At 57.4% G+C, this 56,905-nt stretch carries 56 protein-coding genes (1 of these 56 cut by a window edge); 40 read left to right on the forward strand and 16 right to left on the reverse strand.

Features of this window, described 5'->3' with window-relative positions; all coding sequences use genetic code 11:
- Both RV1423_RS13870 and RV1423_RS13875 read left to right on the forward strand, forming a co-directional pair.
- Window positions 1–612: 3-oxoacid CoA-transferase subunit B (locus RV1423_RS13870; protein WP_051516684.1), on the forward strand; the 612-nt coding region annotated here is incomplete at its 5' end.
- 85 nt (window positions 613–697) lie between these two features.
- The gene (locus tag RV1423_RS13875; protein WP_034297543.1) at window positions 698–1,150 is read left to right on the forward strand and encodes a MaoC family dehydratase; all 453 of its coding nucleotides are present in this window, start codon (window positions 698–700) and stop codon (window positions 1,148–1,150) included.
- 139 nt (window positions 1,151–1,289) lie between these two features.
- On the opposite strand, the gene RV1423_RS13880 is transcribed toward RV1423_RS13875, so the two are convergent.
- The 6 genes from RV1423_RS13880 to RV1423_RS13905 all read right to left on the reverse strand — a co-directional run bounded on the left by RV1423_RS13880 (window position 1,290) and on the right by RV1423_RS13905 (window position 5,825).
- Entirely contained in the window at window positions 1,290–2,033 is a 744-nt protein-coding gene (locus RV1423_RS13880) for an NAD(P)-dependent oxidoreductase (RefSeq protein ID WP_034297545.1), read from the reverse strand.
- Window positions 2,034–2,216: 183 nt separating this feature from the next.
- Window positions 2,217–2,912: a glutathione binding-like protein gene (locus tag RV1423_RS13885; RefSeq protein ID WP_034297547.1), complete on the reverse strand. Its 696-nt coding sequence runs from the start codon at window positions 2,910–2,912 to the stop codon at window positions 2,217–2,219.
- Between the two features lie 97 nt (window positions 2,913–3,009).
- Complete coding sequence (locus RV1423_RS13890; protein WP_373419963.1) at window positions 3,010–3,678, reverse strand: enoyl-CoA hydratase-related protein; 669 nt, start codon at window positions 3,676–3,678, stop codon at window positions 3,010–3,012.
- Window positions 3,679–3,749: 71 nt separating this feature from the next.
- A complete protein-coding gene (locus tag RV1423_RS13895; RefSeq protein ID WP_034297551.1) occupies window positions 3,750–4,910 on the reverse strand; it encodes a pyridoxal phosphate-dependent aminotransferase in 1,161 nt (386 codons plus the stop codon).
- A gap of 140 nt (window positions 4,911–5,050) precedes the next feature.
- Window positions 5,051–5,545 (reverse strand): putative toxin-antitoxin system toxin component, PIN family, encoded by a 495-nt coding sequence (locus RV1423_RS13900; protein WP_051516685.1) that lies wholly within the window; start codon window positions 5,543–5,545, stop codon window positions 5,051–5,053.
- Window positions 5,535–5,825, reverse strand: a complete 291-nt coding sequence (locus RV1423_RS13905; RefSeq protein WP_034297554.1) for a hypothetical protein — start codon at window positions 5,823–5,825, stop codon at window positions 5,535–5,537. Before RV1423_RS13905 ends, RV1423_RS13900 begins: the two co-directional genes overlap by 11 nt.
- A gap of 302 nt (window positions 5,826–6,127) precedes the next feature.
- Here RV1423_RS13905 and yaaA point away from each other — a divergent pair, with 302 nt between their 5' ends.
- Window positions 6,128–6,904: a peroxide stress protein YaaA gene (gene yaaA / locus RV1423_RS13910; protein WP_034297556.1), complete on the forward strand. Its 777-nt coding sequence runs from the start codon at window positions 6,128–6,130 to the stop codon at window positions 6,902–6,904.
- 58 nt (window positions 6,905–6,962) lie between these two features.
- Here the strand turns inward: yaaA and RV1423_RS13915 are convergent, their stop codons facing one another.
- Both RV1423_RS13915 and RV1423_RS13920 read right to left on the reverse strand, forming a co-directional pair.
- On the reverse strand, window positions 6,963–8,582 hold the full coding sequence (locus tag RV1423_RS13915) for a methyl-accepting chemotaxis protein (RefSeq protein WP_081768825.1): 1,620 nt from the start codon (window positions 8,580–8,582) through the stop codon (window positions 6,963–6,965).
- A 241-nt stretch (window positions 8,583–8,823) separates the two neighbouring features.
- On the reverse strand, window positions 8,824–9,624 hold the full coding sequence (locus tag RV1423_RS13920) for an outer membrane protein assembly factor BamD (protein WP_034297560.1): 801 nt from the start codon (window positions 9,622–9,624) through the stop codon (window positions 8,824–8,826).
- Window positions 9,625–9,686: 62 nt separating this feature from the next.
- Between RV1423_RS13920 and RV1423_RS13925 the strand changes: the two genes are divergently transcribed.
- Complete coding sequence (locus RV1423_RS13925) at window positions 9,687–10,745, forward strand: RluA family pseudouridine synthase (protein ID WP_034297561.1); 1,059 nt, start codon at window positions 9,687–9,689, stop codon at window positions 10,743–10,745.
- Between the two features lie 5 nt (window positions 10,746–10,750).
- On the forward strand, window positions 10,751–11,500 hold the full coding sequence (gene pgeF / locus RV1423_RS13930; RefSeq protein ID WP_034297563.1) for a peptidoglycan editing factor PgeF: 750 nt from the start codon (window positions 10,751–10,753) through the stop codon (window positions 11,498–11,500).
- Here pgeF and RV1423_RS13935 read toward each other — a convergent pair.
- Window positions 11,493–12,392: a LysR substrate-binding domain-containing protein gene (locus RV1423_RS13935; protein ID WP_034297565.1), complete on the reverse strand. Its 900-nt coding sequence runs from the start codon at window positions 12,390–12,392 to the stop codon at window positions 11,493–11,495. The genes pgeF and RV1423_RS13935 overlap by 8 nt on opposite strands.
- Before the next feature lie 132 nt (window positions 12,393–12,524).
- Between RV1423_RS13935 and RV1423_RS13940 the strand changes: the two genes are divergently transcribed.
- Complete coding sequence (locus RV1423_RS13940; RefSeq protein WP_034297566.1) at window positions 12,525–13,292, forward strand: sulfite exporter TauE/SafE family protein; 768 nt, start codon at window positions 12,525–12,527, stop codon at window positions 13,290–13,292.
- 348 nt (window positions 13,293–13,640) lie between these two features.
- On the opposite strand, the gene RV1423_RS13950 is transcribed toward RV1423_RS13940, so the two are convergent.
- Entirely contained in the window at window positions 13,641–13,886 is a 246-nt protein-coding gene (locus RV1423_RS13950; protein ID WP_034297570.1) for a hypothetical protein, read from the reverse strand.
- A 64-nt stretch (window positions 13,887–13,950) separates the two neighbouring features.
- On the opposite strand from RV1423_RS13950, the gene phaC reads away from it, so the two are divergent.
- From phaC to RV1423_RS13980, 6 genes are all read left to right on the forward strand, one after another.
- A complete protein-coding gene (gene phaC, locus RV1423_RS13955; RefSeq protein ID WP_034297571.1) occupies window positions 13,951–15,678 on the forward strand; it encodes a class I poly(R)-hydroxyalkanoic acid synthase in 1,728 nt (575 codons plus the stop codon).
- Window positions 15,679–15,804: 126 nt separating this feature from the next.
- Complete coding sequence (locus RV1423_RS13960) at window positions 15,805–16,545, forward strand: 3-ketoacyl-ACP reductase (protein WP_034297572.1); 741 nt, start codon at window positions 15,805–15,807, stop codon at window positions 16,543–16,545.
- 163 nt (window positions 16,546–16,708) lie between these two features.
- Window positions 16,709–17,266: a polyhydroxyalkanoate synthesis repressor PhaR gene (phaR, locus tag RV1423_RS13965; protein ID WP_034297575.1), complete on the forward strand. Its 558-nt coding sequence runs from the start codon at window positions 16,709–16,711 to the stop codon at window positions 17,264–17,266.
- A gap of 102 nt (window positions 17,267–17,368) precedes the next feature.
- Entirely contained in the window at window positions 17,369–18,745 is a 1,377-nt protein-coding gene (gene rimO, locus RV1423_RS13970) for a 30S ribosomal protein S12 methylthiotransferase RimO (RefSeq protein WP_034297585.1), read from the forward strand.
- Window positions 18,742–19,176: a hypothetical protein gene (locus RV1423_RS13975; RefSeq protein ID WP_034297586.1), complete on the forward strand. Its 435-nt coding sequence runs from the start codon at window positions 18,742–18,744 to the stop codon at window positions 19,174–19,176. The genes rimO and RV1423_RS13975 overlap by 4 nt, the downstream gene beginning before the upstream one ends.
- A 70-nt stretch (window positions 19,177–19,246) precedes the next feature.
- A complete protein-coding gene (locus tag RV1423_RS13980; protein WP_051516686.1) occupies window positions 19,247–20,422 on the forward strand; it encodes a cystathionine beta-lyase in 1,176 nt (391 codons plus the stop codon).
- A 60-nt stretch (window positions 20,423–20,482) separates the two neighbouring features.
- Here the strand turns inward: RV1423_RS13980 and RV1423_RS29835 are convergent, their stop codons facing one another.
- Window positions 20,483–20,683: a hypothetical protein gene (locus RV1423_RS29835; RefSeq protein WP_155835106.1), complete on the reverse strand. Its 201-nt coding sequence runs from the start codon at window positions 20,681–20,683 to the stop codon at window positions 20,483–20,485.
- A gap of 230 nt (window positions 20,684–20,913) precedes the next feature.
- On the opposite strand from RV1423_RS29835, the gene flhD reads away from it, so the two are divergent.
- The 9 genes from flhD (at window position 20,914) to RV1423_RS14025 (ending at window position 28,604) form a co-directional block, all read left to right on the forward strand.
- On the forward strand, window positions 20,914–21,231 hold the full coding sequence (gene flhD / locus RV1423_RS13985; RefSeq protein WP_034297592.1) for a flagellar transcriptional regulator FlhD: 318 nt from the start codon (window positions 20,914–20,916) through the stop codon (window positions 21,229–21,231).
- Between the two features lie 122 nt (window positions 21,232–21,353).
- Complete coding sequence (gene flhC / locus RV1423_RS13990) at window positions 21,354–21,938, forward strand: flagellar transcriptional regulator FlhC (RefSeq protein WP_034297595.1); 585 nt, start codon at window positions 21,354–21,356, stop codon at window positions 21,936–21,938.
- Between the two features lie 56 nt (window positions 21,939–21,994).
- Window positions 21,995–22,771 (forward strand): class I SAM-dependent methyltransferase, encoded by a 777-nt coding sequence (locus RV1423_RS13995; protein ID WP_034297597.1) that lies wholly within the window; start codon window positions 21,995–21,997, stop codon window positions 22,769–22,771.
- A 176-nt stretch (window positions 22,772–22,947) separates the two neighbouring features.
- The gene (motA, locus tag RV1423_RS14000) at window positions 22,948–23,808 is read left to right on the forward strand and encodes a flagellar motor stator protein MotA (RefSeq protein WP_034297599.1); all 861 of its coding nucleotides are present in this window, start codon (window positions 22,948–22,950) and stop codon (window positions 23,806–23,808) included.
- A gap of 33 nt (window positions 23,809–23,841) precedes the next feature.
- Window positions 23,842–24,768, forward strand: a complete 927-nt coding sequence (motB, locus tag RV1423_RS14005; RefSeq protein ID WP_034297601.1) for a flagellar motor protein MotB — start codon at window positions 23,842–23,844, stop codon at window positions 24,766–24,768.
- Between the two features lie 43 nt (window positions 24,769–24,811).
- Window positions 24,812–25,366 (forward strand): hypothetical protein, encoded by a 555-nt coding sequence (locus RV1423_RS14010; protein WP_034297604.1) that lies wholly within the window; start codon window positions 24,812–24,814, stop codon window positions 25,364–25,366.
- A 150-nt stretch (window positions 25,367–25,516) separates the two neighbouring features.
- The gene (locus tag RV1423_RS14015; protein ID WP_007876463.1) at window positions 25,517–25,882 is read left to right on the forward strand and encodes a response regulator; all 366 of its coding nucleotides are present in this window, start codon (window positions 25,517–25,519) and stop codon (window positions 25,880–25,882) included.
- 55 nt (window positions 25,883–25,937) lie between these two features.
- Entirely contained in the window at window positions 25,938–28,076 is a 2,139-nt protein-coding gene (gene cheA / locus RV1423_RS14020) for a chemotaxis protein CheA (protein ID WP_034297607.1), read from the forward strand.
- Window positions 28,077–28,097: 21 nt separating this feature from the next.
- On the forward strand, window positions 28,098–28,604 hold the full coding sequence (locus RV1423_RS14025) for a chemotaxis protein CheW (protein WP_034297610.1): 507 nt from the start codon (window positions 28,098–28,100) through the stop codon (window positions 28,602–28,604).
- 148 nt (window positions 28,605–28,752) lie between these two features.
- Here the strand turns inward: RV1423_RS14025 and RV1423_RS14030 are convergent, their stop codons facing one another.
- The 5 genes from RV1423_RS14030 to RV1423_RS14050 form a co-directional block, all read right to left on the reverse strand.
- The gene (locus tag RV1423_RS14030) at window positions 28,753–29,979 is read right to left on the reverse strand and encodes a DUF2863 family protein (RefSeq protein WP_034297612.1); all 1,227 of its coding nucleotides are present in this window, start codon (window positions 29,977–29,979) and stop codon (window positions 28,753–28,755) included.
- Between the two features lie 192 nt (window positions 29,980–30,171).
- A complete protein-coding gene (gene acnA, locus RV1423_RS14035; protein WP_034297615.1) occupies window positions 30,172–32,865 on the reverse strand; it encodes an aconitate hydratase AcnA in 2,694 nt (897 codons plus the stop codon).
- A gap of 124 nt (window positions 32,866–32,989) precedes the next feature.
- Window positions 32,990–33,493, reverse strand: coding sequence for a hypothetical protein (locus RV1423_RS14040; RefSeq protein WP_034297618.1), 504 nt, complete (start codon window positions 33,491–33,493; stop codon window positions 32,990–32,992).
- A gap of 17 nt (window positions 33,494–33,510) precedes the next feature.
- The gene (locus tag RV1423_RS14045) at window positions 33,511–34,533 is read right to left on the reverse strand and encodes a CoA ester lyase (protein ID WP_034297787.1); all 1,023 of its coding nucleotides are present in this window, start codon (window positions 34,531–34,533) and stop codon (window positions 33,511–33,513) included.
- Window positions 34,534–34,599: 66 nt separating this feature from the next.
- Window positions 34,600–35,589, reverse strand: a complete 990-nt coding sequence (locus tag RV1423_RS14050) for a malate dehydrogenase (protein ID WP_034297621.1) — start codon at window positions 35,587–35,589, stop codon at window positions 34,600–34,602.
- A 396-nt stretch (window positions 35,590–35,985) separates the two neighbouring features.
- Between RV1423_RS14050 and RV1423_RS14055 the strand changes: the two genes are divergently transcribed.
- The 19 genes from RV1423_RS14055 to rlmD form a co-directional block, all read left to right on the forward strand.
- Entirely contained in the window at window positions 35,986–36,771 is a 786-nt protein-coding gene (locus RV1423_RS14055; protein ID WP_034297624.1) for a GntR family transcriptional regulator, read from the forward strand.
- Window positions 36,772–36,913: 142 nt separating this feature from the next.
- Window positions 36,914–37,324 carry a succinate dehydrogenase, cytochrome b556 subunit gene (gene sdhC, locus RV1423_RS14060; RefSeq protein ID WP_034297627.1) on the forward strand — a complete coding sequence of 137 codons (411 nt, stop codon included), beginning with the start codon at window positions 36,914–36,916 and terminating at the stop codon, window positions 37,322–37,324.
- A 2-nt stretch (window positions 37,325–37,326) separates the two neighbouring features.
- A complete protein-coding gene (gene sdhD / locus RV1423_RS14065) occupies window positions 37,327–37,692 on the forward strand; it encodes a succinate dehydrogenase, hydrophobic membrane anchor protein (RefSeq protein WP_034297630.1) in 366 nt (121 codons plus the stop codon).
- Between the two features lie 2 nt (window positions 37,693–37,694).
- Window positions 37,695–39,473 (forward strand): succinate dehydrogenase flavoprotein subunit, encoded by a 1,779-nt coding sequence (sdhA, locus tag RV1423_RS14070; RefSeq protein WP_034297642.1) that lies wholly within the window; start codon window positions 37,695–37,697, stop codon window positions 39,471–39,473.
- Window positions 39,474–39,484: 11 nt separating this feature from the next.
- Entirely contained in the window at window positions 39,485–40,195 is a 711-nt protein-coding gene (locus tag RV1423_RS14075; protein WP_034297645.1) for a succinate dehydrogenase iron-sulfur subunit, read from the forward strand.
- A 126-nt stretch (window positions 40,196–40,321) separates the two neighbouring features.
- Window positions 40,322–40,591 carry a succinate dehydrogenase assembly factor 2 gene (locus tag RV1423_RS14080; protein WP_034297648.1) on the forward strand — a complete coding sequence of 90 codons (270 nt, stop codon included), beginning with the start codon at window positions 40,322–40,324 and terminating at the stop codon, window positions 40,589–40,591.
- 177 nt (window positions 40,592–40,768) lie between these two features.
- On the forward strand, window positions 40,769–42,073 hold the full coding sequence (gltA, locus tag RV1423_RS14085; protein WP_034297651.1) for a citrate synthase: 1,305 nt from the start codon (window positions 40,769–40,771) through the stop codon (window positions 42,071–42,073).
- 322 nt (window positions 42,074–42,395) lie between these two features.
- Window positions 42,396–45,260 (forward strand): 2-oxoglutarate dehydrogenase E1 component, encoded by a 2,865-nt coding sequence (locus RV1423_RS14090; protein WP_034297654.1) that lies wholly within the window; start codon window positions 42,396–42,398, stop codon window positions 45,258–45,260.
- Between the two features lie 75 nt (window positions 45,261–45,335).
- Entirely contained in the window at window positions 45,336–46,583 is a 1,248-nt protein-coding gene (odhB, locus tag RV1423_RS14095; protein ID WP_034297656.1) for a 2-oxoglutarate dehydrogenase complex dihydrolipoyllysine-residue succinyltransferase, read from the forward strand.
- Window positions 46,584–46,799: 216 nt separating this feature from the next.
- On the forward strand, window positions 46,800–48,227 hold the full coding sequence (lpdA, locus tag RV1423_RS14100; RefSeq protein ID WP_034297659.1) for a dihydrolipoyl dehydrogenase: 1,428 nt from the start codon (window positions 46,800–46,802) through the stop codon (window positions 48,225–48,227).
- A gap of 178 nt (window positions 48,228–48,405) precedes the next feature.
- Entirely contained in the window at window positions 48,406–49,503 is a 1,098-nt protein-coding gene (gene zapE, locus RV1423_RS14105; protein ID WP_034297662.1) for a cell division protein ZapE, read from the forward strand.
- A 17-nt stretch (window positions 49,504–49,520) separates the two neighbouring features.
- Window positions 49,521–50,315 carry a hypothetical protein gene (locus RV1423_RS14110; protein WP_034297788.1) on the forward strand — a complete coding sequence of 265 codons (795 nt, stop codon included), beginning with the start codon at window positions 49,521–49,523 and terminating at the stop codon, window positions 50,313–50,315.
- A 132-nt stretch (window positions 50,316–50,447) separates the two neighbouring features.
- Entirely contained in the window at window positions 50,448–50,654 is a 207-nt protein-coding gene (locus tag RV1423_RS14115; RefSeq protein ID WP_081768826.1) for a YdcH family protein, read from the forward strand.
- A gap of 144 nt (window positions 50,655–50,798) precedes the next feature.
- Window positions 50,799–52,823, forward strand: coding sequence for an ATP-dependent DNA helicase (locus tag RV1423_RS14120; RefSeq protein WP_034297666.1), 2,025 nt, complete (start codon window positions 50,799–50,801; stop codon window positions 52,821–52,823).
- A 180-nt stretch (window positions 52,824–53,003) separates the two neighbouring features.
- Entirely contained in the window at window positions 53,004–53,741 is a 738-nt protein-coding gene (gene surE / locus RV1423_RS14125; RefSeq protein ID WP_034297668.1) for a 5'/3'-nucleotidase SurE, read from the forward strand.
- Entirely contained in the window at window positions 53,738–54,655 is a 918-nt protein-coding gene (locus RV1423_RS14130) for a protein-L-isoaspartate(D-aspartate) O-methyltransferase (protein ID WP_034297671.1), read from the forward strand. Before surE ends, RV1423_RS14130 begins: the two co-directional genes overlap by 4 nt.
- Before the next feature lie 125 nt (window positions 54,656–54,780).
- Window positions 54,781–55,779, forward strand: coding sequence for a peptidoglycan DD-metalloendopeptidase family protein (locus RV1423_RS14135; RefSeq protein ID WP_034297673.1), 999 nt, complete (start codon window positions 54,781–54,783; stop codon window positions 55,777–55,779).
- 3 nt (window positions 55,780–55,782) lie between these two features.
- Window positions 55,783–56,802 (forward strand): RNA polymerase sigma factor RpoS, encoded by a 1,020-nt coding sequence (gene rpoS / locus RV1423_RS14140; protein ID WP_034297675.1) that lies wholly within the window; start codon window positions 55,783–55,785, stop codon window positions 56,800–56,802.
- A gap of 92 nt (window positions 56,803–56,894) precedes the next feature.
- Window positions 56,895–56,905, forward strand: the beginning of a protein-coding gene (rlmD, locus tag RV1423_RS14145; RefSeq protein ID WP_034297678.1) for a 23S rRNA (uracil(1939)-C(5))-methyltransferase RlmD. Its footprint extends 1,348 nt past the window's final position; only the first 11 of its 1,359 coding nucleotides appear in the window; the start codon lies at window positions 56,895–56,897; the stop codon falls past the right edge of the window.

Consider the following 56,905-nt stretch of genomic DNA (forward strand, 5'->3'; position numbering starts at 1 on the left):
CGGGAATTGCAGGACGGTTTTTACGTCAACCTCGGCATCGGCTTGCCGACGCTGGTGGCGAACCACGTGCCGAAGGACATTGAGGTGTGGCTGCAATCGGAAAACGGCTTGCTCGGCATCGGCCCGTTCCCGACCGAAGACAAGGTTGACGCCGACCTGATCAACGCCGGCAAGCAGACCGTGACGACGATTCCGGGGTCGTCGTTCTTCAGCTCGGCCGATTCGTTCGGCATGATACGCGGCGGCAAGATCAACATCGCCATCCTCGGCGCGATGCAGGTATCGCAGCAGGGAGACCTGGCCAACTGGATGATTCCGGGCAAGATGGTCAAGGGCATGGGCGGCGCGATGGACCTGGTGGCCGGCGTGGGCCGGGTGGTGGTCTTGATGGAGCACGTGGCCAAAGGCAAGGACGGCAGCATTTCGCAAAAGATACTCAAGCAATGCAACCTGCCGCTGACGGGTGTGGGCGTGGTCAATCGCATCATTACCGATCTGGGCGTGATTGATGTGACGCCGCAGGGGCTCAAGTTGATCGAGCTGGCTGCCGGCGTGACCAAGAATGAGGTGATCGCCAATACCGAAGCGGCGCTGGACGTGAGTGCGGTATAGATGCAGCAGTGAAAGACGGCGCGGCGTCGGTTGAGCAATCACCCGACGCTTTTTTACGATTCCCTCAGGAAAATCAAGGAAACACATGCGCGAAATAGCAAGCATTGAAGCATTGAATGAACTGGTCGGCCAGGAAGTGGCAGTCAGCGACTGGATCGACGTGACACAGGAGCAGGTCAACCAGTTTGCCGACGCCACCGGCGATCACCAGTGGATTCACGTTGACGTCGAGCGCAGCAAGCGCGAACTGCCGTTCGGCGGTACTGTTGCGCACGGTTTCCTGACGCTGGCCCTGTTGCCGAAAATCATGGGACTGAGCATCTCGATGGGCGACGTCAAGATGCTGCTCAACTATGGTCTCAACCGCGTGCGTTTCCCGGCGCCGCTGCCGGTCGGCAGCAAGGTGCGCGGCCGCATCGTGCTGCAGTCCGTAGAAGAAATCCCCGGCGGCGCGCAAGTGGTGTGGGAAATCACGATGGAACGCGAGGGTGCCGACAAGCCTGTGTGCGTCGCTGAATTTATCGTGCGCCGGTATTAAGCTTTAGTTGCAACGTCAATTCTTCGACTCGTGGCTACGTTCGGCGCGGACGATTGTGTAAACAATAATCCGTCGGCCAAGCCTGATAAGAGGAGGCAATAGCCGTGGTGGCGCGCTGGCAGAGCCGGCAGCGGCAAATTCACGATTGGACACCATGCGATGAACGGAACGCCGCACTCCAGTCGAGCACACGGCGCGCTTTTTCATTACTAGCTTCCGCATTGTCTTCCGTGATGTTGAAGACGCCTGCAGAGGTGTTTTGCAGGGAGAGCAAGGCGGCATGCGCAGCGGCGGCGACATGCACCGGACTTGTCCCCTTCGGTTCCCTGTTCCACGTGCCGGGGCCGTAAAGCTGGCCGTAGCGCAGCACCGTGCCGGTCAGGCCGCGCGCCTGAAGGACTTGCGTTTCCAGCGCCGCGACGCCGTCGACGCTGATGCGGCGAGCGCCCTCGGCATTGACATCCAGCGGACTTTCTTCCACATACGGTTTGGTGCCGGGGGCATAGGCCCACGCAATGCTTTGTGCAATCAATCGCGTGGCGCCGGCGGCCAGCGCGGCGGCGATCAGATTGCGCGTGCCTTCGCTGCGTACGCGCGCATTGCGTTGCGCCGCTTCGGTCATCGCCTGCGGATCAAGCTGGCGCGGCAGGTCGGTGAGCTGATGAATCACTGCTACCGGAGCAATCCTGATCAACTCTGCTTTCAGCACATCGGTGTCGAATACATCGACCACAACCGGAACGGCACCGAGTTTTTTCAGTCCATCCGCGTGCGCCTGTCGGCGCGTGCCGCCATACACCGCATAGCCTGCGTCGAGCAGCAGCGGAACCAGTATCGTGCCGATGGCGCCCGTCGCACCGGCCAGAAATATTTTTTCCTTCATCGTATTTCCTCCTCGTTGAAGTGACCAGTGTAAGAGGATGCGCGGCCGCAAAGAAGAGCCAAAAACGTCATGAACGAACTAGGCCATGATGGCGCGGTAATACGCCTGAGATGAGGCGTTGAAGGGAACAAGAGAGATGGATGGGACAGTGCGGCAGCACTGTCCCTCAGATGGGCTGCGGGACTAGCCGCGCTTCAGATATTGCGTGTTGCCGAACAGGATATCCTTGGCCTTGTCGTCGGTCAGCGCCTTGCGCTTGTCGGCCAGCACCATGACGCCGCGTTGCACCGCCGGGCGCGCGCTGATGGCGTCGAACCAGCGTTGCACATTGGGAAAGTCGCTCAGTTCGATGCCCTGGTTCTTCCAGGAGCGCGTCCACGGGAAGCAGGCGATGTCGGCGATGGTGTATTCGTCGCCGGCAAGGTAGGCGGTCTTGGACAATTGCTTGTCCAACACGCCGTACAGGCGCTTGGCTTCGTTGCTGTAACGGTTGATCGCGTATTCGATCTTTTCCGGCGCATACAGGCGAAAGTGGTGCGCCTGGCCGAGCATCGGGCCGAGGCCGCCCATCTGGAACATGACCCATTGCAGTACGTTGAATTTTTCGCGATCGGTCGTGCCGAGGAACTTGCCGGTTTTGCCGGCCAGGTAGATCAGAATGGCGCCGGATTCGAACAGTGAAATCGGCTTGCTGTCCGGACCGTCGGAATCGACGATGGCGGGAATCTTGTTGTTCGGGGAAATCTTCAGGAACTCTTCTGCAAACTGGTCGCCGGCGCCGATGTCGATGGCGTGCACGCGATAATCCAGGCCGCATTCTTCCAGCATGATATGGACCTTGTGGCCGTTCGGCGTGGCCCAGCTATATACGTCGATCATGATCTTCCTTATCGGGTGAAAAAGCCTGGCCAGTGTAGCCCAATGCATGGAACCGCGCAGGAAGGGCGTGCGTTTCTGGAAAAGGGAAAACCGGATGTCAGACTGCGCCCGGACGCTTGGTCAGCACGCCATGTCTTTCGAGGGAAAAATATTCGGCAAGCGTGGTCGTCGAGGCATTGTCCAGCAATGCCTTGAACTGTTCGAAGGCGGCGGGCGGCAACGCGGCCAGCCGTTCGGCCCATTCCAGCGCCTTATCCGCTACGGCACCGTCCGTGGCCAGCTTGTTGACCAGGCCGGCGGCATGCAGACGGGATGCGTTTAGCGGCGCGGCGTCGAGCAGGATTTCCGCGACCCATTGCGGCGGCAGCGCTTTCGGCAGGAACCAGCCGGCGCCGCCCACGGACCAGATACCGATCTGCGAGGAGGAGACGCCGAAAGTCGCGCTTTGTCCCGCCACGACCAGATCGCATGCCAGCGCCAGTGAAAAGCCGGCATCAATGGCAATGCCTTCGATCGCGGCGATCACCGGCTTGGGAAAGCTGCGCAGAGTCTCAACCAGATTCTGCAAATTTTCGAGGATGCCGATTTGTGTCGCCAGGTCCTTGCCCGCCTCTATCCCGCCGCAAAAATCTCGGTCTGCGCCGGTCAGCACGACGACCCGGATGGCGTCGTCCCGTTCGGCTTTCGACAGCGTCTCGATGGCGGCAGCGAGGACGTCGCCATCGAAGGCGTTGCGTTGTCCTGGATTGGCGAAAGTGAGGAGCAGGGTGGCGTCGCTGCGACTTGCTTTGAGTTCGGCGGTCATGTGGGCGGTCGTATCGTTATTGTTGCGACATCTTACAGCTTGGCCAGACGATCCAGCGCCAGGCGCAGCGTTTCATCCTTCTTGGCGAAACAGAAACGCACGATGCCGGATTCCTTGGGCGTGTTGTAGAAGGCCGAAACGGGAATCGCGGCGACGCCGATGTCGGTCGTCAGCCATTTGGAAAATTCGGCTTCCGACAAGCCGGAGATGGCGCCGTATTCCACGCACTGAAAATAGGTGCCGTCCGAAGGCAGCAGCTTGAAACGCGTGTTCTTCAGGCCGTCGCGGAACAAGTCTCGCTTCTTCTGGTAGAACGCAGGCAGTTCGAGATAGGGCGCCGGATTCTTCATATACTCGGCCAGGCCGTATTGCACCGGGGTGTTGACGGTGAAGACGTTGAACTGATGCACCTTGCGGAATTCCGCAGTCAGTGCGGCGGGAGCGGCGACGAAACCGACTTTCCAGCCGGTGACGTGATACGTCTTGCCGAAGCTGGAGTTAATGAAGGTGCGCGGCGCCAGTTCGGGATGGCGGCACAGCGATTCGTGGTTCTGGCCGTCGTAGACCATGTGTTCATAGACTTCATCCGACAGCACCAGGATGTCGGTGTTGCGCACGATGTCGGCCAGCGCATCGATGTCGGCTTTCTTCAGGATCGAGCCGGTCGGGTTGTGCGGGGTATTGACCATGATCAGGCGCGTCTTGCCGGTCACGGCAGCGGCGACTTTGTCCCACGGCACGCTGTAGCCTTCGCTGCTGACGGTCATCTGGACGAACACCGGAATGCCGCCGGCCAGCTCGATGGCGGGAACGTAGCAGTCATAGGCTGGCTCGATCACGATCACTTCATCGCCGGCATGCACGGCGCACAGGATCGACGTGAGGATGCCTTGCGTGGCGCCGGCCGTGATGGTGATTTCGCTGGTCGGGTCGTAGGAATGGCCGTGCAGAGCCTTGATCTTTTGGGCAACGGCTTCGCGCAGCACTGGCACGCCGGCCATCGGCGGATACTGGTTCAGGCCGGCGCGCATGGCGCCGACGACGGCGTCGATCAGGGCCGGATCGCAATCGAAATCGGGGAAGCCTTGTCCCAGATTGACCGCGCCTTTTTCGCTGGCGAGCGCGGACATGACGGTGAAGATGGTGGTGCCGACGTTGGGCAGTTTGGAAACGATATTGGCTGGCTGGCTCATTGCAGTGAATCTGTCTGAAGAAAGCGGAAAGAAGGCATTTTAGCCGGATTTTCCGTCCCAGCACTCACTAGGAACCGTTGTCGGCAGACATCCTGCCAAAAGTCCGGAGAACTTGTCGCACGAAGGTGCGCGATAGAGCATCATGCCGCGGTTTCTGCTGCAATCGCACTGGCCGCTGCCGCATGCCATCCTTGCGGCGTCATGATGGCGAACAGATTTTTGCGCACGGTTTTCTTCGCCAATTTGAGCAAGGCCTTGTCCTTGGTGATCAGGACGTCAGCCTCTGATTGCAGCGCCAGTTCGAGGAACTTCTGGTCGTCGGGATCGGAGCAGACAGGCAGCCCGAAGGTGTTGACGGCTACATTCGGCAGGCAGGTGATCAGGCTGTCGAATTCGGCGCGGATGGCAGGTTTGTCTTCTTCCTTGACCGGCAGGTGGGGGTAGTCTAGTACGATCAGCCACTCCATGCGGCAGTCCTCGCGCGTCACGGCCTCGACTTTCCGTTCACGCATGGCTTGCAGCAAAGCAGTCCACCGCGGATCGCGGAAGACGAACAAATCGAGGCAGACGTTGGTGTCGAGAACGATACGGCGCGTCGCGCGTTGCGCGGGGGGAGTAATGGTACTAACTGTCAAAACCGCGTGCTTTCGTATTTTCCACCGGCTGAGATGCGCCGGACAGATTGTTGCCTGTCTCCAGTACGTCGTAACCCTGATCCGTGATGCGCCAGAACTGGTGGATATCGACGGCAACCAGGCCGCGGTCGTGCAGCAGTCGGAGGTGATGCAGGATCAGCTCGGGAGGCGTGCTCTTTGTCTCGAGATTGCTCTGGATTTTCTCGACGTCGGCGTAGGAGGTGCCGAACGAAGACAGCGTCTTGAGAATATCCCCCATCAATGCTTTATCGCGTTTCATATCTCCTCCTGGTAGGTATCGGATCGTGCAGGCATCGATGTCATTTTGTCACCGCTCGCGTGGTGCATCCATATTGCACTGAATCTGTATTGAATCGAAGTCATGGACGATGTGGCGTGCCTGCATTGCTCTACGCCAAATATTAATCCATGTCAGCGGGCTTTGCTCAAAAGAAGCGACGCAAGAGGCACAAAAACGCGTCATTGCAGGCGCGATCCTGGAAAGGCGACTAGCAGCCCGTGCCCCCCAAGACGCGCAGGGCGGGTTTCGGTATCATTACGGAAAATTCAATGGATCCCTCTATGCTGATCGTTTTATCGCCCGCCAAATCCCTCGACTACGACACGCCGCCCTCCACCGACATCCACACCAAGCCAGATTTCATTGCGCGCTCGGCCGAGCTGATCGACGTGCTGAAGCAGAAATCGCCGGCGCAGATTGCCACCCTCATGGGAATTTCCGATCAGTTGGCTGCGCTCAACGTCGGCCGTTATGCTGCGTGGTCGCGCAAATTCACGGCGAAGAACAGCAAGCAGGCCGTGCTGGCCTTCAATGGCGACGTGTATGAAGGTCTGGATGCCGCGTCGCTTTCCGTGAGGCAACTCGACTATGTGCAATCGCATGTACGCATTCTGTCGGGTTTATATGGCGTGCTGCGTCCGCTGGACCTGATGCAGCCTTACCGTCTTGAAATGGGGACCAGGTTGCAGAATCCGCGCGGGAAGGATTTGTATGCATTCTGGGGCGAGGATGTCGCCAAGGCGCTTAGTGCGGAGTTGGCGGGGCATAAATCCCGGGTGTTGGTAAACCTGGCGTCGGAGGAATATTTCAAGGTGGTCAAGCCCAAGAGTCTGGATGCCAAGGTGATTTCACCGGTTTTTGAAGACTGGAAAGGTGGCAAGTACAAGATCATTTCTTTCTATGCCAAGCGTGCGCGCGGATTGATGGCCCGTTATGCGGCATTGAAGAATGTCAGCCAGGCAGAGAAATTGAAGAGCTTCGATTTGGATGGTTATGCGTTCGACGACTCGGTTTCCAGCGAGACTTCGTGGGTGTTTCGCCGGCGTATTGCGGAATAGCTGGGCTATTTTGGGCAAGCCGAAACGCGCCCACCGGGCGCGTTTTTTATTTGAAGGCTCAAACTGCCGAGGGCAAAGGGAGCAAGGATGGCGCCGACCTTGCTCCTGCTGCTGCGACGCTGGTTTCCGGATGGCGCAGTTTGAACAGGCCTACGACTTGCGTCAGCGTTGCTGCCTGGTCCTGCAAGGAGCCTGCAGCAGCAGCGGCTTCTTCCACAAGCGCAGCATTTTGCTGCGTCATTTCATCCATTTGTCCGATGCTCTGGCTCATGAGTTCGATGCGGTTGCTCTGGGTGCGGCTGGCTGCGGTGATATCGCTGACGATGGCGGTGACTTGTTTGACGCTGTGAACGATTTCCTGCATGGTCGAACCGGCTTGCGCAACCAGCTTGCTGCCGGCATCGACCTTTTCCACCGAGTCGTCGATCAGCGCCTTGATTTCCCTGGCGGCGGCCGAACTACGCTGCGCCAGACTGCGCACCTCGCTTGCCACTACCGCGAAACCGCGACCCTGCTCGCCGGCACGAGCGGCCTCGACTGCCGCATTGAGCGCCAGGATATTGGTTTGGAAAGCAATACTGTCTATCACGCTGATGATGTCGACGATTTTCTTGGACGAGTCGTTGATCGAGCCCATGGTGTCGATGACTTGTTCTACTACGCTGCCGCCCTGGACGGCGACTTGCGAAGCGGACAGCGCCAGTTGATTGGCCTGGGCGGCATTGTCGGCGTTTTGCTTGACCGTGGAGGTCAGCTCCTCCATGGACGAGGCGGTTTCTCCCAGCGAGCCGGCTTGTTGTTCCGTGCGCGTGGAAAGATCAAGGTTGCCGCTGGCGATCTGGGCCGACGCCGTTGCAATGGCGTCGGTGCCTTGCCGGACTTTGCTGACGATGGTACAGAGGCTGTCGTTCATGGCTTTCAGCGAAACGATCAGTTGCCCGGTTTCATCCTTGCTGAGCGGCCGGATGTCCGCAGTCAGGTCGCCGTCGGCGACGCGCCGGGCAAAGCCGACGGCTTGCTGCAGCGGTGCCACGACCAGCCGCGATACCCAGATTGCCATGGCGATTCCCAGGAAAATACAGGCGACAAGCAGACCGATGATCATGGTGCGCGACACGGCAAACGTTTCTTGTGCGCTTCGATGGGCTGCCTTGCTGCCGTCCAGGTTGGCGGCCGCGAGTTTATCGGCGTCCTGAAGAATCGCAAAATAAAACGGCGTGAAGCGGTTCATCTGGAGTGCCCAAGCTTCGCTTGACTTGCCCGAGCGCGAGATTGTCAGCACTTGCTTCTGGATCACCAGAATGTCGTCGAATTCGCGGGCCAGCCTGGCGCGTATGGTTTGTTCAGTCTCGGTGGTTGCCAGAGGAGCGAATTCGACAAGTTTCTGCTTGACGACCTGGTTTTGGACATCCAGTTCTTTTTCATTCTGACGGAATTCCGGTTCGCCGGATGAAAGAATATGCTGCAGTTGGATAGCGCGTATGCGAGACAGGGCGACTTTGAGTTCCAGCGCAATCGTTATGCTTGGCAACCAGTTTTCCGCCATTTCGACTGAAGCGCGGTTGACTTTGTCCAGTTGAAAGACCGAGAAAGCTCCCAGTGAAGTGGTGAAGCCGAGGACCAGAACGAAAGAGATCAGCAACTTCCGCGAGATCCGCAAATTGTAAAACCATGTCATGACGTATTCCTCCTGAAGGGGCGTGCGCGCATTGCTGCCGGGATCGGTGCAATACGTTTCAGGAGAGTGGCGAGATTGGAGCGACGGCTGGGACATGTTGCCAACCGTTCATGTGGTGTCACTATTATAAGGAGGTGACAGCGTGCTGGAGTTGCTTCTGTTTAAATAACAACATTGTCCGGTGAAACAGTACTTGCAAGGCAATAAAAAACCCCGCATCGCGGGGTTTCAGGAGAACGGCTTACCAGATTTTCCACCAGGGTTTGTCTTTTGCCTTGGGGCCGCCGGTGTAATAAGGGCTATTCGGATAGGTGGCCTGGATCACGCGTTCGGTGTCGTCGCGTAATTGCTGCTGGCCCATTGCTTCATAGGAGTTCTTCATGATGAACAGCGCTTCTTCGACGGCCGGGGCGTCAGGATATTCCTTGACCGCAGCCTGGGCGCGATTGGCTGCCGAAACGTAGGCGCCGCGGCGGAAGTAATATCTGGCGACGTGGACGTCGTATTGCGCCATGGCATTGACCAGGTATTTCATGCGTGCCAGCGCGTCCGGCGTGTAGGTGCTGTCAGGGAAACGTTCCGCCAGCAGCTTGAACGAATCGAATGCGTCGCGCACGGCCTTGGGGTCGCGTTCGGTGTTGTCCTGGTCGGTAAAGGTGTCGAAGATGCTGGTGCGGTCATTGAAATTGATCAGTCCGCGCAGGTAGTACATGTAGTCGACATTAGGATGGTTCGGGTGCAGCTTGATGAAACGGTCAACCGCCGCCAAGCCTTGTGGCTGATCGTTCAGGCGATAGTAAGCATAGGCGATGTCCATCTGTGCCTGCTGCGCGTATGTGCCGAAGGGATAGCGCGATTCCAGCTTTTCGAAGTACTTGATGGACTTCTCATAACCGCCGGCGGTCAGTTCGTCCTTGGCTTCCGAGTATAATTTGGCCGCAGACCAGCCAATCGTCTCGTCCTTTTGTTCTGGTAGCAAGCCGCAAGCCGACAACGACAGGATGAATGCGACGGTAAGCAACTTCAATAAGATTTTTTGCATGACGTGTGAGCAGTTTTTAGCGGGTGCAAAGAAACAAAATTTCAATTCTCTGATTATAGCTGATGTCACGTACCACTCCCCCTAAGGTTGTAAAAGCATTTGCAGCCGACCCTATCGAAGCAGACGAGGGAGAAGACGCGCTCGACGACATCGTCGGCGGGTTTGCAGAAGGAAACGAACCGATCATCCTGAAACTGACCGACGATGCTTGCGGCATGCGTCTGGACAAGGTGTTGTCGACGCTGGTCCCGCAATATTCGCGCAGCCGCATCCAGCAATGGATAGAGGCCGGCCACGTGACGGTGGACGGAAAGCCGGCGCGCACCAAGATGACCGTGCTGGGAGATGAAGCGGTGCTGATTCTGCCCCAGGCGGCGCCGGAAGACAATGCCTTTCAGCCGGAAGCCATGGATCTGGCGATCGTATATGAAGACAAGGCAATACTGGTGGTCGACAAACCGGCCGGCCTGGTCGTCCATCCGGCCGCCGGCAACTGGTCGGGTACGTTGCTCAATGGTTTGCTTCATCATTGTCCGGCCTTGGCCGGTGTGCCGCGCGCGGGCATCGTCCATCGGCTGGACAAGGACACCAGTGGCCTCATGGTGGTGGCCAAGACGCTGGCGGCCCAAACCGATCTGGTGCGCCAGTTGCAGGCGCGCACTGTCAAACGCCAGTATCTGGCGCTGGTCTGGGGCTTGCCGCAATTGTCCGGTACCATCGACGGCGCCATGGCGCGGCATCCGCGCGACCGCATCAAGATGGCGGTGTCGGAAAGCATGGCAGCCAAGCCGGCGGTCACGCATTACCGGCGCCTGGCGGTCGGCGCACTGGACGGCCGCGCAGTCAGTCTCATGCGTTGCCAACTGGAAACAGGGCGTACGCACCAGATTCGGGTACACATGCAGTCGCTCGGTTTTGCGCTGGTCGGCGACGCCTTGTACGGCAAGTCGCACCTGATGCCGTTTTTTCCGCGCCAGGCATTGCAGGCCTGGAAACTTGGCCTGGTCCATCCGACGACGGGCAAGCAATGCGAATGGGAAGTCGGCTTGCCGCAGGATTTTGCCGAACTGCTGACGCGTGCGGGTATCGATGCGCAGGTCATCAAGACTTTGGACGAGTGAAACGCATGGAATTGCTGATTCCGGATTGGAAAGACATCCCGGGCAATGTCGGCGCGCTTGCCACTTTGCGCCAGGGCGGCTTTAGCCAGGGCCTCTACGGCGACGGGCAGGGCGGCGGCGGTCTCAACCTTGGTGTGCATGTGCAGGACGACCTCGATCATGTCCGTCACAACCGCAGTCTGTTGCGCAGCATTCTGCCATCCGAGCCGACTTGGTTGACTCAGGTGCATGGCGTCGATGTGGCCGATGCCGCCGAGGCGAAAGATGCGCCGGAGGCCGACGCCAGCATCGCCAGCAAACCGGGCGCGGTATGCGTCATGATGACGGCGGATTGTCTGCCGGTGCTGTTTTGCGACACCGCGGGACGGGTGGTCGGCGCGGCGCACGCCGGCTGGCGCGGGCTGGCCGCCGGTGTGCTGGAAAACACGGTGGCAGCCATGCGCCGGCGTGGCGCAGATGAAATACAGGCCTGGTTGGGGCCGGCCATCGGACCGCAGCAATTTGAAGTCGGGCAGGACGTTCTGGATGCCTTCGTCGCGCACGATGTCGCCTGCAGCGCAGCGTTTGTTGCGATTGCCGGACGCGACGGCAAATACCTTGCCGATATTTACCAACTGGCGCGGCGCCGGTTGGCGCAGGTCGATGTACAACGTGTTGCCGGCGGCGGATTTTGCACCGTGAGCGACCGGCGGTTTTATTCCTATCGACGCGACAAGCTCACGGGCCGCATGGCTTCGATGATCTGGCTCAGGTAGCCGGCGTCATTCTCAATTGTTCCAGCAGTTGCCGGGTATGTCCCGGCAATTCATCCTGGTTCCTCACACAAATCAGCAACCGGCGGGTCGCCCATGCATCGCTGAGCGGTATGCATCGGATCGCCGTGGTTTTCTGGCAGCGCAAAGCTGCCGTTTCCGGAATGATGGCGATACCGACGTCGCGCTCCACCATGCGGCAGATGCCGTCGAAGCTACGCAATCTGACGCGGTATTGCAGGCGTCTTCCGGCGCGCAAAGCATGACCGGCGAGATGTTCCTGCAGGGCGCTGCCGTTGCTCAGGCCGACAAAATTCTTGTCCACGATTTCTGCAAACGGCAGCGTTTTTCTGCGCGCCAGCGCGTGCTTGTGCGGCACCACTGCGACCAGGCGATCCTGACGGAAAGGCAGGGTTTGCAGCGGTCCGGTCTCCACCGAGTCGGCAACGATGCCGATGTCGGCAATGCCGTCGACGATCGCTTGCACGATTTCGTGGCTGAGACGTTCTTCGAGATCGATATCGATGTAAGGATTTTGCGCCAGAAAAGCACCTAGCGCATCGGGCAGGAATTCGCTGATGGCGGCCGTGTTGCCGAGCAGGCGGATATGTCCTTTGAGGCCGTGCGCGTATTCGCTCAGTTCATCGCGCATCTTGTCCATTTGCTGCTGCACCGTGCGCGCATGGTGCAGCAGTGCGCGGCCGGCGTCGGTCAACTGGACGCCGCGCCGTTCGCGTATCAGCAAGGCGACGCCGAGCGCGTCTTCCATGCTGCGGATGCGGGCGCTGGCAGATGCCAGCGCAAGATGCGACCGATCGGCGCCGGCGGTGATGCTACCGGTTTCCGCCACATGTAAAAACAGTCGTAGATCGCTCAGGTCCAGGCGTGTGCTCATCGTTCAGTGGGGACGGTTGATGTTTTAGCCTTCGTTGCAGCCGAAGGCTGGCTTAGTGTATTCCAGATTTCCTCCGGCGACGAGAGCAGGCAGACTTGGCTATGCATGAACTATCAATGACGAGGAGCCAACGTGCAGACAAATTTATCTTTCGATACCGCACATGTCCTGTTGCTATCAGCCGTGACCGGCATTTTTTTGCTGGCGGGGTTCGTCAAAGGCGTAGTTGGACTAGGATTGCCGACGGTGGCGGTGGGGTTGCTGGGATTGTTCATGCCGCCGCAGCAGGCTGCCGCATTGTTGATCGTCCCGTCGCTGGCGACCAACCTCTGGCAACTGCTGGCTGGTGGACGTTTTGTATGGCTGTTGCGCCGGCTCTGGCTGATGCTGGCGGGAATTGTCGCCGGTACTTTGCTGGGAGCCAATTTCATGGCCGCGGACTCCGTTGGACATGCGACCATTGCGCTGGGTATGGCGCTGATCGCTTACGCGTTGCTTGGGCTGGCGGCGGCCAGATTTTCCGTCTCGGCAGGAAAAGAAAAGTACCTGTCGCCGGTCATCGGACTTACGACCGGATTGATCACGGCGGCGACAGCGGTGTTCGTGATTCCCGCAGTGCCGTATTTGCAGGCGCTGAATCTGGAGAAGGACGAATTGATTCAGGCGCTGGGGCTTTCCTTTACGGTTTCCACGATTGCCATGGCCGCAGGACTGGCGCAAGGCGGCGCTTTGCACATGGAAGGCGCGGCAATCTCGTTGATTGCGCTGTTGCCGGCGCTGGGCGGAATGTTTGTCGGCCAATGGCTGCGCGCGAAGATTTCAGCGGTCCTGTTTCGCCGTTGCTTCTTCGTCGGGCTGCTGTTGCTGGGTCTGCATCTGAGTTCGCATCTCTGGCGATGAAGGGCCTGCAGTTCGACATCGAAGAGCGTTCCGATGGCGTGCGCATTTATGCGAGGCTGGAGCGAGAAGTGGTGGGGGCGCTCGAGGCTGGAAGTGTGGCGCGAGGTGGGGTAGGAAGGATGCCGGTAACGATTGTCTATGTACTGCCGCGCTGGCGCGGCAGGGGTATTGCTACCGCCTTGAGGGAATACCTGCACGCTATGAATCAGGCGTGAACGCCAGACTCGTTCCATGAACGACATTAGAAATGCTGTCCCCACTTCTCGAATTTCTTCTATTGGCGATTTGATGCGGTTGTGTAATTCTCGCGCCTCGTATCGACGTTGAAGCGCGCATCAAATCCGCGGATCAGGATTCGCTTTTGCGATCCGGCGCCGACTCGCCTGTCGGGTTTTGTTCCGCATTGCGCGCCGCTTCCAATTTTTCCTTGATTTGACGATTCCGCTTGCGTTGCGGTGTGCCCATCAGGTATAAAACAATTGTCAAGGGAAATACGCCGTACAGAAAAAAAGTCATGATTCCCGCAATGGCGGACTGTTCGGTAATCGACATCATGAAGACGACATATAACCATGCGATTGCGACGATATACATTGTAGTTTCTGGCTTCGGACTGAGCGACAAACCGTAACAATACGCGAAAATTGTAGAAGCGAGCATGAATACGAAGACCCCGCAAAATCTTCCTCCCGTTGTTTCGGCATGGCTAAACCAGTTATCTGATTCGAAAGCATGGCAGTCGTGGCCGATGCCTGGCGGTCAGCTCGATGTTCAATCCATTCAAAAGCAACTGGGCGATCTCGGCGCCACGCTGGATCCTGCTGATCTGGTCCGCTTGCAGCAAGACTACGCAGACCAGTTTGCCGGCTTGTGGCAGACCGTCGCCAGTTCCCAGATTCCCGTCATCACCGACCGGCGCATGTCGGCGCCGGCATGGCACGCCAATCCTTTCTTCGCATTTCAGGCTGCCGCTTATCAGCTCAATGCGCGGTTTTTGACCGCCTTGGTCGACGCCGTGCAATCTTCCGAGAAGGTCAAACAGAAGTTGCGTTTTGCGGTGCAGCAAACGATCGATGCATTGTCGCCCGCCAATTTTCTGGCGACCAATCCGGAAGCGCAGCAAAAGATCATCGATACGCGCGGTGAAAGCCTGACGCGCGGCATCGCACAATTGTTCGCCGACCTGCAAAAAGGCCGCGTGTCGCAAACCGACGAAGCCGCATTTGAAGTCGGCAAGGACGTTGCCACAACCGCAGGTTCGGTGGTGTTTGAAAACGATTTGTTCCAACTGATCCAGTACGCGCCGCTGACCAAAACGGTGCATGCGCGTCCGTTGTTGATTGTGCCTCCCTGCATCAACAAATTCTATATTCTTGATCTGCAGCCGCAGAACTCTTTGGTGCGCTATGCGGTTGAGCAGGGCAATACGGTTTTCCTGATTTCCTGGCGCAACGCCGATGTTTCGCTGGAGACGACCACCTGGGATCGATATGTCGACGACGCTGCAGTGCGCGCGATCCATGTGGTCCAGGAAATTTCGGGGCAGGACCAGATCAATGCGCTTGGTTTTTGCGTCGGCGGTACCATCCTGTCGTGCGCCCTGGCGGTGCTCGCGGCGCGCGGCGAAGAGCCGGTGGCGAGCCTGACCTTGCTGACGGCTTTCCTAGATTTTCTCGATACCGGGGCCATCGACGTGTATATCGACGACGTCCAGATCGGCATGCGCGAGCAAATGATAGGTAAAAGCGGCCTGATGGCAGGGCGCGATTTCGCCAGTGCATTCTCGAGCCTGCGGCCAAATGACCTGCTGTGGAATTACGTTGAGTCGAACTACCTGAAAGGCGAAGCGCCGCAGGCATTCGATTTGCTTTACTGGAATGCCGACAGCACTAATTTGCCAGGTCCGATGTTCTGCTATTACCTGCGTCACATGTATCTGGAGAATGCGCTGAAGGAGCCGGGCCGGCTGACGATGGCCGGCGAGAAGATCGATCTCTACAAGCTCAATGTGCCGTCGTTCATTTACGCTTCGCGTGAGGATCACATCGTGCCGTGGATGTCGGCCTATGCGTCGACCGCCATTCTTAATGCGAAGAAGCCAGCCAACAATCGTTTTGTCCTGGGTGCGTCTGGGCATATCGCCGGCGTGATCAATCCGCCGTCGAAGAACAAGCGCAGTTACTGGACCAACGACAAGATCGGCTCTGACCCCGAGGCCTGGTTTGCGGGTGCCAAAGAACATCCAGGCAGTTGGTGGACGGAATGGTCCGCCTTCCTTGCGAAGCACGCAGGCAAGCAAATTGCAGCGCCGAAGAAAGCCGGCAATGCAAAGTACAAGGTAATTGAACCGGCACCGGGGAGGTACGTCAAAGTCAGAGCTGAATAAGACCTAGAAAGATCAACAAGAAGAGGATGCGTTTTCATAAAGATGTCTGCATGCGCAGCAATATGGGATAGCAGGCATCGTCATCCTCGGCAATCATCCACCCGATATACATTAGGAGGCAGCACCATGGTAAAACGTATCGCATATGTGACCGGCGGCATGGGAGGTATCGGTACCCCGATTTGTGCGCGTCTTTGCAAAGATGGTTACACAGTGGTTGCCGGTTGCGGCCCGAACTCCGCGCGCAAGGACAAGTGGCTGGCTTCCATGCGCGAGCAAGGTTTCGATATCCACGCGTCCGAAGGCAATGTCGCCGACTGGGACTCGACCAAGGCGGCTTTTGACAAGGTCAAGGCTGAAATCGGCGAAGTCGATGTCCTGATCAACAATGCCGGGATTACCCGCGACGGCCAGTTCCGCAAGATGACCAAGTCCGACTGGGATGCCGTTATCGATACCAACCTGAATTCGTTGTTCAACGTGACCAAACAGGTCATTGACGGTATGGTGGATCGCGGTTGGGGACGCATCGTCAATATTTCTTCCGTGAACGGCCAGAAAGGCCAGTTCGGACAGACCAATTATTCGACCGCCAAGGCCGGTATCCATGGCTTTACCATGGCGCTGGCGCAGGAAGTGGCGACCAAGGGCGTGACGGTCAATACCGTATCGCCGGGTTATGTCGGCACCGACATGGTGCGGGCGATCCGGCCTGAAGTCCTGGAAAAGATCGTCGCCGGCATCCCCGTCAAGCGTCTGGCGGAGCCGGAAGAAATCGCATCGATCATTGCCTGGATTGCGTCGAATGAAGGTGGTTATGCCACCGGTTCCGATTTTTCGCTGAACGGCGGTTTGCACATGGGTTAGGCTGGCGGCCGGCGGTCCTGATGGTTCGCCGGCCGTTTTTTTAAGGGAAACCGCGTACTTGTATGATTGCCCGGTTTCCCGCCTATAATGCGTTACGCCAGCGGCCCGACTTCAACTCAAAATATGGGGCCGCTTAATAGCTGAAAACAGACTGGAATTTCAGATGACAAGTGCAAAAAACTCTGCAGAGCGTTTAATTAAAAAATATCCCAATCGCCGCCTGTACGATACTCAGACAAGTTCTTACATTACGTTGACCGATGTGAAGCAACTGGTTCTCGATAATGAGGAATTCGCCGTGGTCGATGCCAAGAACGGCGACGACCTGACGCGCAGCATTTTGCTGCAGATCATCTTGGAGGAAGAGTCTCACGGCGCGCCGATGTTTTCCAGCGGCGCGTTGTCGCAGATCATCCGCTACTATGGCCACGCGATGCAGGGCATGATGGGGTCGTACCTGGAAAAGAATATCCAGGCCTTTATCGACATCCAGAACAAACTCGCGGAAAACTCCAAGGGTTTTTACGAAGGCAAACCTTTCAGCCCGGAAATGTGGGCCCAGTTCATGAATGTACAGGGGCCGATGATGCAGGGCATGATGAGCAACTACATCGAGCAGAGCAAGAGCCTGTTCATCCAGATGCAGGAGCAAATGCAGAGCCAGACCAAGAACATGTTCGGCACGTTTCCTTTCGGTCCGACCGATCCCGGTAAAAAGTAGTCATTCTGTCAAGGCGGGCCTGCCGTTTTGCGGCCAGCCCGTCTGTCAAAGGGTACAATAGCGGCTTCGTTCCGAACCCCGCTTTTTTACTCCGTTTATCTCATGTCCAATGTTTCTCCCGTCGCACCTCCTGCAGCCCCCAAGGTCGGCTTTGTTTCCCTCGGCTGTCCCAAAGCCCTGGTGGATTCCGAACAAATTCTGACGCAACTGCGAGCTGAAGGTTATGACACCGCAAAGTCCTACGACGGCGCCGACTTGGTCATCGTCAATACCTGCGGTTTTATTGACGCCGCCGTGCAGGAATCGCTGGACGCCATCGGCGAGGCGTTGAGTGAAAACGGCAGAGTCATCGTCACCGGTTGCCTTGGCGCCAAAAAGGATGGCGATGGCGACGACCTGATCCAGAAAATCCATCCCAAGGTGCTGGAAGTGACCGGTCCGCATGCGGTCGGCGAAGTCATGCAAGCGGTGCACAAGCACCTGCCCAAGCCGCACGAGCCATTCATCGATCTGGTGCCGGCGCAGGGCGTCAAGCTCACCCCCAAGCATTTCGCTTACCTGAAAATTTCCGAGGGCTGCAATCATCGCTGCAGCTTCTGCATCATCCCGTCCATGCGCGGCGACCTGGTGTCGCGTCCGATCGCCGACGTCATGCTGGAAGCCGAAAATCTGTTCAAGGCCGGCGTCAAGGAGTTGCTGGTTATTTCGCAGGACACCAGCGCCTACGGCGTCGATGTCAAATTTCGCATGGGCTTCTGGAACGGGAAGCCGGTCAAGACACACATGACGCAACTGGTCGAAGCGCTGGGCGAGCTGGCCAGCCGGTACGGAGCCTGGGTTCGTCTGCACTACGTTTATCCCTATCCGCATGTCGACCAGATTATTCCGTTCATGGCGCAGGGTCATGTGTTGCCATATCTGGACGTGCCTTTGCAACATGCACATCCCGATGTGCTCAAACGCATGAAGCGCCCGGCCAGCGGCGAGAAAAACATCGAACGCATCCAGGCCTGGCGCAAGATGTGTCCCGACCTGACCATTCGCTCGACTTTCATCGCCGGCTTCCCTGGTGAGACCGAAGCCGAATTCCAGTATCTGCTCGACTTCCTGAAAGAAGCGGAGATTGATCGTCTTGGCTGTTTTGCCTACTCGCCGGTCGAAGGCGCGACGGCCAATCTGCTGGACAATCCGGTGCCGGAAGAAGTGCGCGAAGAACGTCGCGCACGCGTCATGCAATTACAGGAAGAGATTTCAAAAAAGCGTTTGCAAGCCAAGGTCGGCAAGACCTTGCGCGTGCTCATCGACGAAGTGGACCGCAACGGGGGCGTCGGTCGTTCGTATGCCGATGCGCCGGAAATCGACGGCGTAGTCTACGTCAAGCCGCCTTTTGAGCCGCACAAGAAACTGGTGGCGGGCCAGTTCGTCGACGTTGTGGTGACCGCTGCCGACGCGCATGATCTGTGGGCAGCCGCGCAATGATGTCTGGCGTTGCGAAGATTTTGCTATTGTTTGTCCTGGCCGGCGTTGCCATGCGGGCGGTGGCGCAGCAAGTTGTAACCAGCGCTTCTGCGATCGCTCCGGCTCCGGTGCCGGGGACTTTGCAGGATATCGTGCGTAAACCGGTTGTCCTGCGCGGCACACTCGGCGACGACAAGATTCAGCTCACTCTTCAACCCAAGTCGAACGAGGACGGTTTTGAGGGCAAGTATTTTATCTTTGGTCAGAGCGCGCAGATTTTGCTGGCGGGAGAGGTCGATCAGAACGATCTGATGATGGAAGAATCCCATAACGGCAAAGACGTGTCCGGCCAGTGGGAAGGCCGCTTCAAGAGCGGCCTGTTGAGCGGCACCTGGTCTACGCTCGATGGCGCCGTCGCCAAACCGTTTTCTTTGAAAATCGGTACTCCGTAAGAACATACGAAGGCGGCAGCAATGCTCTGCGCCTGGACAATATAAAAACGATTTGACTCCGAGGTTATTCGTGGCAGAAAAATTATCTCCCCAGACAGCCCTGATTCATAGCGAATACAGCGCTCCTGATCATTTCGGCGCCTTGCCGGTCGGGATTCATCATGCGTCGACGGTGCTGTTTCCCAATGTCGCCGCCATGCGCGCGCGCAACTGGAAAGAAAAGAGCGGTTATACCTACGGTCTGCATGGCACGCCCACGACGTTCACATTGGAAGCGCGTCTGGCGGAGATCGAAGGCGGTCGCCACTGCCGCATTGTCCCCAGCGGTCTGGCCGCGATCGCGCTGGTCAATCTGGCGTTCCTGAAAACCGGCGACGACGTGTTGCTGCCGGATAATGTCTACGGCCCGAATCGCGAACAGGCGGCGTGGCTGGAGCGTGACTTTGGCATTACCGCGCGTTTTTACGATCCTTTGATCGGCGCGGGCATCGCCGGTCTGATTCGCGATAACACCAGATTGATCTGGACCGAAGCCCCCGGCTCGGTGTCGATGGAAGTCCCCGACATTCCCGCTATCTGCAAGGAGGCGCATGCGCGCGGCGTACCCGTGGCGATGGACAATACCTGGTCGGCCGGCCTGGCGTTCCGCGCATTCGATCATGGCGTCGATATCGTGATGCAGGCGCTCACGAAGTACCAGTCCGGCGGCTCCGACGTATTGATGGGAGCCGTCATTACGCGCGACGACGAACTCAATCACAAGATCGAGCTGGCGCATATGCGTCTCGGTTTTGGCGTCGGCATGGACGACGTCTATCTGGTGTTGCGCAGTTTGCCATCGATGCGCCTGCGTTTCGATGCCCACGATGCCGCTGCGCGGAAAGTGGCGACGTGGCTCAAACAACGCCCTGAAATCAATAAAGTCTTGCATCCGGCATTGTCCGATTGCCCGGGACACGCTATCTGGCAACGCGACTTCACCGGCGCCGGCGGATTGTTTTCGGTGATTTTCGATGCCGGATTCAACGAAGAGCAGATTGATCGTTTCGTCGATGGACTTTCCCTGTTCAAGATCGGCTTCAGTTGGGGAGGCGCGCATAGTCTTTGCGTGCCTTATCGCATGCAGGGCATGCGCAAAACATGGGGCGAGCAGGGTGGGCTGGTTCGGCTCAATATCGGCCTGGAGTCGGCAGACGATTTGATCGCTGATATCGAACAGAGTCTGTTATTGATGCGTACTGCATAGAAGGTAATAGGGCAAATTTACCTGGCCGAAATGAGGCAAGTCAGCGTGTCGGGTCGTCCATTATCGGTAAGTACTTACAAAAAGCGTGTTTTTTTCTGCCGTTTTTTGTTGCAAATCAATGACATGGAAGTTTTTCATTAAGTAAGTAGTCGTTTGGCGACAACAAAGTAGGAAAACGCGCCGATTTTTAAATCTAAAAAATATTGGTATATATTCAATTTTTCCATTGATTTCTTTGCGGAAATTTTTTATTTCTTCCATAACTTGGCGCCTTGGAAACCCAATACAGGCAAGGGGTTTAGAAAAAAATCTTGATTTTTTGAGATTTTTTGTCCTGTTTTTGTAAGATAAACACCTACAATTCCTGTGGGCAGTCACCAACGAAAAATACCGACAGCCACTAATTTCCCGCCTTTCCTTACCCCCTCAGAATCGGCTTACCGGTAAGAAAAAGTAACCGGGTGTAAATTGTTTTTGAGCTGGGGGCTTAAATGAATACCAATGACATGATGGCTGAAATTCGAGATGCAAATCTGAGTTATTTGATGTTGGCTCAGCAAATGATCCGATCCGATAAGGCTACAGCCATATTCCGCCTTGGTATCAGCGATGAGATCGCGGAGATGATCCAAGGTCTGAGCAATGCGCAAATCCTCAAACTTGCTGGCACCAATATGATGTTGACCCGTTTTCGTTTCGACGATGGTGCGATCCTCGGCATGCTGACCAATTACAACAAAGATAAAGGACTGGCGCAATCGCATGCGGCGATTCTGATGGCTTGCCAGCCTGTCGAACAAATTTCCTGACGCTTCAATCATTCTTCGTGGTATGTTCCGGTTGGCTTGAGGCAACCAGGGGAGTGATTCACGGCATCAAGTCGAGTTGGTAGGTTGATTGTGGTTGTGATTAAAAAATATTGGGGGTGTTCATGGCTAAGAAGAGCGTGATAACAGAAGCGCAAGAGATTCAATTGGCCATTGAGCTGATCAATCTGGGGGCACGTCTACAATTGCTCGAGTCTGAAACGTCCTTGTCGCGTGAACGCTTGCTTAAACTGTACAAAGAGCTCAAGGGCGTGTCGCCACCGAAAGGGATGCTGCCGTTTTCTACCGACTGGTTCATCACCTGGCAACCGAACATCCATTCCTCGCTGTTCATCAACATCCACAAGTATCTGGTCGAATACGCCAGGATCTCCGGCATCGAAGCAGTCATGAAGGCTTATAAGCTCTATCTAGAGCAAGCCGGGCAGGTCGCCGAGGGCGACGAATCGGTATTATCGCTGACCCGTGCATGGACGCTGGTGCGCTTCTTTGAAAGCAAGATGTTGATGACTACGCCTTGCAGTAAATGCGGCGGGCACTTCGTGGTGCATCGCCTGGATTTGCATCAGGATTATTTGTGCGGTCTTTGCCATATGCCGTCGCGCGCGGGTAAAACCAAGAAGGCCAAGGATGCCATTGCCGCGCCGGCCGTCGAAGTGGTCGCACCGATGGTTGCCGCAATCGCCTGAATTTGATTTCTGTCGCGTTACAATAATCGGCTTTTGATGCAGGCTTGGAGGCCGAGATGACATTGGGGCAGCGCAGATCCCTTCTGCAAGCACCTGCAATACAAGCGTTGATCGTTCTTTGTCTGGCCCTGATCCTGGCTTTGCTTGCCGAAGAAGCCATTGAACACTTCCTTGGCGTCGCCGTTTCTCCCGTTCCCTTCTCTTTTTTGCATGGCGCATTGGCTGCCGCTATCGCCTATATACGTCGCATGGCGTCGTGGTGGGTGCCGATCCTGTTCTTCTTTCCGCCGGCCGTCGTGTCGGTCAATGCCTTGCATTTGCCGCCGGCGATATTCCTCGTCGTTTTTCTTTTCCTGCTGTTATTGTTCTGGTCGACCTTTCGCAGCCAGGTGCCGTTTTATCCATCCGGCCGCCCGGTCTGGGATGCGGTGGCTCGGTTATTGCCAGCCGATAAGCCGCTTCGGGTGATTGATATCGGCAGCGGCCTGGGCGGAGCAGTTCTCCATTTGTCGCGCCTGCGGCCGGATAGCCGGTTTGTCGGCATTGAATTGGCGCCCTTGCCGTGGCTGATCAGTCAGGCGCGTGCGCGGATCGGCGGCAGCCGCGGCAGTTTCAAGCGCGGCGATTATGCGTTGTTGGACTTCGCCGATTTCGACGCGATATTCGCTTATCTGTCGCCGGCGGCGATGTCCGCGCTATGGCAAAAGGCGAGAGCGGAGATGCGCCCGGGAACGCTGCTGCTGAGCTATGAATTCATTATTAATGAAGCAGCGCCGGATATCGTCATCCATCCTCAGGAAAAGGGGCCGGTTTTATATGGTTGGCGCATGTGAAACAAAAAAAGAGCTGTGTTACATTCTCGGCACGTTATCAAGTTTCTATCTTTGCTGTCGTAATTGAAAATGAAAGCCCTCTTTCGGTCATGTATTCCATCATTTGCTTGAGAAGATTACATGTAACCTGATAGCAGGTAAAAAACACTGAACGCCACTGGGACGGGAGTAGGCACTTGTTAGTCATAATTGGATATGTGATCGTCATGGCGTCCGTCTTCGGCGGATTTGCAATGGCCGGGGGGCATCTGGGGGCATTGCTGCAGCCCATCGAGTTGTTGATGATTGGCGGAGCAGCGGGGGGGGCCTTCCTTGTCGGCAACAGCAGTAAAGCCATCAAGGCCACGCTGAAGGCTTTGCCGACAGTTTTCAAGGGATCGACCTATACCAAGGCTCTGTACATGGAGCTGATGTCGTTGCTGTTTGAAATCCTGACGAAGTCGCGCAAGGAAGGATTGATGTCCATCGAAGGGGATATCGAAGAGCCTGAGTCCAGCCCGATTTTCAGCAAATACCCCAGCGTGCTGGCCAATCATCATCTGATCGAGTTCATGACCGACTACTTGCGCCTCATGGTGTCGGGAAACATGGATGCGTTCCAGATCGAGAATCTGATGGATAACGAAATCGAAACCCATCATCACGAAGGTGAAATTCCGGTCCATTGTATTGCCAAGCTTGGCGATGGCATGCCGGCGTTCGGTATCGTGGCTGCTGTGATGGGGGTGGTGCATACTATGGAGTCTGTGGGTATTCCACCTTCCGAACTGGGTATGTTGATTGCGCACGCTCTGGTCGGCACCTTCCTCGGTATTTTGCTGGCCTATGGTTTCGTCGGTCCGCTGTCTGGTTTGCTTGAACAGAAACTGCATGAATCCACCAAGATATTCCAATGCGTCAAAGTCACCTTGCTCGCCAGTCTGAATGGTTATGCACCAGCCCTGTCGATCGAATTCGGCCGCAAGGTCTTGTTCTCGACGGAACGTCCGTCCTTCCTTGAGCTGGAAGAGCACGTCAAGCAGGCAAGGAGCAAGTAGTCCGATATGACCAGTCATCAGCAGGAGTAAGACATGGCCGACGAAGGGCTACGTCCCATCATTGTAAAACGCATCAAGAAGGGCGGCGGCGGTCATCACGGCGGCGCCTGGAAGATCGCCTACGCCGACTTCGTGACGGCGATGATGGCGTTTTTCCTGTTGATGTGGCTGCTGGGTTCGACCGCCAAGGGCGACCTCAACGGTATCGCGGAATATTTCAAGACTCCGCTCAAGGTCGCGATGGCAGGCGGTTCCGGCAGCGGCGACGCCAACACCGTGTTGCCAGGCGGCGGCAAGGATCTGACGCGCCAGGACGGACAGTTGCGCAAGGGCGAGAACGACGTTGTCACCAAGCGCAGCATTCGTGCCGCTCAGGCCGAACTGGAAAAGGCCGAACGCACCCGTCTCGATGAGTTGAAGAAACGCATCGAAGCCGCCATTGACAGCAGCCCGACGCTCAAGCAATTCAAGAATCAGCTCCTGATCGATATCACCACCGAAGGTTTGCGCATACAGATCGTGGATGAAAAGAACCGGCCGATGTTTGCCTTGGCGAGTGCACAGTTGCAGCCCTATACCAGGGAAATTCTGCGTGAAATCGGCAAGACGCTGAACGACGTGCCGAACAAGATCAGCCTCTCAGGCCACACCGATGCGACGCCATATTCCAGCGGTGAAAAGGGCTATAGCAACTGGGAACTGTCAGCAGACCGCGCCAATGCGTCGCGTCGCGAGCTGATTTCCGGTGGCATGGACGAGTCGAAAGTGCTGCGCGTCGTAGGTTTGTCTTCTGCCGTGTTGCTTGACAAGGAAGATCCGTTTAACCCGATCAATCGCCGTATCAGCATCATCGTGATGAACAAGAAGGCGGAAGAGCTAGTGGAGAGCAATGGTTCGGCAATGGATGTGTCGTCGGACGCCGAAGTAAAAGAAGGTCTGAGCGAGCCGGCAAAAAAATAACTGGATTTTAAACACTAGGCCCAATTGAAAAGGAGGGCTTCGCATGTCGACACCCAAAATGCTGCAAGAGCTTAAGCGCTTGCTGCTCGATACGGCAAGCGGTGGAAGCAGGCAACTGACGGAAGTCGAGACGGATCTGGTGCAAACCAACATCCTGCTCGGCGAAGCGATCGAGAAACTGGGATCGAGCTTCATGGAGTTGCACACCGCTGTTCTCGCGCAGCAAAAAGAAATAGAACTGCTCATGGCTGGCAATGGCAACTTGTCCGCTGCGGAAGTCGTTCGTCTGAAGGCAATGCAAGACGACATCACGCTGCACGTGAATGCGGCGGTCACCGGCTTGCAATTCCAGGACATGACCAGCCAGTTGCTGGAGCGCATCGTACGCCGTGTAATCGGCTTGCGCGATGCGCTGGGCGTGCTGAGTGCAAACAGTTTTGAAATTACGCCGGATGCTTCGCAGTCGACGGAAGATCTGGAGGACTTGCTCAAGAACACGGTCGAATCAATGGAAGAGCGTCTGACCGCTCTGGAAAACGGCTTGTGGAAAACAGTGAGGCAAACGCGGATGGAGAGCGGCGATATCGAATTGTTTTGATCGTCGCTGCCTCGATGTGCGAATTCGGCGAGGTTCTTTGGTGCGCTGAAGATGAGCTGAATTTACATGCGTGATAGTAATTTTTGATAATGGATGCGGCATAATGGGTTTTTGCAACTCGTACCCGCAAATGAAGAACAGGGAGTAATGATGTCTAAAACAATTCTTGCTGTAGACGACTCGGGGTCATTGCGCCAGATGGTGGTGTTCAGCCTGAAGGCCGCCGGTTATCAGGTCACCGAAGCGGTAGACGGGCAAGATGCGCTGGACAAGGCAAAGCTGCAAACTTTCGATCTGGTGCTGACGGATCAGAACATGCCGCGCATGGACGGTCTGACTTTGATTCGTTCCTTGCGCGCGTTGACCAGCTATCAGCGCGTCCCCATCCTGATGCTGACAACCGAGTTCAGCGACGAGATGAAGGCCAAGGGCAAGGCGGCGGGTGCCAATGGATGGCTGGTGAAGCCGTTCGATCCGCAGCGCCTGACCGAAGTGGTTAAAAAAGTCATCGGCTAGTGTCAATAACCAACGATAAAAGATACACCTACAGTATCTATGACGGAGCCCAATCATGACCATTGATATGAGCCAGTTTTTCCAGGTGTTTTTCGACGAGGCGGAGGAAGGCCTCGCGGAAATGGAAAAGCTCCTGCTGGCCGTTAATGTGTCGGATCCCGACGATGAAGATCTGAATGCGATCTTTCGCGCCGCACATTCCATCAAAGGCGGCTCGGCCACGTTCGGCCTGAGCGACATCACGGAAGTGACCCATGTGCTGGAGTCGCTGCTCGATCGCATTCGCCAGGGCCAGATGGCGTTGACCGGCCAGCACGTCGACGCCTTCCTGGCCGCCAAAGACATTCTCAAATCCATGCTGGACGGCCATCGCCACGGTTCCACCGTCGATCTCGACGCCGTTGCAGATGTGCGCATGTTGCTGCAATCCTTATCCGAAGGCGCTGGCAAGAAGGCGCCAAGCACTCAGCCGCTGGTCGGGCGGGGGGGCGTCAGCCGCTATCGCATCGAATTGCCGCAACTGGCGGAACGCGACGCTGAAGCATTGCAGCAAGAACTGGGTTTGCTTGGGAAAATTGAAAAATCCGACGCGGAAGACGGTCGTTGCATCTTCATTCTCGACACTGCCAAGGGCGCCGACAGCATTGTGGAGATTTGCTCCTTTCTCGTGAATGCCGACGACCTGAAGATTTCCCAGGCGGTCGCCGGCCGTTCCAAGGAAGAAGAGCAAGGATACGGTTTCTTTGCGCCTTTTGTGCCACAGGACGCCACCGATGAAGAGCGGGGCTATGGTTTCTTTGCTCCTTTCGTGCCGGTGAACGCCACGGACCGCGAGCGCGGCTACGGCTTCTTTGAACCATTTGTGCCGAAGGGCGATATCGAGCAGGCCAAACAGGCGGCTGATGCTGTTGTGCATGCCGATCACGACGAGCCGCCGGCGCTTGCAGCCTCGGAAGCTGCCGCCGAAAAGAAAGCCAAGGGCGAGAAACCGGCCGCCGCGGTACATGAGTCGTCATCGATTCGCGTCGGTATCGAAAAAGTCGATCAACTGATCAATCTGGTCGGCGAACTGGTGATCACGCAAGCCATGATTGAACAGCGCACCGGGACACTGGATCCGATGCTGCACGAGAACTTGCTCAACAGCGTCAGCCAGTTGACCCGCAATACTCGCGATCTACAGGAAGCAGTGATGTCGATCCGCATGATGCCGATGGATTATGTGTTCTCACGTTTCCCGCGCATGGTGCGCGACCTGGCCGCCAAGCTGGGCAAGCGCGTCGAATTTGTTACGCATGGAGCGGCCACCGAACTGGACAAGGGGTTGATCGAACGCATTGTCGATCCGCTGACGCATCTGGTGCGCAATAGTATTGACCACGGTATCGAATTGCCTGATGCGCGCCTGGCGGCGGGCAAGGCCGATTACGGCACGTTGTCGCTGTCGGCGGAACATCAGGGCGGCAACATCATCATCGAAGTTACCGACGATGGCGGCGGTCTCAATCGCGACAAGATTCTGGCGAAAGCCAAGCAGCAGGGCATGGGCGTATCCGACAATCTCAGCGACAGCGATGTCTGGCAACTGATTTTCGAGCCCGGCTTCTCCACTGCCGAGCAAGTAACGGATGTCTCTGGTCGCGGCGTCGGCATGGATGTGGTCAAGCGCAATATCTTGGCTATGGGCGGTGTGGTCGATATCCGTTCCAGCAAGGGCTTCGGCACGACGATTTCGATTTCGCTGCCGTTGACGCTGGCGATTCTGGATGGTATGTCCATTCGCATCGGCCATGAAATTTATATCCTGCCGCTCGGTTATGTGGTCGAGTCGCTGCAGCCGGCGGCTCAGGACATCAAGGACATCAGCGGCCAGGGCCAGGTGATCAAGGTCCGCGGCGAGTATTTGCCGCTGATTCCGCTGTACCAGATTTTCAATATCGAGCCGACTTTTACCGATCCGTCCCAGGGATTGGTGGTGATCTTGGAATCGGACGGAAAGAAAGCCGCACTGTTTGTCGATGATTTGATCGGCCAGCAGCAAATCGTTGTCAAGAACCTGGAATCCAATTATCGTAAGGTTACGGGGATTTCTGGTGCTACTATTCTAGGTGACGGAGGCGTAGCCTTGATTATCGATGTTGCCGCTTTGTTACGATCGAGCCGGCAACTCAGTGATGAATCTGTATTTTCCTGATTTTTTATAAGGGCCATTATCATGTCTGACAGCATATCCAAAAATATTTCGGGCTTTGGCGAGAAAGCCGACAGCACCGGGAACGAATTCCTCGCTTTTACCCTCGGCAAGGAAGAATACGGCATCGACATCCTGAAAGTTCAGGAAATCCGCGGCTACGAAGCCGTGACCCGTATTGCCAATTCGCCCGATTTCATCAAGGGCGTTGTTAATCTGCGCGGCATCATCGTTCCCATCGTCGACATGCGCATCAAGTTCCAGCTTGGCGAACCGACCTACGACCAATTCACAGTCGTCATTATCCTGAACATCTCCGGTCGCGTGGTCGGCATGGTGGTGGATAGCGTGTCCGACGTGATTACGTTGTCGCCGGAACAAATCAAGCCGGCGCCGGAAATGGGCACGACCTTCGATTCCGATTACCTGATCGGTCTGGGTACGCTGGATGAACGTATGCTGATCCTGGTCGATATCGACAAGCTGATGTCCAGCGCCGATATGGGCCTGATCGAGAAGCTGGCTGCTTAAGGTTTAATTAAGCTGCTTTAAACCGGCTCTGAAATGGACACATGCCGCATGGCTCTGCGGCATGTGTCCATTTTTGTCTGCGACGGTGTTCGGTGTGTCCGGTATACGCCGGTCAGGCGTTTACCGGTAGCGGGAATGGATAGAATTTTTAGTGGAAGTGTTCAGTTGAAGCCGGCGTGTCCTCCGGCATTTCCGCATGCACGAGGTCGCCATCGGGGGCCGGAAACAAAGGTGTGCCGCAATCGTCGCAAAATTCCATTGTATAGCGTTCTGCATGTAACTTGATGTGCACGATGCCGCATTCGCGCAACACCTCCAGGATTTCTTCCATCGGCGTTTTTACGCTGTCCGGCGCCGATAAATCGCGCACTTCATCCCCATCTTCTTGTTCGTATAGCGGCCATACAATACCGTAAACGATGCTGTCGTCATCGCCCAAGCTGAAGCCGACGCGATATTCGTCGATCTGGCCGTTGATGTTTTCGCAGAAGCTGCCGATGTTGGCCTGCAGTTCGGACGAGGCCACGCCCAGCGCCTGCGTCAGGTAATGGTCGGCGGCACGGATGGCGGCCGGGCGGATACGTTTGTCGGCTTCGCGACAGGCGAAATAATAGGGTTGCGGCAGCAGCAATTCGACATTGCAGCCAGGCAAGAAGCGCGTCAGCAAAGGTGTTGCTTGTGTGATCCAGGCTTTGAGCGCAGCTTCTTTTACATGGATGACGGAAGCTTGTTCGTCCATCTGCCAGCGGAACACCGGGGCTCCCGTCGGCACAGCTACAGCGGCAATCATGTAACGGGTATCAGCGAGGAAGGGCGCGGTCGGCGTCTGCTCCAGCGATAATTGCGGGGAACTCTGCTTAAGGGCCGCCTGGCCCATACGCTGCGCCAGGGCAAACACGTCGGCATGATGGCGTGGCAACTGCTCAATGGCATACAGGGTCGGCGCCAGCGCCAGTTGGACGTTGTCGGCCAGCACATGTGCGTGCAGGTGCGCGAACAGGCCATTGCGGCTCTCGGCCGGCAGGCTGCCGGAGGCGATGCTGAAGCGGGTCCAGGCCAGTACCGGCAGCGCAAGCAACTGCACGCTGTAGAGCTGCCCGTCGTATTCCAGCGCGCAGGCTTCGCTGTTGGCTTCAACGGCTTCGACCAATACATCGTAAGCCGCGAGATCGGATTTGAACAAGTGATCGAGGGCGGCGTCGATCATGCCTTGATGATTGCTTTTCAGTTGTTTGTGCAGCAGCACATCGAGGGATCGCTCCCAGGCTCTTTCTTCGAGACGGCTGGTGGAGCCGGCGACCGCTTGCGATGAATTGACCAGGCGCTGGCTTTCAGCGGACAACCTGGAGGAGGAACGTTTGGCGGGGCGGCGCATGATGAAATATTGACAATCAAATGATAAGAGTCTCTATTGTAGTTGATTCGACATCGCCCCGGTTGTTGCTGTCGGGCATGTCTCCTGTCAATGGCAAGATATGTCCCGTGATGCGCATGCCAATAAAAAAACGCCGGTCGAAGCCGGCGTTTTTTCGTTCTCCCCGCAAAAGGGGACGTCTTTGCTGAAGGCTTATGCAGCCAGCAGTTGACGCAGCACAAATGGCAGGATGCCGCCGTGCTTGTAGTAGTCCACTTCAATCGGCGTATCGATGCGCAGCAGCAGTTTGACTTCCTTGGTTTCGCCGTTCTTGCGATGGATCACCAGAGTCGCTTCCTGTTGCGGCTTGATCTCGCCTTCGAGGCCCTTCAGGTCGAAGGTTTCTTCGCCTGTGATGCCCAGAGACTGCACGCTGTCGTTGCCGATGAATTGCAGCGGCAACACGCCCATGCCGACCAGGTTGGAACGGTGGATACGTTCGAACGAGCGGGTGATCACGGCCTTCACGCCAAGCAATTGGGTGCCTTTGGCTGCCCAGTCGCGGGAGGAGCCGGTACCGTACTCTTCGCCGCCGAACACCATGGTCGGGACACCGTCCTTGACGTACTGCATTGCCGCGTCGTAGATAGCCATTTGCTTGCCGCTAGGCTGATGCACCGTAACACCGCCTTCAACACCGGGAACCATCAGGTTCTTGATGCGAACGTTGGCGAAGGTGCCGCGCATCATGATCTCGTGGTTGCCGCGACGCGAGCCGTAGGAGTTGAAGTCTGCCTTGAGCACGCCATTTTCCTGCAGCCATTTGCCGGCTGGGCTGGAGTCCTTGATCGAACCGGCCGGGGAAATATGGTCGGTGGTAATCGAGTCGCCAAATACGCCCAGTGCGCGCGCACCGCTGATGCCGGTAGCAGCAGCCGTCGGAATCTCGGTGAAGTTTTCAAAGAATGGCGGTTCGGCGATGTAGGTCGATGTCGGCCAGTTGTAGACTTCGCCCTTGGCGACGCCCTTGATGGCTTCCCACAGCTTGCCTGGCGCGCCCTTGACGTCGGCGTAGTTCTCTTTGAACACCTTGGCATTCATCGCGAACTTCAGCAGCTTCTCGATTTCATGGGAAGTCGGCCAGATGTCGCCCAGGAAGATTTCCTTGCCGCCCTTGCCCTTGCCGACCGGTTGCGTCATCAGGTCGACATTGACGTTGCCGGCGATGGCGTAAGCCACGACCAGCGGCGGCGATGCCAGGAAGTTGGAGCGGATGTTCGGATGAATACGCGCTTCGAAGTTGCGGTTGCCGGACAGCACAGCCGAAGCCACGATGTCGTTCTTGGTGATCGCTTCGTTCATCGCAGGCGTCAGGTCGCCGGCGTTGCCGATACAAGTGGTGCAACCGTATGCTGTCACGCCGAAACCGAGTTTTTCCAGATAGCCCAGCAGGCCGGCTGCTTCCAGGTACTTGGTGACAACGCGCGATCCCGGGGCCAGCGAAGTCTTGATGTGCGGAGCGACCTTCAGGCCGGCTTCGACTGCCTTCTTGGCCAGCAGACCGGCGGCCAGCAGCACGCTTGGGTTTGATGTGTTGGTGCACGAAGTGATCGCAGCGATCAGCACGTCGCCGTTCTTGACACTCACGCCGTCGGCGTTGGTGTAAGTCTTGGTCAGATCTTCGATCTTCTTGTTGAAGCCGTTCTCTGCGACAGGCTTGACGAACAGATCGGCGAAGGTCGATTTGACGTTGCCGATTTCGATGCGGTCTTGCGGACGCTTCGGACCGGCCAGCGACGGCGCCACGGTGCCCAGATCCAGCGACACCTCGTTGGTGTAATCGATGTCGCCCGCCTTGGGAATGCCGAACAGGTTTTGCGCCTTGAAATAGGATTCGAATGCGTCGATTTCCGCCTTGGTGCGGCCGGTGCCCTTGAAGTAGTCGATGGTGGCTTCGTCGACCGGGAAGAAGCCCATGGTGGCGCCGTATTCAGGCGCCATGTTGGCGATGGTGGCGCGGTCGGTCAGCGACAGCGACTTGGTGCCTTCGCCGAAGAACTCGACAAACTTGCCCACGACCTTGGTCTTGCGCAGCAGTTCGGTGATGGTCAGGACCAAGTCGGTCGCGGTGACGCCTTCGCGCAGTTCGCCGGTCAGGTTCACGCCGACCACGTCCGGCGTCAGGAAGTACACCGGTTGGCCCAGCATGCCGGCTTCCGCCTCGATACCGCCCACGCCCCAGCCGACCACGCCGATGCCGTTGATCATGGTAGTGTGCGAGTCGGTGCCGACCAGCGTGTCAGGGTAATAGACGCCGCCCTTGTGGTGCACGCCGCGCGCCAAGTATTCCAGATTGACCTGGTGGACGATGCCGAAGCCCGGAGGCACGACGCCGAAGGTGTCGAATGCTTGCATGCCCCATTTCATGAACTGGTAGCGCTCGTTGTTGCGCTGGAATTCCAGCTTCATGTTCAGGTCCAGCGCTTTCTTTTCGCGGAAGTGGTCGATTTGCACAGAGTGATCGACGACCAGGTCCACCGGCACCAGCGGTTCGATGTTCTTCGGGTTTTTACCCAGCTTGCTGGCGACGTTGCGCATCGCGGCCAGGTCGGCCAGCAGCGGAACGCCGGTAAAGTCCTGCAGCACTACGCGCGCCACGACGAACGGGATTTCGTCGACGCGGGCGCCCTTGGCGCTCCAATTGGCCAGTTGCTTGACGTGCTCTTCAGTCACCTTCTGGCCGTCGCAGTTACGCAGCACGGATTCCAAGACGATACGGATCGACACTGGCAGACGGGAGATGTTGACCCCAAGTTTCTTTTCCAGGGCGGGCAGGGAGTAGAACGTGCCTTTCTTGGAACCAGAAATCTTGAATTCCTTTAGGGTGTTCAATGTGTTGCGGGACATGGCCTCTTCTCCTTAGATTGCAAATGGTATAAGTGGTTTGTTAACGCTACGAAGCGATATTTCGTTGCAAATACGGGATTGCCTAACTGCTGAATTTCGGTAATGCGGATACTGATTTGTTGTCTTAGCTTTTCGGGGTTGTCGACGCTTCAGCCGTCGTCGATTGTTCTGTGTTCTTGCATTCGTTCGCCAGTTGCTGACCCTTCTTGGAATCCAGCAGGATGCCCTTGGCCGGGATGCCGATCCAGACCAGGCCGATCTTGCGGTTTTCGAAGCGGTTCGCGCCGGTGGTGGTGGCGACGCGGGTCATGCGATTGACACGTTTGTTCCAGCGGATGGCAATGTGCCTGTCGTCGTCATCGTTTTTGTAGATGGTCAGCTTGTTGCCCATCTCGCAGTTGAAATCGGCCGACTTGGTGCCGCCGATTTCCGGTTCGTTTTCGTCATCGTCGGCGTCCGAAGAAAACGGCATTTTTGCCACGGGCGCTGCTGCTGCCTTGGCAGGTGCTTTTTTCTTGACGGTCTTTTTCGCTTTGGCGGTGGTCGTTGCGGTCTCGGCAAATGCTTGCGGCATGCCGACGGCGAAGAGGGCGCTTACGAGTGTCAGGGCTGTGAGGTAGTTTTTCATCGTGCGTCGATCAATGTTCAGTGTTGCAGGGTGGTTGAAATCGGTGCGGTCGTTGCTTGTGGTTCTTCTGTAAACCAGTCGCCAACTGCTGCCGGCAAGGCAGCGCCGCCTGCATAGGCGCGCTGAAGGATGCTCCAGTAATAACGGTAACTTGCACGGTCGTGCAGCGTACCTCCGTGCTGTATCGGCCCCCATTGCACGTCCCTGGCTTTAAGCAGGATTTGTGCCGCTTCGCCGATTTCGTCGGCGGCGGGAGACATGGTACGCACGATGGCCTTGATCTGGTTCGGATGGATGCTCCACATCCGGGTATAGCCGAATTCCTGCGCGGCGCGACTCGCGTCGCCGGTGACGACGGCCGCGTCCTGAATTTCGGTCGTGACATTGTGCGACGGCACCTTGCCATGGGCATGGCAGGCGGCGGAAATCTCAAGCTTGGCGCGTGCTACCAGCGGATGCGTGAACTGGCCGGGGGAGCGCATGGCGCTGCCCGGAATGGCGCCGTAATGAGCGGAAACAAAATCCATTACACCGAACGACAGCGACTCGACCTGCGGCAGCGCCGCGATCCGGTACACGTCTTCCAGCGCGCCGTGGGTTTCGATCAATACGTGCAGCCGCGGCATGCGGCGGCCTGTTTCACCGGTGTGGCGGGCAATCGTGGCGATGGCTTGCTGGACGTCGGCCAAGCCGTCCGCTTTGGGCAACATCAGGTAAGCCAGACGCGACGCAGCGGCAGCGCAGATCGTCGCGACGTCTGGTTCGAAAAATGGACTGGAGATGTCATGCACGCGGGCGCCAATGCGGCCGAAGCGATTGTCGTCGCTGGCGATCAGAGCGCCTACCAATTGTGCATGCACGGCTTCGTTGCCGGCGCTGGCGCCGTCTTCGCAGTCGAGGGTGATATCAAAAACCGGACCGAGTTCTTGTTGCAGGACGATCGATTTACGCATCAGCTTTTCCGAGCCGGCGTAATGATCGCAGACCGGTAGCGAGACCGGTTGTCGTGTGCCTGGGAACAAGACCTGGGTGGGATGCATTGCTGCTGGATTCCGAATGTATGCAAAATGCGCGGCGGCCTTGCCGGCCAGCCGCGCGCCGGTCAATTAGCCGACCAGATGTTTGACGCCTTCGCGCTCTTCCGACAATTCCTTGAGCGTGATGTTGATGCGCTCTTGCGAGAATGCGTCGATTTCGAGGCCTTGGACGATCTTGTATTCGCCGTTCTCGGTGGTGACCGGGAAGCCGAACATGGTGCCTTCAGGGATGCCGTAGGAGCCGTCCGACGGCACGCCCATGGTGGTCCACTTGCCGTTGGTGCCGAGGATCCAGTCATGCACATGGTCGATCGCCGCATTGGCTGCCGACGCTGCCGAGGACAGGCCGCGCGCTTCGATGATCGCGGCGCCGCGTTTGCCGACTGTCGGCAGGAAAGTGTCCTTGTTCCAGACCTGATCGTTGATCAGATCCTTGACCGGCTTGCCATTTGCAGTGGCGAAACGGTAGTCTGCGTACATGGTCGGCGAGTGGTTGCCCCAGACGCACAGCTTTTCGATGGCCGATACCGGTTGGCCGATCTTGGCGGCAACTTGCGACAGCGCGCGGTTGTGGTCCAGGCGCAGCATGGCGGTGAAGTTCTTGGCCGGCAGATTCGGCGCCGACTTCATGGCGATGTAGGCATTGGTGTTGGCTGGGTTGCCGACGACCAGAACCTTGACGTCGCGCGAAGCGACGGCGTCCAGCGCCTTGCCTTGCACGGTGAAGATTTGCGCGTTGGCTTCCAGCAGATCCTTGCGCTCCATGCCTGGGCCGCGTGGACGGGCACCGACCAGCAGGGCGATATCGGCATCCTTGAATGCGGTCATCGGATCGCTGTGCGCGGTCACGCCGGCCAGCAATGGGAATGCACAGTCATCGATTTCCATGATGACGCCCTTCAGGGCTTTTTGCGCTTTTTCGTCGGGAATTTCCAGTAATTGCAGAATTACCGGCTGGTCTTTGCCCAGCAGATCGCCATTGGCAATGCGGAAGAGGAGGGAGTAACCGATTTGACCTGCGGCGCCGGTGACGGCAACACGCTTGGGGGCTTTAGCCATGTTGAATCTCCAAAGTGGTGATAGAAAGCGTTTGGTGCTGCTGAAGTTGCAATCCGCTCGTCAACTGCTGCGCAGGCGGATTGCAACTTCTTGCAGGCATCTCGGAAGACGCCGACAATTACTTCGTATTCTTTTAAGAGACTGTAATCATACCGTCGAAAGCGCAGGCAGTCAGTTTGTTTTGCTGATTTCGGCAGAGATCAGACACTGCAATGCGCCGGCGTCGCAAGCGATGATGCGGATGCTTGCCAGTAAGCGTACTCGTCGCCGAATATGCCCGCGAGTGTAGGCTTGCCTTTATGGTCTGTCAATCACTATCTTATATCTTATATAAGACATCTTATTTAATACTTTTTGCTGGACGCCGGTAGGGATTTTGTGGTGAAATCCAAGGTTATGAGCTCCAGCCTGCCCAATCTGAACAACAGCGACGCGCAAAGCGCAGGTACTGGTGTTGCCGGAGCCTCTCCCACCTTCAGTCCTCTCTATCAGCAAATCAAGGCTTTGATCACGCAGCGCCTGGAGTCGGGCGAGTGGAAGCCGGGCGAGCTGATCCCCAGTGAAGTCGAACTCGGCAACCGTTTCAAGGTGAGTCAGGGTACTGTGCGCAAGGCGATCGACGAACTGGCTGCCGAGAATCTGGTGGTGCGGCGACAGGGCAAGGGCACGTTTGTTGCCACGCATCATGAAACGCATGCGCAGTTCCGTTTCCTGCGGTTGACCGCCGATGTGGAAGGGCCGCAACGCGCAGAGAACAAGATCATCGAAGTCAAGCGTGTTCGCGCCCCGGCAGAGGTGGCGCGTCATCTCGATATCAAATCGGGCGACTCCGTCATCTTCATCAAACGGGTAAAATCATTTAACGGCGTTCCGACCATACTTGAAGAAATCTGGTTGCCGGGCCTTATTTTCAAAGGCCTGACCGCGGAGCGTCTGATGGAATATAAAGGGCCGTTGTACGGTCTGTTTGAAACCGAATTCGGGACACGCATGATTCGCGCTGAAGAGCAGATTCGTGCAGTGGGGGCGGATCCAGAGTCTGCGGAACTGCTGGGAGTGCTGCCCCAAACGCCTTTGTTGAGTGTGGACCGTGCTTCTTTCACCTACGGCGACAAGCCGGTGGAGATGCGGCGCGGCTTGTATTTGACGTTGAATTATCACTACCAGAGCGAACTGAACTGAGCCTGCGAAGAGTATTCTTTGCTCGCATCCGTCCGCTGTCTGTGAAATGCCTAATTTGCTGCGAAGCAGAATAAGTGTTGGTGAAGGTTCATGAAATCGGCGAAAATTGCGGGATTGTTTTAAATCTGAGGAGAACCTTGTTATGTCTGAAGCCGCTAAACCACCACGGCCACAATTTCGTAACATTAATATTACCCAAATTGCTGGTTATCGTATGCCACTGGCTGCTCTGGTATCGATCATGCACCGTATCAGCGGGTTGTTTTTGTTCCTGATGCTGCCGTTCATCCTGTATTTGCTGGATAACAGTCTGCTCTCCGAGGGCACCTTCGAGTACCTCAAAGGCTTTGCCTCCAACTGGTTCGTCAAGCTAATCATTCTCGCTCTGTCCTGGGCTTATCTCCACCACTTCTGTGCCGGCATCCGCCACCTGATCATGGATAACCACATTGGTCTGGACAAGGACAGCGCGCGCAAATCGTCGAGTGGCGTTTTGGTCGTCAGCATTGTGCTGATGATCTTGGTGGCATTGAAACTGTTCGGAGCATTCTAAAAATGGCAAACAATAATATCGGATCGAAGCGCCTCGTCGTGGGGGCTCACTACGGCATGCGCGACTGGCTGGCTCAACGCGCTACGGCAGTGGTCATGGCCGTGTACACAGTCATTCTGCTGGTCTGCTTTCTGACCTCCAGCAACTTCTCGTACGAAGGCTGGGCTGCGATGTTCTCGCATCAGTGGTTCAAGATGGCGACCTTCGCTGCTTTCATGGCCTTGTTCTATCACGCCTGGATTGGCGTGCGTGATGTTTGGATGGATTACGTCAAGCCTGTCGCTGTGCGCCTGGTCTTGCAAGTTGCCACGATCCTGTGGCTGATCGTATGTGCCGGATGGGCGGCGCAGATTTTGTGGAGAATGTAATCGTGGCAGCTATCAAATCCACAATCCCTACACGCCGCTTTGATGCGGTTATCGTCGGCGCCGGCGGATCCGGCATGCGTGCTTCGTTGCAACTGGCTGAAGCCGGTCTGAACGTTGCGGTTCTGTCCAAGGTTTTCCCGACACGCTCGCACACGGTTGCTGCGCAGGGCGGCATCGGCGCATCGCTGGGCAACATGTCGGAAGACAATTGGTACTGGCACATGTTCGACACCGTCAAGGGTTCGGACTACCTGGGCGACCAGGACGCCATCGAATTCATGTGCCGTGAAGCACCGAAGGCGGTCTACGAGCTGGAACACTTCGGCATGCCTTTCGACCGCAATCCCGACGGCACAATTTATCAGCGTCCGTTCGGCGGCCACACGGCGAACTTCGGCGAAAAGCCGGTGCAACGCGCCTGTGCCGCGGCCGACCGTACCGGTCACGCGTTGCTGCACACACTGTATCAACGTAACGTGCGCGCCAAGACCCACTTCTTCGTCGAGTGGATGGCGATCGACATCATCCGCGATCAGGAGGGCACCGTCCTTGGCGTCGTCGCGCTGGAAATGGAAACCGGCGAAGTGATGATCCTGCAAGCCAAGACCACCTTGTTCGCCACTGGCGGTGCTGGTCGTATCTGGGCTGCATCGACCAATGCCTTCATCAATACCGGCGACGGCATGGGCATGGCGGCGCGCGCCGGCTTGCCGTTGCAAGACATGGAGTTCTGGCAGTTCCACCCGACCGGCGTGGCCGGTGCGGGCGTGCTGATCACCGAAGGCGTGCGCGGCGAAGGCGGCATTCTGATCAACAGCAACGGCGAACGTTTCATGGAGCGCTATGCGCCGACGCTGAAGGATCTGGCGCCGCGCGACTTCGTTTCGCGTTCAATGGACCAGGAAATCAAGGAAGGCCGCGGCGTCGGCCAGCACAAGGATCACGTGCTGCTGGACTTGCGCCACATTGGCGCCGAGACGATTCAAAAGCGTCTGCCGTCGATTCTGGAAATCGCGCACAAGTTCGCCAACGTCGATGCGACCAAGGAGCCGATTCCTGTCGTGCCGACCATTCACTACCAAATGGGCGGTATTCCGACCAACGTGCACGGCCAGGTTGTCGTGCCGAAGAACGGTTCGTACAAGGACGTGGTGCAGGGCATGTATGCCATCGGCGAATGCGCCTGCGTGTCGGTGCACGGCGCCAACCGCCTGGGCACCAACTCGCTGCTCGACCTGGTGGTGTTCGGCCGTGCGGCCGGCAACCACATCGTCGATAGCAAGCTGCAAGACCGCAGTCATCAGGACCTGCCTGCCGATGCCGCCGATCGTGCGCTGGAACGCTTGGCGCGTCTGGAAAGCAGCACCGGCTCCGAGCGCGTTCAGGACGTCGCCAACACGATTCGCGCCACCATGCAGCACTACTGCGGCGTGTTCCGTACCGATGAGCTGCTGCAGGAAGGCTACAAGAAGATCATGGAACTGGACGAGCGTCGCAAGCACGTGTCGTTCAAGGACAAGTCCAAGGTCTTCAACACCGCACGCGTCGAAGCGCTGGAGCTGGACAACCTGATTGAAACAGCCAAGGCGACCATCACTTCCGCTGCCGCCCGCAAGGAATCGCGCGGCGCCCACGCTCACCGTGACTATGAAAAGCGCGATGACGTCGAATGGCTGAAGCACACGCTGTGGTTCTCCGAGGGGAATCGTCTCGACTACAAGCCAGTCAACATGCAACCGTTGACCGTCGAAACGTTTAAACCTAAACCACGTACTTTCTAAAAGGTCAGAACATGACACGTACTCTGAAATTTAAAATTTATCGCTACGATCCGGACAAGGACGAAAAGCCGTACATGCAAGACCTGACCGTCGAGTTGAAGCCGACCGACAAGATGCTGCTGGACGCCCTTCAACGCATCAAGGCCGACGTGGATGATTCGCTGGCGTTGCGTCGCTCCTGCCGCGAAGGCGTGTGCGGTTCCGATGCGATGAACATCAACGGCAAGAACGGCCTGGCATGCACCACCAACCTGAACGAGCTGACCGAGCCTATCGTTCTGAAACCGTTGCCAGGTTTGCCGGTGATTCGCGACCTCATCGTCGACATGACCAACTTCTTCAAGCAGTACGATTCGATCAAGCCTTACCTGATCAACGACAGCATCCCGCCTGAAAAAGAGCGTTTGCAGTCGCCTGAACAGCGTGAAGAACTCGATGGTGTGTACGAGTGCATCCTGTGCGCCTGCTGCTCGACTTCGTGCCCGTCGTTCTGGTGGAATCCGGACAAGTTCGTCGGTCCTGCCGGCCTGTTGCAGGCATACCGTTTCATCGCCGACAGCCGCGATGAAGCCACCGGCCAGCGTCTGGACGATCTGGAAGACCCGTATCGTCTGTTCCGTTGCCGTTCCATCATGAACTGCGTCGATGTCTGCCCGAAGGGGCTGAACCCCAACAAGGCCATCGGTAAGATCAAGGAACTGATGGTCCGCCGCGCGGTATAAGCAGTTTGCGTCAAAAGGGCGGGAGGAGACTCTCGCCCGTGTTTTAAGCATCATTGCCTTCCGCGCCGGTTTGCCGGCATCGCCGGAAGAACGAAGTCTGTAGTGATTTAGAAGTGAATTGAATCCATGTCCCAAAGCCATCAAGACGATCCCGCCAAACGTGCACGCTTGCGCTGGCGCGCCCGTCGCGGATTGCTGGAAAACGATCTCATCCTGACGCGTTATCTCGATGCGCATGAAGAGGCAATGAGCGACGACGAGGTCGACGCGTTTTCACGCCTGATGGATCTGTCGGACAATGACCTGATGGATTTGCTCCTTGTGCGCAAGGAGCCCGCGGCGGCAGTGGACTTGCCTCATGTCCATGCACTGCTGAAAAAGTTACGTAGCGCCTGAACACAAATCGGGTGCCAATGGTTCAAAAAGCGGCCGGTGTTTCATTAGAGGCTGTTGCAAAATGAGGATGGCTGGCGCAGGCGGGAGCAGGGCGCCAGGTTCATTTTGCAACAGGCTCTAAGCGGTTGGTTTGCGATTTTTGATTAACGATTCATCATCACAGCTGAAGGAAGAACTATGCCCACCTCAGATATCAAAGCGACCCTGTCGTTCTCCGACGGTACGCCCGCCCTGGATTTCCCCGTCTACAAGGGCACTATCGGTCCCGATGTCATTGACATCCGCAAATTGTACGGCGCTACCGGCAAGTTCACCTATGACCCGGGTTTCATGTCGACAGCGGCATGTAATTCCTCGATCACCTATATTGACGGCGACAAGGGCGAGCTGCTGTATCGCGGCTATCCGATCGAACAATTGGCGGTCAACTGCGACTTCCTGGAAACCTGTTACCTGCTGCTGCACGGCGAACTGCCGACAGCGACGCAAAAAGAAGCATTTGTCGGCACCGTGACTCAGCACACTATGGTGCATGAGCAAATGAACTTCTTCTTCCGCGGTTTTCGTCGCGACGCTCACCCGATGGCTGTCCTGACCGGTTCGGTCGGTGCGTTGTCGGCGTTCTACCATGACTCGCTGGACATCAGCAATCCCGTGCATCGCGATGTCTCGGCAATCCGCATGATCGCCAAGCTGCCGACGCTTGTCGCCATGGCGTATAAGTACAACATCGGCCAACCGTTCGTGTATCCTCGCAACGACCTGTCGTACAGCGCCAACTTCATGCGCATGATGTTCGCCAACCCATGCGAAGAGTACAAGGTCAATGAAGTGCTGGTGCGCGCGCTGGATCGTATTTTGATTCTGCATGCGGACCATGAGCAAAATGCATCGACATCGACCGTGCGCCTGGCCGGTTCGTCGGGCGCGAATCCGTTCGCCTGTATCGCTGCCGGTATCGCTTGCCTGTGGGGGCCTGCCCACGGTGGCGCCAATGAAGCCGCATTGAACATGCTGGAGCAAATCGGTTCGGTCGACAAGATTCCTGAGTTCATCAAGCAGGTCAAGGACAAGAACTCCGGCGTCAAGCTGATGGGCTTCGGTCACCGCGTCTACAAGAACTACGATCCGCGTGCCAAGCTCATGCGCGAAACCTGCTACGAAGTGCTCAATGAACTGGGTTTGCACGACGACCCGCTGTTCAAGCTGGCCATGGAGCTGGAAAAAATCGCGCTGGAAGACGACTACTTCGTGTCACGCAAACTGTACCCGAACGTCGATTTCTACTCGGGCATCGTGCAACGTGCGCTGGGCATCCCAACATCGATGTTCACCTGCATTTTTGCGATGGCGCGCACTGTGGGCTGGATTGCCCAGTGGAACGAAATGATCTCCGATCCGGAACAAAAGATCGGTCGTCCACGCCAGTTGTTCGTCGGTTCCCCGAAGCGCGACGTTCCGGCCATCGACAAGCGCGGTTGAGCGACATGGTTGATGGCCGTGCGTGAGGCGTGGTCATCAAGCTGTCATCAAGCCGGTGTAAGTTGCCGGGCGGCCATGGCATTGCTTTTCGCCGACGGCAACAAATAGCAACAAATAAAAAAGCGAATCTTGAGGATTCGCTTTTTTATTGGAAAGAAGGATATATAATTCGGGCTATGCTGACTGGATAACGAAAAAAGTTCAGGTAGACATGGTCCTTCCCCCACAACTTGATGTGCAATCCGCTAACCGGTCAGGCCGTGTCGCGGAAGGTTAGATTAACCCGCTAATCTCGCGAAACGCGAAGAAAGGTGAGCAAGAAATGACACAGCTCTACGAGCAATACAATCTTAATTCCTACCTTTTTGGTGGAAATGCGCCGTACCTGGAAGAACTGTACGAGGCGTACCTCAATAATCCCGGATCCGTACCAGACAATTGGCGTGCTTATTTCGACGCGGTGCAGCACGTGCCTGCAGCCGATGGGTCCAATCGTCCTGACGTTGCCCATGCACCGGTGATCGCTTCGTTTGCAGAGCGTGCCAAGCAAGGTCCGATCCGCACAGTCGTCGCTTCCGCCGATGCCGAAATGGGGCGCAAGCGCGTCGCCGCCACACAATTGATCGCCGGTTATCGCGATCTCGGTTCACGTTACGCCAACCTCGATCCGCTGCAACGCCAGGAGCGTCCAAGCATTCCTGAACTGGAGCCAAGCTTCTATGGCTTCAGCGATTCCGATATGGACATCGTGTTCAATATCAGCAATACCTATTTCGGCGGCGAAACCGCCTCCCTGCGTGATCTGCTGCAATCGTTGCGCGACACCTACTGCCGTTCGATCGGCGCCGAATTCACCTACATCAGCGACCCGGCCGAAGTGCGCTGGATCCAGGAGCGTCTCGAGCCGACACGCGCATTGCCGAAGTTCACCGCTGAAAAGAAAAAGCACATCCTCGACCGCCTGACTGCGGCTGAAGGCCTGGAGCGTTATCTCCATACCAAATACGTCGGCCAAAAACGTTTCTCGCTGGAAGGCGGCGAGAGCTTCATCGCCTCCCTGGATGAAACCATCCAGCGCGCCGGCGAAAAGGGCGTCCAGGAAATCGTCATCGGCATGGCCCACCGCGGCCGTCTGAACGTGCTGGTCAACACCCTGGGCAAGACCCCGCAAGAACTGTTTTCCGAGTTCGAAGGCCATCACGCCGACGATCTGCCGGCGGGCGACGTCAAGTACCACCAAGGTTTCTCCTCTGACATCAGCACCCCGGGCGGCCCAGTCCATCTGTCGCTGGCGTTCAACCCGTCCCACCTGGAAATTGTCAACCCTGTGGTTGAAGGTTCGGTCAAGGCGCGCATGGAACGCCGCGGCGACAAGGATGGTTCGCAAGTGCTGCCTATCCTGGTCCACGGCGATGCGGCATTCGCAGGCCAGGGAGTTGTGATGGAAACCCTGAACCTGGCGCAGACTCGCGGTTACGGTACCGGCGGCACAGTGCACATCGTGATCAATAACCAGATCGGCTTCACCACTTCCGATCCACGCGACTCCCGTTCGACGCTGTATTGCTCGGACGTGGTCAAGATGATCGAAGCGCCTGTGCTGCACGTCAACGGCGACGATCCTGAAGCCGTCGTGTTCGCGACCCAGATCGCTGTCGACTACCGTATGCTGTTCAAGAAAGACATCGTTGTTGACATCATCTGCTTCCGTAAACTTGGCCACAATGAGCAAGATACGCCGGCACTGACTCAGCCGCTGATGTACAAGAAGATCGCGCAACATCCTGGCACACGCAAGCTGTACGCCGAGAAGCTGGCTGCCCAGGGCACCATCCCGGCTGATGGCGGCGATGCCATGGTCAAGGCCTATCGCGATGCGATGGATGCCGGCAAGCATACGGTCGATCCGGTCATCACCAACTTCAAGAGCAAGTACGCCGTCGACTGGCTGCCGTTCCTGAACCGCAAGTGGACCGACGCTGCCGATACTGCGGTGCCGCTGGCGGAACTGAAGCGCCTGGCGACACGTATCACAACGATTCCCGACGGCTTCAAGGCGCACGCGCTGGTCGAAAAGGTCATCAACGACCGCGCCGCCATGGGCCGTGGCGATCTGAACCTCGACTGGGGCATGGGCGAACATCTGGCATATGCTTCGCTGGTAGCGTCCGGCTATGCCGTTCGTCTGACCGGCCAGGATGCGGGCCGCGGCACTTTCGTTCACCGTCATGCCGTCTTGCACGATCAAAACCGCGAGCGTTGGGATGCTGGCACTTACATCCCTCTGCAAAACGTCGCCGAGAACCAATCGCCGTTCACCGTCATCGACTCAGTCCTGTCGGAAGAAGCGGTGCTCGGTTTCGAATATGGCTACTCGACTGCGGAACCGAACACGCTGACCATCTGGGAAGCGCAATTCGGCGACTTCGCCAACGGTGCGCAAGTGGTTATCGACCAGTTCATCAGCTCCGGCGAAGTGAAGTGGGGCCGTGCTTCCGGTCTGGTGCTGATGCTTCCGCACGGCTACGAAGGCCAAGGTCCCGAGCACTCGTCGGCACGTCTGGAACGTTATCTCCAACTGTGCGCGGACAACAACATGCAAGTTGTCCAGCCGACTACCGCTGCGCAGATTTTCCATCTGTTGCGTCGTCAGATGATCCGTCTGTTCCGCAAGCCGCTGATCATCATGACGCCGAAGTCGCTGCTGCGTAACAAGGATGCGGGTTCACCGCTGTCCGAACTGGCCAAGGGTTCGTTCCAGACCGTCATTCCTGAACAGGACGACAAGATCGACGCCAAGAAGGTCAAGCGCGTCGTCGCCTGCTCGGGCAAGGTCTACTACGATCTGGTCAACGCCCGCAAGGAACGCGGACAAACCGACACCGCGATCATTCGTCTGGAACAACTGTATCCGTTCCCGCATAAGGCATTTGCCGCTGCGCTCAAGCAATTCCCGAACTTCCAGGAATTGGTCTGGACGCAAGACGAGCCGCAAAACCAGGGCGCATGGCTGCAAATCCAGCACAACATTTTTGAAAATCTGACTGACGGTCAAAAGCTTGCCTATGCAGGTCGTCCAGCCAGCGCATCGCCAGCGGTCGGCTATTACGACAAGCACTATGCGCAACAAAAGGCGCTGATCGACACCGCGTTTTCCAAGCTCAAGGGCTTTGTCCTGACCAAGTAAGCAGACTTGCACGGCGCGCATTGCGAGGGCGATGCGCGCTGATGTTTATTGAATAACCCGAATCGGAGAAGTTACATGGCACAAATCGAAGTAAAAGTCCCGCAATTATCAGAATCCGTTGCAGAAGCGACGCTGCTGCAATGGCATAAAAAAGTGGGCGAAGCCGTCGCGCGCGACGAGAATCTGATCGATGTCGAAACCGACAAGGTCGTGCTGGAACTGCCAGCCCCTGAGGCCGGCGTGATCACCCAAATCATCAAGGCCGACGGTTCCACAGTGGTCGCCGGTGAAGTCATCGCGATCCTGGATACCGACGCTTCGGCGCAAGTGAGCCCGCTGGAAGTCAAGGCTGCTCCTGCACCGCAAAGCACCAACGAACCGACACCGGTTGCTGCGCCTGAACTGGCCAACAAATCCGACGTCGCCATGCCGGCCGCCGCCAAGATCCTGGCTGACAACAACATGTCGACATCGCAAGTGTCGGGTACAGGCAAGGACGGTCGCGTCACCAAGGGCGACGTGCTGGCATCCCTGGCTACGCCGAAGGCCGCCGCTCCTGCCGCCGCCGCTGTAAAACCTGCGCTGCAACAAGTCGCTGCTCCGGGCAAGCCAAGCCTGGAAAACCGCCCGGAAGAACGCGTGCCGATGAGCCGTCTGCGTGCCCGCGTTGCAGAACGTCTGCTGCAATCGCAAGCAACCAACGCCATCCTGACGACATTCAACGAAGTCAACATGCAACCTGTGTTGGACCTGCGCGCCAAGTACAAGGACAAGTTCGAGAAAGAGCATGGCGTCAAGCTGGGCTTCATGTCTTTCTTCGTCAAGGCAGTGGTTCATGCACTGAAGAAGTACCCGATCGTCAACGCTTCGGTTGACGGCAATGACATCGTCTACCACGGCTATTTCGACATCGGCGTCGCCGTCGGTTCCCCGCGCGGCCTGGTGGTTCCGGTCCTGCGCGATGCAGACCAGATGTCGATCGCCGACATCGAAAAGAAGATCGGCGAATTCGGTCAGAAAGCCAAAGATGGCAAGCTGTCCATCGAAGAACTGACCGGCGGCACCTTTACCGTGTCCAACGGCGGCACCTTCGGTTCGATGCTGTCGACGCCTATCATCAACCCGCCGCAATCCGCGATTCTGGGCATTCACGCCACCAAGGATCGCGCCGTGGTGGAAAACGGCCAGATCGTGATTCGTCCGATGAACTACTTCGCGATGTCCTATGACCATCGCATCATCGACGGCCGCGAAGCCGTCCTGAGTTTGGTGGCTATCAAGGAAGCGTTGGAAGATCCGGCCCGCCTCCTCCTGGACCTGTAATACGAATGGCCGTTGATCAAGCTACTGCGCAACTCAATCTCGGCGCTGTGATGCTCGCCGTACAACCGTACGGCTGCGTTTCTCGCACCGACCTTGAGTTGCTCGCTACGCTTGCTCAACGGCCACAGAGCCGGCTAGGCGCTGAACTTCGGTGTTCAGCGCTTTTTTTGTCTCCGCGGGTCTAATGGTTCGCGCACAACGAATTAGGAATAAAACATGAGTAAAAATTTTGACGTGGTCGTCATCGGCGGCGGCCCTGGTGGTTACATCGCTGCAATCCGCGCAGCACAACTGGGTTTCAACACCGCATGCATCGACGAATGGAAAAACGAAAAGGGCGGCCCCGCACCGGGTGGTACTTGTACCAACGTCGGCTGCATTCCTTCCAAGGCGCTGCTGCAGTCGTCGGAGCATTATGAGCACGCCGGCCACGCCTTTGCTGAACACGGCATCGAAGTCAAAGGCCTGGGCCTGAACCTGGCGCAAATGCTGGGTCGCAAGAATTCCGTCGTCAAGCAAAATAACGACGGCATCCTGTACCTGTTCAAGAAGAACAAGGTTACCTTCTTCCACGGTCGCGGCAGCTTCGTCAAGGGCGATGCCAACGGCTACGAAATCAAGGTCGCCGGGGCCGCCGAGGAATCGATCGTCGCCAAGCACGTCGTGGTCGCCACCGGCTCCAATGCGCGCGCCTTGCCGGGCGCACCGTTCGACGAAGAGCTGATCCTGTCGAACACCGGCGCACTGGCCATTACCGAAGTACCGAAGAAGCTGGGTGTGATTGGTGCGGGTGTGATCGGCCTGGAAATGGGTTCGGTCTGGCGTCGTCTGGGAGCGGAAGTCACTGTGCTGGAAGCGCTGCCGACTTTCCTCGGTGCAGTCGATGAGCAAATCGCCAAGGAAGCGCAGAAACTGTTGGCCAAGCAAGGCCTGACAGTGAATCTGGGCGTCAAGATCGGCGACATCAAGGCGGGCAAGAAAGATGTCTCGGTCGAATATACCGACAACAAGGGCGGTGCGCAAAAGGCCGTGTTCGACAAATTGATCATCTCGATCGGCCGTACCCCGAACACCACGGGCCTGAATGCCGAAGGCATCGGCCTGAAGCTGGACGAGCGCGGTTTCATCGCCGTCGACGGCGACTGCAAGACCAACTTGCCGAACGTGTGGGCGGTGGGCGACGTCGTACGCGGCCCGATGCTGGCGCACAAGGCTGAAGAGGAAGGCGTTGCCGTTGCCGAGCGTATCGCGGGCCAGCACGGTCACGTTAACTTCAACACGATTCCCTGGGTCATCTACACATCGCCGGAAATCGCATGGGTCGGCAAGACCGAGCAACAATTGAAGGCGGACGGCATTGCTTACAAAGCCGGTACATTCCCGTTCCTGGCCAACGGTCGTGCACGCGCGCTGGGCGATACATCTGGCATGGTCAAGTTCCTGGCTGACGCCAAGACTGACGAAATCCTCGGCGTGCATATCGTCGGTCCAATGGCATCGGAGTTGATTGCCGAAGCCGTCGTGGCAATGGAGTTCCGGGCTTCCGCGGAAGACATCGCACGTATCTGCCACGCTCATCCGTCGCTGTCCGAAGCGACCAAGGAAGCAGCGCTGGCCGTCGACAAACGCGCGTTGAACTTCTGATGAAGCGAGTTTGCCATTACCGGTAAACTCCGATCACTATCGATGGGCGAGCCTGGCTCGCCCATTTTTCTTTCAGTTGTAAAAGTTCATTGCGGATAGCGCTCCAAAAGTGCGTTATCTGCAGAAGATTGCCGCTTCTCCGGATGCCGGACGAGGCGAATTAAAATAAAGATCAGTCATGGATGTCCGCGAATTCTACGATCACGCGCTAAGCGAGCGTGGCTTCAAATCCGACGAGGCGCAGCAACGCGCGATCGATCGCCTGCAGCGTGCTTATGAAGAGTGGATAGCGTTCAAGTCGCAACGCTCCAGCACCTTCAAACGCATGATCAATCGCCCAGATGTGCCGCGCGGCGTGTATATGTGGGGCGGGGTGGGACGCGGAAAGTCCTTTCTGATGGATAGCTTCTATTCGGTGGTGCCGGTGGTGCGCAAGACGCGCCTGCATTTTCACGAATTCATGCGCGACGTGCATCGCCAGCTTGACGGACTCAAGGGCATCGCCAATCCGCTGGACGAAGTCGCGCGCCGCATTGCCAAGAAATATCGTCTGATCTGTTTCGACGAATTCCACGTATCGGACATCGCCGACGCCATGATCCTGTACAACCTGCTCAAAGGATTGTTCGACAATGGCGTGTCGTTCGTGATGACCTCGAACTACAAGCCTGACACGCTGTATCCGGACGGTCTGCACCGTGACCGCATGTTGCCGACCATACAATTGCTTAACGATAGACTTGACGTGATGAACATCGACGCCGGTGTCGATTACCGCAAGCGCGCGCTGGAGCAGGTCAAGATTTATCATACTCCGCTCAATGCCAAGACCGACAGCGCGCTGCGCGATGCGTTTGCCAGCGTTGCCGAAACCGCCGATGAAGATCCGCACGTGCATATCGAAGCACGCGAGATTCGCGCCTTGCGTCGCGCAGGCAGCGCGATCTGGTTTGATTTCGCGACCTTGTGCGGCGGGCCGCGCTCGCAGAACGATTATCTGGAGATCGCCAGCCGGTTCCAGACCGTCATCTTGTCGGGCATTCCGCGCATGTCGGCAGCGATGTCTTCGGAGGCGCGCCGTTTTACCTGGTTGATCGACGTGTTCTACGACCACAAGGTCAAGCTGATCATGTCGGCGGAAGTCGAGCCGGAGGAGCTTTATACCGAAGGCACGTTGGCAAATGAATTCCACCGCACGGTTTCACGTATCATTGAAATGCAATCGCGCGAGTATATGGATTCCGAACGACGTCTTGCCGCCGATAAGCTTGCTTGATTATGGATAAGGGTTACATGCAATTATTTTTTGAAAGAATACGTCGCCAATCCGTTGCCGCGCTGGTGTTTGCTGCGGCAGGGCTGGCCTTGCTGCTGCCGGCGGTAGCGATCGCGGAACCGGCGCGCTACGGCTCGCCGGACAAGCCGCCATTCAACGAACGTTATCCTTCCGGCTCGATTCATTCGGTCGATTATGCCGATGAAGTACTGGCCGAGGCCGACAAGGAGCGCACGATCATCGAGGATCAGTACATTGACGAGCAACGCGGCTGCTACAAAAAATTCTTCGTGTCGTCCTGCCTGGAAGACGCCAAGGAGCGTAATCGCGTCGCCGTCAAGCAGGTGCGGGATGTTGAAGTCGAAGCCAATGCCTACAAGCGCCAGGCCAAGGCCGATGATCGCGACAAGGCTCTGGCGGAACAGCGCGCGAAGGATGAGCAGGATGTTGCGCGGCGCGCCAAGGAACAACAGGAAAGGGATGCCGCCGCGGTCAGAAAGATACGGGAAAGCACCGTCAAGGAGCAGCAGGTCAAGGATCGTGAGCGCCAGACCGAAGGTCAGGCCGATTTGCGCGTGAAGTCGCACGAAGCTCAGCTTCGCAAGACCGAGGCGGAAGAGGCAGCCAAGGCGCCGCAACGCAGTGCCAACGAGCGTGCCTACAAGGAAAAGGTGAAAGAAGCCGAAGCGCACCGCAAGGACGTGGAAGAGAAGAAAGCTGAAAAGGCGCGCGAACGTGCCGCCAAGCAACAACAGGCGCCTGCCGCTGCCGGCCAGACTCCCGCGACGCCGGAAACCGCCCAGCCGAAGTAGGAACTCGGCCCCGGGGCTTGGTCGACAATGATTGTTCACCCGCGGCAGGTGGATTACACTGTTTCTTTCCTTGGCAGCGGCTTTTGCAGTCTTCAGTTTTGCAGCCGCTCGCCGTTTTGTAATAGAAGCCATATGACAATGACGCACCGCGAAGATATACAACGCCGTATTATCGAACTGGAAGTGGAGCATCGCGATCTGGACGCCGTGATCGACTTGCTGTCGCGCGAGGTGCGTCATGAGGAATTACAATTGCGTCGTTTGAAGAAGCGCAAGCTGCAATTGAAAGATCATATCATGTTGCTTAAAATGCAACTTATCCCCGATATCCCCGCCTGACGCGCCAGGCGCGACCAGTCGTCCATTTCGTTCAAACAGCTATCCCGAGGACGGCGCTTGCCTGAACGGTCGGCGCCAATGGCAGGGCACGTAGGCGCATGGCGATTTTTGTTTCGGTTTTAACCTCTTTACAGGCATGAGTCAGTGAGTTCCATCGAAGATACCGCAGCGCCCGTTCCACATGGTATCCATGATGCCGAGGTTGAGCAGCTTTTCGGCGCCGGAGGCCCGCTTGGCGGGCAGGTCGGCAGCTATCGTCCGCGCCATTCCCAGACAGAAATGGCCAAGGCCATCGCCGATGCGATTGCCGGCCAGCGCACCCTGATCGCCGAAGCCGGCACCGGCACCGGCAAGACTTTCGCATATCTGGTTCCGGCGCTGCTATGGGGCGGCAAGGTGATCGTCTCCACCGGCACCAAGAACTTGCAGGACCAGCTTTTTCTGCGCGACATTCCTACCGTGCGCAAGGCCTTGAGCGCACCCGTGTCGGTGGCGTTGCTGAAGGGGCGTTCCAACTACGTCTGCCATTTCCATCTTGAGCGCACGCTGCAGAACGGCCGTATGACGTCGCGCGACGACGTCGGCTACCTGCGCGAAATTTCACGCTTTATGAAAACCACATCGTCGGGCGACAAGGCCGAGTTGTCCAAAGTGCCGGAAACTGCGCCGATCTGGAATCTCGTGACCTCGACGCGCGACACTTGCTTCGGCGCCGAGTGTCAGTATTACCAGGACTGCTTCGTCATGAAGGCGCGCAAGGAAGCGCAGCAAGCCGACGTGGTGGTGGTCAATCATCATTTGTTCTTTGCCGACGTTGCGCTCAAGGACACCGGCGTCGCCGAGTTGCTGCCGACCGCCAATACTGTGATCTTCGACGAAGCACATCAGTTGCCGGAGACGGCGACGATGTTCTTTGGCGACACCGTGTCGACGTCGCAGGTGCTGGAACTGTGTCGCGACGTGCTGGCCGAAGGACTTTCTCATGCGCGCGACGGTGCCGACTGGGCCAAGGTGGTGGCGCCGGTCGAGCGCGCCGCGCGCGATCTGCGCCTGGCTTTTCCAGAAGACATCGTGCGTTTGGCGGTCAACCAGATCGCGCCGTCGAGCGTGTTTTTCCCATCGTTGGAAACGCTGCGCAACAATATGGACGACATGATCGCTGTACTGGAAAAGCAAGCCGAGCGCGCCGAAACCATCGAGCAGTGCCGCACGCGCGCGATCGAATTGGCGCACCAGTTGGCGAACTGGAACGGCGCGCAGGACAAGGCTTCCGACGAAGAAGGGCAGACCTATGTGTTGTGGGTGGAGGCATTCACGTCTTCTCTGCAACTGCATCGCACGCCGTTATCCATCGCGCCGATTTTCAACAAGCAGCGGGAAGGCGTGCCGCGCGCATGGATTTTTACTTCGGCGACGCTGGCGGTGAAAAACGACTTTCATCATTACACTTCGCAGATGGGTTTGTGGGACGAGCCGGCGCAATCGTGGCCGAGCCCGTTCAATTATGAGCAGCAAGGCTTGCTGTATGTGCCGAACAATCTGCCGCAGCCGAATTCCTATGAGTACACCGATGCCGTGATCGACGCCGCGCTGCCGGCAATCGTTGCCGCCGGCGGTCGTACCTTCCTGCTGTGTACAACGATACGCGCCGTCAACCGCGCGGCGGAGCGCTTGCGCGAAGAGTTCGAGCAGCGTGGCCTGCCGTTCCCGCTGATGGTGCAGGGCGAGGCAGGGCGCACCGAATTGCTGGACCGCTTCCGCGCGGCCGGCAATGGCGTGCTGATCGGTAGTCAGAGTTTCTGGGAGGGCGTCGACGTGCGCGGCGACGCGCTTTCCTTGGTGATCATCGACAAGCTGCCGTTTTCGCCGCCGGACGATCCGGTGCTGGCGGCGCGGATTGCCGAGCTGGAGAAAAAGGGCCTGAATGGTTTCATGCATCACCAGTTGCCTGCGGCGATCATCAACCTGAAGCAGGGCGCCGGCCGCCTGATTCGCGACGAGAGCGACCGCGGCGTGCTGATGATCTGCGATCCCCGGCTGATCTCGAAAGGATATGGACGCCGGATCTGGCAAAGCCTGCCACCGTTCAAGCGCACACGGGAGATTGGCATGGTCGAAGATTTCTTTGCCCGGCGCGCCGAGCTGGCGGCGGCTTCCAGCGAGAGCTGACTCTTGCTCGTCGATGTGAAGGGCGTTGCGGAGCAATCCGTCAGGATGCCGTCAGCGAAACAGGCTGAGAGCATTGCCTGGCGCAGCTTCGTTGCAACGTTTCGGAAATGCCGCAAATTTTGGATTGCGTAGCTGCATTTCTCTCCGAATCCGGCAAGTCGCTTCGGGTAAAATGACGGGATGAAAATTCTTATCAGCAACGACGACGGCTACCTTGCTCCAGGCATCATTGCGCTGGCCGACGCCTTGTCCGTCATCGCCGAGATCACGGTGGTTGCGCCCGATAGCAACCGTTCGGGCAGTTCCAATTCACTGACGCTGGATCGGCCGCTATGGGTTGAACGCGCCGGCAACGGTTTTTACTATCTCAACGGCACGCCATCCGATTGCGTGCACGTCGCCCTGACTGGTTTGCTGCCGGAGCGTCCGGATCTGATCGTCTCCGGTATCAACCAGGGCCAGAATATGGGCGACGACACGCTGTATTCCGGTACGGTGGCCGCAGCGACGGAAGGTTTTCTGTTCGGCATTCCCGCTATCGCGTTTTCGCAATTGCATAAGGGCTGGGAACATCTCGACAGTGCAGCGCGCATCGCTCGCGAAGTCGTCGAGCGCCACTTCGATGCGCTCGACCAGCCTTATCTGCTCAACGTCAATATTCCCAACTTGCCGTATGGAGAATTGAAGCCTGGCGTTGCCACGCGCCTGGGCAAGCGTCATATGTCGGAACCGGTCTACAAGATGCGTGACCCGCATGGCAAGGATATTTACTGGATCGGGCCGGCGGGCGGCGTCAAGGATGCCGGCGAGGGCACCGATTTTCATGCGACGGCGCAAGGACATGTATCGATCACGCCGTTGCAGATCGATTTGACACACACGGGGCAATTGGCCAACCTCAAGAAGGCGCTCGCATGACCGGTAAGTCGAGCCGCTTTCCCTTGCCTTTGTCTTCTGTCGTGGAGAAGAAAGGCACAGCGGCGTCGCACGTTCCCAGCCGTTCGCCCGAGCAGTCTTCCGCACCCGTGCGCAAGGTGGTGACGCCGCAGACGGCCACGCGGAACGCAGCGCAGGATTCAGGCCGGCAAGCCGCCAAGGCGCAGGCAGCGCAGTTTGTTCAGCCTGTCGGGAAGTCTGCGTCGCGGGCAACGTTGCCGATGCCGGCGGCTGCTTCGACTAGGGCGGCGCCGCTGGTTTCCGAAGCGGTCCGCAAAGCCATGGCGGTGCGGGTGGCCAAGCAGGGCGTCAGCGATCCCAAAGTGCTGGCGGCGATGGAAGCGGTGCCGCGCCATATGTTCATGGAGCCGGCGCTGGCCAGCCAGGCTTATATCGACGCCTCGTTGCCGATCGGACATCACCAGACCATTTCCCAGCCTTATATCGTGGCGCGCATGATAGAGATCATGCGCGACAACAACAAGGGCAAGGTCTTGGAGCGGGTGCTGGAAATCGGCACCGGTTGCGGCTATCAGGCGGCCGTGCTGTCGCTGGTGGCCAAGGAAGTGTATTCGATCGAGCGCATCAAGCCTTTGCATGAACTGGCCAAGACCAATTTGCGGCCACTGCGTATTGCCAACATCCGCTTGCATTACGGAGATGGTATGCTAGGCCTGCCGCAGGTCGCGCCGTTCGACGGCATCATCTTGGCGGCCGCAGGACTGGAAGTGCCCCAGGCTCTGCTGGAACAGATGGCGATCGGCGGGCGCCTGGTGGCGCCGGTCGGAGGGCGTCAGCAAATGTTGCAGCTCATTGAGCGTATCGGCAAGTTCGAATGGACCAGCGAAACCTTGGAAGAATGTCATTTTGTGCCTTTGCGTCCGGGCACGGTGTAACAAGAAATAAAATAAGCAACTCAGAATATGGCAGCAGGCTGGTCTTTCAGCCTTGCTTGTCCCGATGAACTTCTCGTGCAGGGCGCGGGTCAACGTTATCGTTGTACATAATTAATGTAATGAGCATGAAAAAAAATCGTCTGGTGTGGTTGGGGATTGCCGTGAGTCTGCTTGCAGGATGTTCTACTACGCCGCGCACTGCTGCTCCTGTGGTCGAGCGTACAACCAGCGCGGCCAAGCCTGCAGCAGACGCCGCCAAGACAGCAGCAGTTGTGCCGCCGGCGCGTCCGGATGGCAAAGGTTACTACACGGTGAAGAAGGGCGACACACTGTACCGTATTGCCCTGGAGTCGGGACAAAATTACCGCGATATCGTGGCTTGGAACAACCTGACCAATGCGAACGATATCAAGGTCGACCAGGTGTTGCGTGTGGTGCCGCCTGATGGCGTGCAGACTGGCGCCGTGGCGACGACGACGACTTCGGGTATTGAAGTGAAACCGTTGGGCTCGGCGCCGGCAGCTAATGGCGTAGCGGCAAGTTCAGGTGCCAGCGGCGGCAACAAGACCGGTCCGCGCGGCGACAAGCGCGCGTATTCGGACAGTACATTGGCGGAACTGGAGAAGCCAGATGCGGCGCCCTCCAGCGCGCCTGCCGCTATTGCTGCACCGGCGGCCAACGGCGTGCAAGCGCCGGTCAAGGTCGAATCGGCGCATCCTGCCGATAAGCCTGCAGCAGCAGCGCCGGCAGCCGATGACGAAGCGGTATCGTGGATGTGGCCGGCGGAAGGCAAAGTGGTCGGTACTTTCGATGGCGGCAAGAAGGGCGTCGACATCGCCGGTAAGAGCGGGCAGCCGGTGCTGGCGGCGGGCGCCGGCAAGGTCATGTATGCCGGCAGTGGCATTCGCGGCTACGGCAATCTGGTGATCGTTAAGCATACGAACAATCTCTTGTCGGCCTATGCGCACAACAAGACGATATTGGTGAAGGAAGGGCAAGCTGTTACCAAGGGACAGAAGATTGCCGAGATGGGGAATTCCGATAGCGACAGCGTCAAGCTGCACTTCGAGATTCGCCAGCAGGGCAAACCTGTTGATCCGTCGAAATACCTGCCACCACGTTAGCGTATGAGTCCAAGCCCTCGCAATCACCTGCCAGACGAAGAATCCCGATCGGACGACCCGGTCGAGCCATTGGATGCCGATGATGACCTGGAAGTGATTGAGGAGGGAGAGTCGGTCGATCGCGATGAAGAAGTCGTTGTTGCCGTTGAGGGCGTCGAAGAATTGAAGAAGGTGCTCGCCGCCGAACTTTCCACCGACACCACCCAGCATTACCTCAACCAGATCGGCACGCGGCCGTTGTTGACTGCGTCGGAAGAGCTGTATTTCGCTACGCTGGCCAAGCAGGGCGATTTCATTTCCCGCCAAAAAATGATCGAGCATAACCTGCGTCTGGTGGTGTCGATCGCCAAGCATTACATCAATCGCGGCGTTGCCTTGCTCGACCTGATCGAGGAAGGCAACCTGGGCCTCATGCGCGCCATCGACAAGTTCGAACCCGAGCGCGGCTTCCGTTTTTCTACGTATGCGACCTGGTGGATACGCCAAAGCATAGAGCGCGCCATCATGAACCAGGCGCGCACCGTGCGCTTGCCTGTACACATGGTGCGCGAGCTCAACCAGATCCTGCGCGCTAAATATCACTTGGAGGCGCAACAGCATAACGGCCGCGAAGCCACGGCGGAAGACATTGCCCATCTGGTTGACCGGCCGGTCGAAGACGTACAGGACGTGCTGACCTTGTCCGAGCATGCCGCATCGCTCGATACGCCGCTCGACAACGATCCTCAGGCCAGCATGATTGACCTGTTGCCGGGCTCGCTCGATGAAAATCCCGACGCCCAGGCCGAATGCCATGAAATGTCGCTGCTGATCCGGGATTGGCTCAAGAACTTGCCGGACAAGCAAAGAATCGTCATCACCAGGCGTTTCGGCCTCGACAACGACGACCCCTCCACTCTGGAGCAACTGGCGACCGAGATGGGGATCACCCGCGAACGTGTACGCCAGGTCCAGCAAGAAGCCCTGATCAAGCTCAAACGCAGCCTGATCGCGCGCGGTGTGAGCAAGGACGCGTTGTTTTAGGCGGCGGTTTAACTTCCCTCCGGTCCCGGTATCGCGGACAATAGCGGTTTTGATTTTTCCGGCTGCCACGGCGGTCGCATCTATTTGTTTCTATGCAGCAAAA

The organism is Herbaspirillum sp. RV1423, assembly GCF_000577615.1.
In the GTDB taxonomy this organism is placed as follows: Bacteria; Pseudomonadota; Gammaproteobacteria; order Burkholderiales; family Burkholderiaceae_D; genus Herbaspirillum.

Excerpts from the sequence above, each read along its gene's own strand:
- RV1423_RS14075 (WP_034297645.1), top strand. The coding sequence starts at position 39,485 with ATGACACGTACTCTGAAATTTAAAATTTATCGCTACGATCCGGACAAG.
- RV1423_RS13915 (WP_081768825.1), bottom strand. The coding sequence starts at position 8,582 with ATGACATGGTTTTACAATTTGCGGATCTCGCGGAAGTTGCTGATCTCT.
- RV1423_RS14040 (WP_034297618.1), bottom strand. The coding sequence starts at position 33,493 with ATGAAAAACTACCTCACAGCCCTGACACTCGTAAGCGCCCTCTTCGCC.
- RV1423_RS13960 (WP_034297572.1), top strand. The coding sequence starts at position 15,805 with ATGGTAAAACGTATCGCATATGTGACCGGCGGCATGGGAGGTATCGGT.
- phaC (WP_034297571.1), top strand. The coding sequence starts at position 13,951 with ATGAATACGAAGACCCCGCAAAATCTTCCTCCCGTTGTTTCGGCATGG.
- RV1423_RS13975 (WP_034297586.1), top strand. The coding sequence starts at position 18,742 with ATGATGTCTGGCGTTGCGAAGATTTTGCTATTGTTTGTCCTGGCCGGC.
- RV1423_RS13880 (WP_034297545.1), bottom strand. The coding sequence starts at position 2,033 with ATGAAGGAAAAAATATTTCTGGCCGGTGCGACGGGCGCCATCGGCACG.
- pgeF (WP_034297563.1), top strand. The coding sequence starts at position 10,751 with ATGGAATTGCTGATTCCGGATTGGAAAGACATCCCGGGCAATGTCGGC.
- cheA (WP_034297607.1), top strand. The coding sequence starts at position 25,938 with ATGACCATTGATATGAGCCAGTTTTTCCAGGTGTTTTTCGACGAGGCG.
- RV1423_RS14130 (WP_034297671.1), top strand. The coding sequence starts at position 53,738 with ATGACCGGTAAGTCGAGCCGCTTTCCCTTGCCTTTGTCTTCTGTCGTG.
- RV1423_RS14090 (WP_034297654.1), top strand. The coding sequence starts at position 42,396 with ATGACACAGCTCTACGAGCAATACAATCTTAATTCCTACCTTTTTGGT.
- RV1423_RS14080 (WP_034297648.1), top strand. The coding sequence starts at position 40,322 with ATGTCCCAAAGCCATCAAGACGATCCCGCCAAACGTGCACGCTTGCGC.
- RV1423_RS13885 (WP_034297547.1), bottom strand. The coding sequence starts at position 2,912 with ATGATCGACGTATATAGCTGGGCCACGCCGAACGGCCACAAGGTCCAT.
- RV1423_RS14025 (WP_034297610.1), top strand. The coding sequence starts at position 28,098 with ATGTCTGACAGCATATCCAAAAATATTTCGGGCTTTGGCGAGAAAGCC.
- motB (WP_034297601.1), top strand. The coding sequence starts at position 23,842 with ATGGCCGACGAAGGGCTACGTCCCATCATTGTAAAACGCATCAAGAAG.
- RV1423_RS29835 (WP_155835106.1), bottom strand. The coding sequence starts at position 20,683 with ATGGAAGAAATAAAAAATTTCCGCAAAGAAATCAATGGAAAAATTGAA.
- sdhC (WP_034297627.1), top strand. The coding sequence starts at position 36,914 with ATGTCTGAAGCCGCTAAACCACCACGGCCACAATTTCGTAACATTAAT.
- phaR (WP_034297575.1), top strand. The coding sequence starts at position 16,709 with ATGACAAGTGCAAAAAACTCTGCAGAGCGTTTAATTAAAAAATATCCC.
- RV1423_RS13925 (WP_034297561.1), top strand. The coding sequence starts at position 9,687 with ATGTCACGTACCACTCCCCCTAAGGTTGTAAAAGCATTTGCAGCCGAC.
- RV1423_RS14050 (WP_034297621.1), bottom strand. The coding sequence starts at position 35,589 with ATGGCTAAAGCCCCCAAGCGTGTTGCCGTCACCGGCGCCGCAGGTCAA.
- gltA (WP_034297651.1), top strand. The coding sequence starts at position 40,769 with ATGCCCACCTCAGATATCAAAGCGACCCTGTCGTTCTCCGACGGTACG.
- RV1423_RS14135 (WP_034297673.1), top strand. The coding sequence starts at position 54,781 with ATGAAAAAAAATCGTCTGGTGTGGTTGGGGATTGCCGTGAGTCTGCTT.
- RV1423_RS14045 (WP_034297787.1), bottom strand. The coding sequence starts at position 34,533 with ATGCATCCCACCCAGGTCTTGTTCCCAGGCACACGACAACCGGTCTCG.
- acnA (WP_034297615.1), bottom strand. The coding sequence starts at position 32,865 with ATGTCCCGCAACACATTGAACACCCTAAAGGAATTCAAGATTTCTGGT.
- flhC (WP_034297595.1), top strand. The coding sequence starts at position 21,354 with ATGGCTAAGAAGAGCGTGATAACAGAAGCGCAAGAGATTCAATTGGCC.
- odhB (WP_034297656.1), top strand. The coding sequence starts at position 45,336 with ATGGCACAAATCGAAGTAAAAGTCCCGCAATTATCAGAATCCGTTGCA.
- RV1423_RS13905 (WP_034297554.1), bottom strand. The coding sequence starts at position 5,825 with ATGAAACGCGATAAAGCATTGATGGGGGATATTCTCAAGACGCTGTCT.
- RV1423_RS14015 (WP_007876463.1), top strand. The coding sequence starts at position 25,517 with ATGTCTAAAACAATTCTTGCTGTAGACGACTCGGGGTCATTGCGCCAG.
- yaaA (WP_034297556.1), top strand. The coding sequence starts at position 6,128 with ATGCTGATCGTTTTATCGCCCGCCAAATCCCTCGACTACGACACGCCG.
- surE (WP_034297668.1), top strand. The coding sequence starts at position 53,004 with ATGAAAATTCTTATCAGCAACGACGACGGCTACCTTGCTCCAGGCATC.
- RV1423_RS13935 (WP_034297565.1), bottom strand. The coding sequence starts at position 12,392 with ATGAGCACACGCCTGGACCTGAGCGATCTACGACTGTTTTTACATGTG.
- RV1423_RS13875 (WP_034297543.1), top strand. The coding sequence starts at position 698 with ATGCGCGAAATAGCAAGCATTGAAGCATTGAATGAACTGGTCGGCCAG.
- RV1423_RS14010 (WP_034297604.1), top strand. The coding sequence starts at position 24,812 with ATGTCGACACCCAAAATGCTGCAAGAGCTTAAGCGCTTGCTGCTCGAT.
- RV1423_RS14115 (WP_081768826.1), top strand. The coding sequence starts at position 50,448 with ATGACAATGACGCACCGCGAAGATATACAACGCCGTATTATCGAACTG.
- RV1423_RS13950 (WP_034297570.1), bottom strand. The coding sequence starts at position 13,886 with ATGTATATCGTCGCAATCGCATGGTTATATGTCGTCTTCATGATGTCG.
- RV1423_RS13895 (WP_034297551.1), bottom strand. The coding sequence starts at position 4,910 with ATGAGCCAGCCAGCCAATATCGTTTCCAAACTGCCCAACGTCGGCACC.
- zapE (WP_034297662.1), top strand. The coding sequence starts at position 48,406 with ATGGATGTCCGCGAATTCTACGATCACGCGCTAAGCGAGCGTGGCTTC.
- rimO (WP_034297585.1), top strand. The coding sequence starts at position 17,369 with ATGTCCAATGTTTCTCCCGTCGCACCTCCTGCAGCCCCCAAGGTCGGC.
- flhD (WP_034297592.1), top strand. The coding sequence starts at position 20,914 with ATGAATACCAATGACATGATGGCTGAAATTCGAGATGCAAATCTGAGT.
- RV1423_RS14030 (WP_034297612.1), bottom strand. The coding sequence starts at position 29,979 with ATGCGCCGCCCCGCCAAACGTTCCTCCTCCAGGTTGTCCGCTGAAAGC.
- RV1423_RS14110 (WP_034297788.1), top strand. The coding sequence starts at position 49,521 with ATGCAATTATTTTTTGAAAGAATACGTCGCCAATCCGTTGCCGCGCTG.
- RV1423_RS13920 (WP_034297560.1), bottom strand. The coding sequence starts at position 9,624 with ATGCAAAAAATCTTATTGAAGTTGCTTACCGTCGCATTCATCCTGTCG.
- rpoS (WP_034297675.1), top strand. The coding sequence starts at position 55,783 with ATGAGTCCAAGCCCTCGCAATCACCTGCCAGACGAAGAATCCCGATCG.
- RV1423_RS13995 (WP_034297597.1), top strand. The coding sequence starts at position 21,995 with ATGACATTGGGGCAGCGCAGATCCCTTCTGCAAGCACCTGCAATACAA.
- sdhD (WP_034297630.1), top strand. The coding sequence starts at position 37,327 with ATGGCAAACAATAATATCGGATCGAAGCGCCTCGTCGTGGGGGCTCAC.
- RV1423_RS14055 (WP_034297624.1), top strand. The coding sequence starts at position 35,986 with ATGAGCTCCAGCCTGCCCAATCTGAACAACAGCGACGCGCAAAGCGCA.
- lpdA (WP_034297659.1), top strand. The coding sequence starts at position 46,800 with ATGAGTAAAAATTTTGACGTGGTCGTCATCGGCGGCGGCCCTGGTGGT.